At 51.6% G+C, this 57,671-nt stretch carries 37 protein-coding genes, 1 tRNA gene and 1 riboswitch (1 of these 39 running past the window's edge); of the genes, 26 read left to right on the top strand and 12 right to left on the bottom strand.

Going from position 1 to position 57,671, the window contains the following annotated elements; translation table 11 throughout:
• The 8 genes from EG028_RS26665 to EG028_RS26630 form a co-directional block, all read left to right on the top strand.
• Window positions 1–4,844, top strand: the 3' portion of a protein-coding gene (locus tag EG028_RS26665) for a PA14 domain-containing protein (RefSeq protein ID WP_120519331.1). 790 nt of this gene lie to the left of the window's left edge; only the last 4,844 of its 5,634 coding nucleotides appear in the window; the start codon falls outside the window, past its left edge; the stop codon is at window positions 4,842–4,844.
• 20 nt (window positions 4,845–4,864) lie between these two features.
• On the top strand, window positions 4,865–5,350 hold the full coding sequence (locus EG028_RS26660; protein ID WP_120519330.1) for a hypothetical protein: 486 nt from the start codon (window positions 4,865–4,867) through the stop codon (window positions 5,348–5,350).
• Between the two features lie 9 nt (window positions 5,351–5,359).
• Window positions 5,360–8,830: a hypothetical protein gene (locus EG028_RS26655; RefSeq protein WP_123864805.1), complete on the top strand. Its 3,471-nt coding sequence runs from the start codon at window positions 5,360–5,362 to the stop codon at window positions 8,828–8,830.
• Between the two features lie 33 nt (window positions 8,831–8,863).
• A complete protein-coding gene (locus tag EG028_RS26650) occupies window positions 8,864–9,571 on the top strand; it encodes a hypothetical protein (RefSeq protein WP_120519328.1) in 708 nt (235 codons plus the stop codon).
• A 12-nt stretch (window positions 9,572–9,583) separates the two neighbouring features.
• Entirely contained in the window at window positions 9,584–18,031 is an 8,448-nt protein-coding gene (locus tag EG028_RS26645; protein ID WP_120519327.1) for an RHS repeat domain-containing protein, read from the top strand.
• A gap of 578 nt (window positions 18,032–18,609) precedes the next feature.
• The gene (locus EG028_RS26640; RefSeq protein WP_120519325.1) at window positions 18,610–19,917 is read left to right on the top strand and encodes a hypothetical protein; all 1,308 of its coding nucleotides are present in this window, start codon (window positions 18,610–18,612) and stop codon (window positions 19,915–19,917) included.
• A gap of 44 nt (window positions 19,918–19,961) precedes the next feature.
• Window positions 19,962–24,107 (top strand): tail fiber domain-containing protein, encoded by a 4,146-nt coding sequence (locus EG028_RS26635; protein WP_120519324.1) that lies wholly within the window; start codon window positions 19,962–19,964, stop codon window positions 24,105–24,107.
• Between the two features lie 16 nt (window positions 24,108–24,123).
• Window positions 24,124–27,090, top strand: a complete 2,967-nt coding sequence (locus tag EG028_RS26630; protein ID WP_123864804.1) for a hypothetical protein — start codon at window positions 24,124–24,126, stop codon at window positions 27,088–27,090.
• Window positions 27,091–27,135: 45 nt separating this feature from the next.
• Window positions 27,136–27,232, bottom strand: a riboswitch (TPP riboswitch).
• A 14-nt stretch (window positions 27,233–27,246) separates the two neighbouring features.
• Here the strand turns inward: EG028_RS26630 and EG028_RS26625 are convergent.
• On the bottom strand, window positions 27,247–27,843 hold the full coding sequence (locus tag EG028_RS26625; RefSeq protein WP_162946645.1) for a DUF4142 domain-containing protein: 597 nt from the start codon (window positions 27,841–27,843) through the stop codon (window positions 27,247–27,249).
• A 273-nt stretch (window positions 27,844–28,116) separates the two neighbouring features.
• On the opposite strand from EG028_RS26625, the gene EG028_RS26620 reads away from it, so the two are divergent.
• Window positions 28,117–28,917 carry a hypothetical protein gene (locus tag EG028_RS26620; protein WP_120519321.1) on the top strand — a complete coding sequence of 267 codons (801 nt, stop codon included), beginning with the start codon at window positions 28,117–28,119 and terminating at the stop codon, window positions 28,915–28,917.
• 21 nt (window positions 28,918–28,938) lie between these two features.
• A complete protein-coding gene (locus EG028_RS26615) occupies window positions 28,939–29,712 on the top strand; it encodes a carboxylesterase family protein (RefSeq protein ID WP_120519320.1) in 774 nt (257 codons plus the stop codon).
• 149 nt (window positions 29,713–29,861) lie between these two features.
• Here the strand turns inward: EG028_RS26615 and hemL are convergent, their stop codons facing one another.
• The 7 genes from hemL to hemA all read right to left on the bottom strand — a co-directional run bounded on the left by hemL (window position 29,862) and on the right by hemA (window position 37,091).
• Entirely contained in the window at window positions 29,862–31,148 is a 1,287-nt protein-coding gene (hemL, locus tag EG028_RS26610) for a glutamate-1-semialdehyde 2,1-aminomutase (protein ID WP_120519319.1), read from the bottom strand.
• A gap of 14 nt (window positions 31,149–31,162) precedes the next feature.
• Window positions 31,163–32,134: a porphobilinogen synthase gene (gene hemB, locus EG028_RS26605; RefSeq protein ID WP_120519318.1), complete on the bottom strand. Its 972-nt coding sequence runs from the start codon at window positions 32,132–32,134 to the stop codon at window positions 31,163–31,165.
• Between the two features lie 22 nt (window positions 32,135–32,156).
• Window positions 32,157–33,074, bottom strand: a complete 918-nt coding sequence (gene hemF / locus EG028_RS26600) for an oxygen-dependent coproporphyrinogen oxidase (RefSeq protein WP_120519317.1) — start codon at window positions 33,072–33,074, stop codon at window positions 32,157–32,159.
• Window positions 33,075–33,155: 81 nt separating this feature from the next.
• Entirely contained in the window at window positions 33,156–34,184 is a 1,029-nt protein-coding gene (hemE, locus tag EG028_RS26595; protein WP_120519316.1) for a uroporphyrinogen decarboxylase, read from the bottom strand.
• On the bottom strand, window positions 34,181–34,918 hold the full coding sequence (locus EG028_RS26590; RefSeq protein ID WP_162946644.1) for a uroporphyrinogen-III synthase: 738 nt from the start codon (window positions 34,916–34,918) through the stop codon (window positions 34,181–34,183). Before EG028_RS26590 ends, hemE begins: the two co-directional genes overlap by 4 nt.
• On the bottom strand, window positions 34,905–35,828 hold the full coding sequence (gene hemC / locus EG028_RS26585) for a hydroxymethylbilane synthase (protein WP_120519314.1): 924 nt from the start codon (window positions 35,826–35,828) through the stop codon (window positions 34,905–34,907). Before hemC ends, EG028_RS26590 begins: the two co-directional genes overlap by 14 nt.
• Before the next feature lie 3 nt (window positions 35,829–35,831).
• The gene (gene hemA, locus EG028_RS26580) at window positions 35,832–37,091 is read right to left on the bottom strand and encodes a glutamyl-tRNA reductase (protein WP_120519313.1); all 1,260 of its coding nucleotides are present in this window, start codon (window positions 37,089–37,091) and stop codon (window positions 35,832–35,834) included.
• A gap of 318 nt (window positions 37,092–37,409) precedes the next feature.
• Here hemA and hemH point away from each other — a divergent pair, with 318 nt between their 5' ends.
• The 9 genes from hemH to EG028_RS26535 all read left to right on the top strand — a co-directional run bounded on the left by hemH (window position 37,410) and on the right by EG028_RS26535 (window position 47,723).
• Entirely contained in the window at window positions 37,410–38,453 is a 1,044-nt protein-coding gene (gene hemH / locus EG028_RS26575) for a ferrochelatase (RefSeq protein WP_120519312.1), read from the top strand.
• Between the two features lie 124 nt (window positions 38,454–38,577).
• Window positions 38,578–39,711 carry a Re/Si-specific NAD(P)(+) transhydrogenase subunit alpha gene (locus EG028_RS26570; RefSeq protein WP_120519311.1) on the top strand — a complete coding sequence of 378 codons (1,134 nt, stop codon included), beginning with the start codon at window positions 38,578–38,580 and terminating at the stop codon, window positions 39,709–39,711.
• 27 nt (window positions 39,712–39,738) lie between these two features.
• Window positions 39,739–40,047, top strand: coding sequence for an NAD(P) transhydrogenase subunit alpha (locus tag EG028_RS26565; RefSeq protein WP_120519310.1), 309 nt, complete (start codon window positions 39,739–39,741; stop codon window positions 40,045–40,047).
• A 4-nt stretch (window positions 40,048–40,051) separates the two neighbouring features.
• On the top strand, window positions 40,052–41,611 hold the full coding sequence (locus EG028_RS26560) for an NAD(P)(+) transhydrogenase (Re/Si-specific) subunit beta (protein WP_174235440.1): 1,560 nt from the start codon (window positions 40,052–40,054) through the stop codon (window positions 41,609–41,611).
• Window positions 41,612–41,750: 139 nt separating this feature from the next.
• Window positions 41,751–43,136 (top strand): methyltransferase RsmF C-terminal domain-like protein, encoded by a 1,386-nt coding sequence (locus EG028_RS26555; RefSeq protein WP_120519309.1) that lies wholly within the window; start codon window positions 41,751–41,753, stop codon window positions 43,134–43,136.
• Between the two features lie 124 nt (window positions 43,137–43,260).
• Window positions 43,261–44,337, top strand: a complete 1,077-nt coding sequence (locus EG028_RS26550) for a LysM peptidoglycan-binding domain-containing protein (RefSeq protein ID WP_120519308.1) — start codon at window positions 43,261–43,263, stop codon at window positions 44,335–44,337.
• A gap of 8 nt (window positions 44,338–44,345) precedes the next feature.
• Complete coding sequence (locus EG028_RS26545) at window positions 44,346–44,936, top strand: DUF6630 family protein (protein ID WP_120519307.1); 591 nt, start codon at window positions 44,346–44,348, stop codon at window positions 44,934–44,936.
• Between the two features lie 175 nt (window positions 44,937–45,111).
• A complete protein-coding gene (locus tag EG028_RS26540) occupies window positions 45,112–45,552 on the top strand; it encodes a (2Fe-2S)-binding protein (protein ID WP_120519306.1) in 441 nt (146 codons plus the stop codon).
• A gap of 17 nt (window positions 45,553–45,569) precedes the next feature.
• The gene (locus EG028_RS26535; RefSeq protein WP_206614524.1) at window positions 45,570–47,723 is read left to right on the top strand and encodes a xanthine dehydrogenase family protein molybdopterin-binding subunit; all 2,154 of its coding nucleotides are present in this window, start codon (window positions 45,570–45,572) and stop codon (window positions 47,721–47,723) included.
• 8 nt (window positions 47,724–47,731) lie between these two features.
• Here the strand turns inward: EG028_RS26535 and fmt are convergent, their stop codons facing one another.
• Window positions 47,732–48,646, bottom strand: coding sequence for a methionyl-tRNA formyltransferase (gene fmt / locus EG028_RS26530; RefSeq protein WP_120519305.1), 915 nt, complete (start codon window positions 48,644–48,646; stop codon window positions 47,732–47,734).
• 197 nt (window positions 48,647–48,843) lie between these two features.
• Window positions 48,844–50,013 (bottom strand): exo-beta-N-acetylmuramidase NamZ family protein, encoded by a 1,170-nt coding sequence (locus EG028_RS26525; RefSeq protein WP_120519304.1) that lies wholly within the window; start codon window positions 50,011–50,013, stop codon window positions 48,844–48,846.
• A 101-nt stretch (window positions 50,014–50,114) separates the two neighbouring features.
• On the opposite strand from EG028_RS26525, the gene EG028_RS26520 reads away from it, so the two are divergent.
• From EG028_RS26520 to EG028_RS26505, 4 genes are all read left to right on the top strand, one after another.
• Window positions 50,115–50,543 carry an FKBP-type peptidyl-prolyl cis-trans isomerase gene (locus EG028_RS26520; RefSeq protein ID WP_120519303.1) on the top strand — a complete coding sequence of 143 codons (429 nt, stop codon included), beginning with the start codon at window positions 50,115–50,117 and terminating at the stop codon, window positions 50,541–50,543.
• A gap of 73 nt (window positions 50,544–50,616) precedes the next feature.
• Window positions 50,617–51,864: a peptidase T gene (gene pepT, locus EG028_RS26515; protein WP_120519302.1), complete on the top strand. Its 1,248-nt coding sequence runs from the start codon at window positions 50,617–50,619 to the stop codon at window positions 51,862–51,864.
• A gap of 91 nt (window positions 51,865–51,955) precedes the next feature.
• On the top strand, window positions 51,956–52,672 hold the full coding sequence (locus EG028_RS26510; protein ID WP_120519301.1) for a MotA/TolQ/ExbB proton channel family protein: 717 nt from the start codon (window positions 51,956–51,958) through the stop codon (window positions 52,670–52,672).
• Between the two features lie 28 nt (window positions 52,673–52,700).
• Complete coding sequence (locus EG028_RS26505; RefSeq protein WP_120519300.1) at window positions 52,701–53,117, top strand: ExbD/TolR family protein; 417 nt, start codon at window positions 52,701–52,703, stop codon at window positions 53,115–53,117.
• Window positions 53,118–53,172: 55 nt separating this feature from the next.
• Here the strand turns inward: EG028_RS26505 and prmC are convergent, their stop codons facing one another.
• The gene (gene prmC, locus EG028_RS26500) at window positions 53,173–54,078 is read right to left on the bottom strand and encodes a peptide chain release factor N(5)-glutamine methyltransferase (protein WP_123864803.1); all 906 of its coding nucleotides are present in this window, start codon (window positions 54,076–54,078) and stop codon (window positions 53,173–53,175) included.
• Between the two features lie 24 nt (window positions 54,079–54,102).
• On the opposite strand from prmC, the gene ribD reads away from it, so the two are divergent.
• Both ribD and EG028_RS26490 read left to right on the top strand, forming a co-directional pair.
• Complete coding sequence (gene ribD / locus EG028_RS26495; RefSeq protein ID WP_120519340.1) at window positions 54,103–55,134, top strand: bifunctional diaminohydroxyphosphoribosylaminopyrimidine deaminase/5-amino-6-(5-phosphoribosylamino)uracil reductase RibD; 1,032 nt, start codon at window positions 54,103–54,105, stop codon at window positions 55,132–55,134.
• 74 nt (window positions 55,135–55,208) lie between these two features.
• Entirely contained in the window at window positions 55,209–55,805 is a 597-nt protein-coding gene (locus tag EG028_RS26490; protein WP_120519298.1) for an IMPACT family protein, read from the top strand.
• Here the strand turns inward: EG028_RS26490 and EG028_RS26485 are convergent, their stop codons facing one another.
• Window positions 55,806–57,041: a DUF6786 family protein gene (locus EG028_RS26485; protein WP_120519297.1), complete on the bottom strand. Its 1,236-nt coding sequence runs from the start codon at window positions 57,039–57,041 to the stop codon at window positions 55,806–55,808.
• Window positions 57,042–57,205: 164 nt separating this feature from the next.
• On the opposite strand from EG028_RS26485, the gene EG028_RS26480 reads away from it, so the two are divergent.
• Window positions 57,206–57,278: transfer RNA gene (locus tag EG028_RS26480), tRNA-Gly, on the top strand.
• Window positions 57,279–57,671 lie beyond the last annotated feature (393 nt).

Raw genomic sequence — 57,671 nt, 5'->3', positions numbered from 1 at the left:
CGGACGGATCCGGCGGTTTCGGCGGCAACGTTTCCATCGGTACTGCCTACAACTCGAGATCGGGAATGAAATCGTTTCAGTTTTCCGGTGGCGTACGCCAGTTCAAGGCTGCATCCAAGATAAAAGAGGAAGTAAAAAAGATCCAGGATAGCAAGGAAACCAGCCTGAGAATGCTGGACAACGGCTCCTCCGGGGTATTCAGCAGTGGCATGTCTTTCGCATTCCCCAGTTATACCCCCACCATTTCAATGCCTTTCACCAACAGCATGTATACTGCCATGGTAAAAGTGGGTATTGAATACAAATCGATAGATCCCAACTTTTATGTCGGCGGGTATATAACAAAACAGTTCATCGAGGATGCAGATACCACGCGGTACCTTCCCGCATACGGCTATCTTCATTACCAGGATGGGGCGAACAATCCCGCCGCGCTGCTGGATTACAACCGCGAGCGCGAGATAGCTTACCGTGACAAGCCTGAATTCCCGAACATCGCAGTGCCGGTGTATACGCACGATGTGTTCACGATGTCCGGCGAAGGAACGGGCGGTACTTTCAGGGCTTACAGGAGCGATGTGGGTTTTGTGTTTGATCATCAGATGCGCACTAAAGACAAGTCCCTCACCGGAAACGTCGATCTCGGGTTCGGCGATCTCGTGCATGTGGGCGTAGACGTCTCCGTTACAAAAGCATTTACCGAAACCTCCGCCTGGAGAAGCGCAAATCCATTGGCCTCCGCTATACCGTTCACCAGGTCTACCGGAAAATACCAGGCGGCTTACTTCCGCAACCCGGGAGAAAAAACGGTCAACACCACCGCTTTTTACGACAATATCGGCGGAGACGATGTGGTGTTTGCCAAACTGAACCAGCCTAACAGGGTGCTTCCTTCCATCACTACCACCAACAAGCTCGTGCGTTTCCGCGGCGGGAAAAAGATCGCTGAGGTGAACATCCTGCCCGGACAGGCCATCAAAAAAACAAGGGATAAAAGAACGCAGGTGATCTCGTACCTCACGGCAGAAGAAGCCAGCACTGCCGGTTTTCCCAAGTACATAGAAAATTACGGGCTGAATCAATTCGTGGCCGCTGGTTGTGATGAAGGTTTTCCGGCGGATACGGACGGTGAAGGCGTAGGTTGGTTCGGTGAATATTATAAAAAACAATTCGAGCAACTCATGTTCTCACGGGTGGATAAGACTGTAGATTTCGCGGACATCCAGGAATACTTCCGGCGGCAGGACAGGGATTATCAGTATATGGGCAATAATGAGTCTACCGTAAGATGGACGGGCCGCATTAAGGCCCCGGTGACCGGGACTTACAGGGTCTCCATGTGGGCGGACGACGGTGTGCAGCTGGCCGTGAACAACAAATGGGTGCTGGAAACCTTTCCAGGTGAGAACAACGGTGACTACGAACGGGTCTGCTTCCTCAACCTGGAAGCGGGAGAGGTATACGATATCCTGCTGGAATACGTGAACAGGAACACCAGGGGCGCTAATTTCAGGATGGTCTGGAAATGCGGAGAAACGCAGCTTTCGTGGAAAGACATGTACCTCATGCCCGTTACGGATACTTTCGAAGTGGTGAAGGACAAACTGTACAAAGAGAAACGCGTGAATGCGTTCCGGAAAAAAAATCATATCTCACAGATCGATGTGCTCAACAGCAATGGCAGGAGATATGTTTACGGCATCCCCGTCTATAACCTGAAACAAAAAGAAGTGACCTTCGCCGCAAGAAAAGAGAACGGCGACCCGCTGAACGATACGGTGAAATATGTTCATGGCGTGGATAACACAGCCATAGAGAACAGGAACGGAATAGATAATTATTTTTCCAGCGAAACGACGCCCGCCTACGCACACACATTCCTGCTTTCCGGCGTGCTTTCCCCCGATTATGTAGATGCTACGGGAGACGGAATATCCGACGACGATCCGGGGGATGCCGTCAAGTTCAACTACACCAAAGTGGCGGGTGTGAAAAATCCTTTCAAATGGAGAACGCCGAACGGCTACGCCGCTTCTTACCACCAGGGCCTGAAGTCCGATAGCCGCGACGAGAAAGGAAGTTATGTCTATGGTGAAAAAGAGCTGTGGTACCTCAATTCCATCGAATCCAAAACGATGATCGCCACCTTTAAACTGGAAGACCGCAACGATCTTTATTCAGTAAAGGAGAACGGTGAACCCGAGCTGAACCTCAGGGCAAAAAAGCTGACGGAGATCAACCTGTACTCTAAAGCCGAGTATCTCAAACGCGGCAAAAACGCACGTCCCATCAAAACCGTTCACTTCGAATATGAGGATGAGCTGTGTCCCGACAATACCTACTCCGGCATGCCGCGCGCCAAGCTGACGCTTAAAAGTGTTTACTTCAGCTACAACGGCAATAAAAAAGGAAGGAAAAATGCATACAGGTTCCATTACCATGCAAACAATCCTTCCTACAACGCAAAATCTTACGACAGATGGGGTAACTATAAGGACCCGATGAGCAATCCCGGCTCCGTTTCAGGTAAGGTGGTTACAAACGCGGATTATCCATATGCACTCCAGGACAGTGCTACGGCTGCTTACAACGCGGCCGCATGGGCGCTGGATTCCATCGTACTGCCCTCCGGCGGAAGAATGAAAATAAAATATGAAAGCGATGATTATGCTTTCGTTCAGAATAAAAGGGCGGCGCAGATGTTCAGGGTTGCGGGTTTCTCCGCCACGCAGCCGGCCAGCAAAGCGGGGCTCAGCAACAGGCTGTACAGCAACTCCGGGGATCATTTGTATGTCGCGATAGACGTGCCAAGCTCCGTGACCTCAAAAAATGAGGTATGGGAGAAATATCTTGAAGGGATAGTGGATATGAATTTCAGGCTGAGCGTGCTGATGCCTGGTGATAAATGGGGAAGCGGGCATGAATTCGTATCGGGTTACACGAAGCTGGAAGGAGATCAATACGGTTTCATCAACGGCGGCAACACGATATGGGTGAAAATGGCGACAGTTAGTAAAAACGGATTGGAAAACGGTCCTTACAGCCCGATGGCCAAAACCGCGGTGCAGTTCCTGCGGCTCAACCTTCCTTCTAAAGCCTTCCGCGGCTCCGATGTGGGTGACGACATCGATCTGAAAGACGGTGTGCAGATGATCGCGGGCATGGCAGACAATATCGTGAATGCTTTCCGTTCCTTCGACGAATCCGCCCGCAAGCAACACTGGGCACAGGAAGTAGACCTTACCCGCGCTTATGTGCGGCTTCATTCGCCGGATTATAAAAAGCTCGGCGGCGGTCATCGTGTGAAGCAGATATTGATATACGACAACTGGAAAGCAATGACGGGCCAGAAAGAATCCATTTATGGCACTGAATATACTTACACTACCACTCGCAACGTACACGGAAAGAATATCGTGATCAGCAGCGGTGTAGCGGCTTATGAGCCCATCATCGGGGGAGAGGAAAATCCGTGGAAAGAGCCGATACAATACCGCGAACAGATAGCTTCGCTGGCGCCTACTACAATGGGATATGTGGAAATGCCTTTGGGTGAGTCCTTCTTCCCTGCGCCTACGGTAGGTTACAGCAATGTAAAAGCCCGTTCGGTAAGAACCGCCAAAACACGTTCTGCTACCGGATACGTTGAAACCGGTTTTTATACGGCGTACGATTTCCCCGTGATCGTGGAACATTCACTGCTCGATCCTGGCACGAAGCTGAGTTATAATCCAAAACTTACCAACCTGCTCCAGGTGAACGTAATGCGTCACCTGGTCATCAGCCAGGGCTTCAAAGTAGAGCTGAACGACATGCATGGTCAGCTGAAATACCGGAAAACATATGGTGAAACGGACAGCCTGATCGCCAGCACGACCTATCATTACCGGCTGGACGAAGGGGCGGCTGAATTCAAACATTTGAGTAACACCGTGCCAGCCATGGGGGCGGACGGGCAGATAGATGCCCAGACCATGATCGGGAAAGACATGGAGCTGATGATGGACATGCGTCAGCAGCTGAGCGTCAGCCACGCCATCGACTTTAACGTGAACGGTGACATATTCACCTTCGGCATCCCGCCGATACTGGGTTACCCGTCCTTCTGGGCGTTCCCGCACCGCCAGGAAAACCTCTTCCGTTCGGTAGCCGCTACGAAAGTGATCTACCGGCACGGTATCATGGACAGCATTGTGGCGACGGACAAAGGCAGCAGGGTATCTACCCGTAACCTGCTGTTCGACGCGGAAACCGGAGACGCGATCCTTACAGCTACACAAAACGAACACGACGATCCGGTATATAATTTCAACTATCCCGCGGGCTGGATCTACGACGGTATGAGCGGCGCCTACAAAAACATCGGAACGATGCTGGAAAATGTGGAGTTCCGTGAAGGGCGGCTTATTACCAGTCTCGGAACGGATTCGGTATCCGGCTATTTCGCATCGGGCGATGAGATACTAATGTATTCTCAGAACAACATCAGCGCAAACGGCTGCGATCCTGTAGTAGCGACATTCAGAAGCGCCAGCGTCATCTGGGCCGTGGATGCCAACGCTCTGACGGGCGGGCCGGCCAATATCTTTTTCCTCGATAAAAATGGTAAGCCGTTCTCGGGCAGTGGCGCCAATCTGAAAGTGATACGCTCGGGCAGGAAGAATATTTCAGCCACGGCAGGAACGGTGACGATGCTGGAGAATCCGCTTAAGAAGAATGGATCCGGCCAATATTATCTCCAGATCGACGAGAACAGCAGAATCATCAACGCACAAATGACGGAATTCAAACAGAACTGGCAGGTGGAAGACAAGAAGAAAGAAAAGATCATCTGCCTGTTTTAAAATCATTAACTGAATCTGACATGAAAAAATATTTTTTACTGTTTTGGCTGCTGGTCGCCTTTGGAACGATCACTGGGAGCGCTCAGGCGACAGATACTGCCGTTGCGAAGATCGCCGGGGAATGGGAGATTGCGCAGGTGGTGGTAAGGGAAACGTCATATGACACGCATGTATTCCTGAAGGAATACATGCTGACCGATAAAAGCGAAATTAAGAAGCTGAAAGCCGGGCTTTTGACAGAGATAATATTCGGCATCTACCAGTACGAAGTGTCGAGGAAAGGAAGGCGGGAAACAGGGGAATTCCGATGGGCTGGCAGAAGCATGGTTCAGCTGTCGAGAACGCAACCCGAAGCGCAATGGAGCTTCGTGTATGAATGGGAAATGCCTTCGGTGGACAAACTCATTTTCAGAAATCCCTTTTCGGTGTACAGGGATACTGTTTCCGGCCAGCTGGTAAGAGCGGATTATATCAGTCATTACAGCAGAAAACCCAAAAATCAATAACCGATTGCAATGCGGACATTAACAGGAAAAATACTTCTCACGGTAATAATGGCGTTTGGCTGGATGGCTGTTGCGGAAACAGCTGAGGCCCAATGCAACTGGTCGGTGCAGGCGGTTGTTGATTCATCGCGTTGTGCGGCCAGCGGAAAGATAACGGCTTCGCTTACGGGGCCGGACAAAAACAATGTAACCAACCTGCTTTACAAGCTGAAATCAGCAGACGGGCTGGAATACCCGGAGGTAGGCAATCCCTCGTTCGAGAACCTTCCTGCGGGAACCTACGAACTGATGGCGAAAGGTGTTTGTAACAGCCAGCTGGACTCCAGCACCATAATAGTGACCGTTCCGGGAAACTATGTGGCCTTTTCAGCCAACGGCGTCGGGTTGAGGAATGCATTCAGAAATTGTAATACAGGCCAGGCGAAGATGAGCTTTTTCAACGGGAGGAAACGGTACCGGGTATCCATCACCGGGTGGCCGGCGGCATACCAGGGTGAAAAAATATTCTATACCCAGGCCAGCGAGTTGGTGGTGGACAGTCTTCCCACAGGTAACTATACTTTCATCCTGTCGGATTCCTGTGGCTCGTCCGCTTCGCCGCAATCCGTTACCATCGGGGAATTACCAACGCCCACGGTCAGCGAAATGGGCATTGGTTTTCTTGACCTCATACAGGCTGATTGTAACAAGCTGAGCATGGCGCCGCCATCCATCCATCCCACGTCACCGTTTTATCCTTATGTCAATGCAAATTCAGGGTTTAAGTTCGGTGTGGCATGGCCTGGCAATGAACCAGCCGAGTACGTGTCCGTAATGGGGACCAGGCCGTGGCTAAATTTGCCTGCTGGCCAGACCATGAAAGATATTTATGGCCAGACGATCAATTATTACATCAAATCGCCCTGCGGCGAAGTGACCATACTGCCTCATACAGTGTTCACGCCATCGGGTTCTGTGTTTATTGTGAAGAATTGTAGTGTAGACTTTGGGCTCGACGGCAGCTTTGGCAGCAGGTCAACCATTTGCCTGCCTATATCGGTAAAAGTGAAGAACCGGCAAACGGAGCAGCATTGGGATATTACCTTGTACGATGCCAACGACTGGACCCAGCATGGTTTCCCCTATGGAAGTTATGATATATCCATCTTGTCGGCGGACAGCGCGGTATTGTATTCCGCTACGAATTACATGATAGCGCCAGATACGGACAATGATAAATATACTGCAACGGTAAATCCCGGTCAGGGAATTTACGGACTGGACAGATCGGCCAATATCCGGATAACGATCAAACCTGGCCAGGTTTGGGCCGCTGGCAGCATTATCGAACTGGTATCGCCCGCCACTCACCGGTTAAAGGTGGTACTTCCGACAGACGGAGGGAGTGTTTATGAGTATGCTGTAACAGACAACCAGCAGTTCTTCAAGCCGGGTGTCTATACATGGAAGGTGACTGATAGATGCGGATCTCAATATATTACCACCGAAGTAAAAGAATCGGATGTATACAAGTACGATTGGAGCATTGCTGAGAAAGACAGCTGTAATGGAAAAATATTGAATATTACGAAAAATGTCACACTAAATGGTCAGCCAAAACCGACCTACTATGCAATAGTAAGAGACCCCTCCGGCGTAGTATGGAACCCGGTTTACGTTCAGCAGGGTCCCCTGTTGCTTCAGAGCCCCGGCGAATACCGTATCGGTATTTCGGCTTACCCGTATGTCCCGGATTATTACGAGGTGTTTGGACGTACTGAAAATATAAAATTCATCAATTATACACCAAAGCCTCTTGCCATCGATCCCAATCTCACAGCAGGGTATATCTGCCCGCAGGGGGCGCCCAACAGCGGCAGCATCGTGGTGCGCGCAATAAACGGCATCCTTCAGCCGGGAGCCAGCTATCAGTTTAAACTCGCAGCCGCGGGTAATGGTTTTACAGGTCCTTACCTCGATTCCAACTACGTCGGCAGATTTAATTCCGGATCATCGTACTCACTGATGGTGAACCAGAATTATGATGTGAAGATCATAGACGGATGCGGCGCATCCATCGTGCAGACCGTGCGGATACTGGATTATGCCACCGCGCAACTGGCCCTGCTGGATAAAGAGGCATATTGTGTGGGAGACATCGCGAAACTGAACGTACTGCAACTGCCTTCCACCGCCATCAAATACAGATGGACTTTCCCGGATGGTTCCACCGATACTTTAAAAGCCCCGATCATCCGCAATCTTGGGCCGCAGGACCGTGGGGTCTATCACGTGGCTATCAGCGCGGACATCTGCCAGGATACCATCAGGGGGCAGGTAACGCTGGACCTTGCGGATTTTGAAAGGATCTGCTACAGCGCCGTTACCGACACCAGCGTAAACCCCTACACCGCGGGTCTGCTGGGCAACTGGCGGGCATTCCGGGCGTACTCCTATTATGGCGCCCGCAAAGAATCCGATCCCAACCAGCAGACCAATACCAGGACGGACGGTACTTACGCAGACTTCATCACCTTCTGGCAAAAACAACAGCATGGCTGGAAAGCCAGCCAGGATACAACCCGCTGGGTATGGACGGCAGAATCCACGCTCTTTAATAAAAAAGGTTTTGAGCTGGAAAACAAGGATCCGCTCGGCAGGTACAATACGGCGATATACGGGTTTGAAGATGCGCTGGCGGTTGCAGCCGTGCAGAACAGCCGGTACCGCGAAGCTGCATTCGAAGGATTTGAGGATTATGATTTGTCGTCCAACATCTGCGAAACAGGCTGTTATACCGGCCGCCGTTTCGATTTCAGCAGTTTCCTTGGCATGATCGATTCCACGCAACGCCATACCGGCAGGTATTCCATCCGGATAGCCGCTGGCGATACGATGTTCACCAGCCACACCGTGACCGATGTGGCAGGTGAGGCTTCAAAACCTGTGTTCCAGACAGGCGCGGCTGTATGTACTTTGCCGGGCCTCGTATTAAAAGCCATCAAGGCCGATTCGACGGTTCTATTGCCGCCTTTCTCTCCACTGGCGGGCAAAAAGGTGCTCTTCAGTGCCTGGGTGAAAGAACAGGCGGATTGTAATTGTAACGGATATACGCAAAATGTGGTGAAGCTCGTCGTTAAAAAAGGAGAGGAAACCTTCATTCATACCATCCTCCCTTCCGGGAACATCATCGAAGGATGGCAACGTTACGAATACGCCGCCGATGTGCCCCAGGGCAGCACGCAGCTTTCAGTGCTGTTCATCGCCAATGGCACTTCCGATTTATACATCGACGATATCAGGCTGCATCCCTACAACGCTAACATGAAATCGTACGTTTACGATCCCATGACGCTGCGGATGATGGCAGAACTGGATGAGAACAATTACGCAACTTTCTTCGAATACGATGACGACGGCGTATTGATACGCGTAAAGAAAGAAACGGAAAGAGGTATTAAAACGATCAAAGAAACCAGGAGCGCACTCGTAAAAGAATAAATGATGTACAGGATAACGGCAATAACCATTTGGATGATCTTTTCCGCGCAGGGCCTCAGTGCCCAGGCGATAGATACCGTCAGGCTTTTCAACGAGATAAAACAGGTGCAGGCAATGTTCCGGGACAAGGAGCTGGCGGTGGACATGCGGTATACCTATGCGGACGAAAACCGGCCGCAGGCTGTTCTTGATTCCTTAAAAGGAAACATGGAAGTTACAAAAGCCGGCAGCCGCTACGAAATGGCCAATGTGCTTTGCGTCAGCAACAGCCGTTATGTGATCGTCATGTTCCGGGATGATAAACTGATGTATCTCTCCAAAGCGTTTCCCATGGCACCGGTAGATCCTTTCCAGCAGGTTCGGGCGATGATCAGCCAGGGGAGCGTGAAATCGTTCAGTACCGAAATATTGCCGGATGCCAAAAAACTGCTGATGAGCTTCGATGAGCAGGCGCCGTGCAAAAAGATCGAAATGGAAACAGACCTGGAGAAAGGATACGTAAAATCCATCAGGTATGTCATCAGGACGGAAATGATTAAAGGTGGGCTGGGAGAGCTTTCTTCCGAAGAGGGGTTTGGCGAATACGCCGTTGTGACCGTGTATTTTGAAAAATACAGGAAACCTGACGGAGATACCGTGAGGTTTGATGAACATAGTTTTTTTTACAGGGAAGGGGACGAAATAAAAACGACCCCGGCTTACAGCGATTATACAATTTTTAAAGCATCGACCAATTTATAGTCCCGATAACCTATGAAATTGTTCTTACATAAATACCCCGGTATCATTACCCTGTTGGTCTGTTTGTTACTGACCGCTTCTTCGGCTTCGGCCCAGAACCGGAAAAGTATTGTGCTGAAGAAAACGCTGGACGGCGCTTATAGCCAGCTGGCAAAGGATTCCGTCCTTGAAGTGTCCGACAGTGCGTTTTATAACCCTGCGCTGGCAGGAAAGCTGGATACGCCTTACAAGGTAAGGAACATCGTTACGTTCCGGATCAATGAATATTCGAACAAATATCTACCGGATAATTTCCAGGCCACCGCTTCCATAAGAGTGTATTATCACGGCCGCGGCAGTGTATACGATTCCGTTGACCAGTCGCTGGTGATCAACTACGATACCGCGCACCCGTATACGATGCGTAGCAGCTTCGTTTTCAACAGCGCTCAGAAGGTGAAAGTAAAGGTGCTGGACATTGCAGTGCCCGCCGGTATGCTGGAAGTATTGCAGCTCGACAATGAAATGGAGGTGCAGCCGGTGTACAAACTTTCCTGCACGGACGACGCGGTGCAGACCATCTCGTTCCAATCCCCGGCTGAACCGAAGCCGGATGAATTGCAGGTATACTGGCCGGTGGTGCAGGGCGCAGACGGCTACGACCTGGAATGGACCTATGTGGACTCCAGCACGCTTGCCTCCGGGCGTTTCGGTTTGCCGCTGAACGCAGCACTTGTTTTTGATAATAACACAACGAGGGTAAGTCTCGCCGAAAATACTTATGCCATTCCATTGATGTACGACGGGAAAGGAAAACTGTTCTTCAGGGTGAGGGCCGTGCAGGTACGCGAAAACGATCAGCGGGTTGAAACGGTGTGGAGTTCGCAGTTTGCGGGCGGTACCGGGGAATTCGAATTCGGTGGTCATGAAACAGGGCTGAACTGGCAATCGAACATCGTATTTGCGGAAGATGGCAAACGGAAGGTGGTCACTGAGTACTACGATGGCAGCCTCCGCGGCCGCCAGACCGTAACGAAAGACAATACTACCGGCACCACCGTTGTGGCGGAGAATTTTTATGACTACCAGGGCCGCTCAACCATCCAGGTGATGCCCGCGCCAACGCTGGACAGGATCATCAAATATACACCGCGCTTCAACAATGACATCAACGGTGCGGAATATGATAAAGACCATTACGATCTTATCAACGACGATGAAGAATATTTAACCGGCAGCGCTGCGCCAATGGGGAAAAGCTCCGGCGCCAATCAATATTATTCCGATAACAACCCGCTGAAATCCTCTGGTATCCATCAATTTATCCCCGATGGCGAGGGAAGAGCGTTTACGCAAACAGAATATACACAGGACAATACCGGCCGCATATCCCGCCAGAGCGGTGTAGGGCCGACTTTCAAACTGGGAAGCAACCACGAAACAAAATATTACTACAATTCCGCCACGCAGGAAGATCTCGACGCCATCTTTGGTACTGAAGCGGGACTTGCGTATCATTATTTCAAGAACACGGTGGTGGATGCGAACGGCCAGATGTCCGTAAGTTATCTCGATATGCAGGGCCGTACTGTGGCTACTGCGCTGGTGAGCTCACCGGAAAGCGCGGAACTGGACGATCTGCCTGGCAAAGAAGAGATTGTTGTCACAGATTCATTGTCCGGCTCGAAAAAGAATATCGTGCAGGAAACCGTTATCCAAAGCCACCATTCGCAGACAGTAGGCAAAGCGGGCACTTACCAGTTTAAATACCAGCTGGTTCCACCTGTATTTACCAAAAAGGACTGTAACAACAATACGATCTGTTACAGCGGCATCTACGACCTTCACATCAGGATCACAGATAATGTAAAGAACCTGCATCTCGGCGGAAGACCGTATGATACCATCATCCGCAATTTCCACCCGGACAGCCTGGTAACGGATTGTTCTGCCCCGCGGCCGATCAACGTGGAGTTTTCTCTTTACCTCGAAAGAGGCAGCTACGAGATCACCAAAACCCTTACGGTTAACCAGGAAGCGCTTGCCTATTACCGCGACAGCGTCTTTATGGCCTCCAACGTATGCACTACGCTTGAGGAAATGGTAGAGCAGGAAAAAGTGGAGCAACGTACCGCCGCGTGCGTTCCCGATTGCCAGACCTGCCTCGACGGCATCGGTGACTGGAACACTTACCGTGCGCGGTATATGAGTGAATCCGGAATTCCCGTGGCCGACACCGCAGCTTACAGGTCTGAAGCACAGGCCGCTTATAACAGCGCCATCGCCGCCTGCGACGATCTTTGCGATAAGACCAATATCATCGACAAGTTGCGGCAGCTCATGCTGCTGGATATGACCCCGCCTTCCGGGCAGTATGCCAGGCTTGAGGACCGGGCAAAAAAGTATTCCATTTTTTATTCGGAAGGAGCGGGTGTTACTCCGGTCTTCCAGCAGCCAGGCATCCTGTATACGGATGAGACTGGCAGGCGCGATACGGTGAACGATCCGCTGACCGGCGTGAGAAAGATCCCGCAGGAATTGACTGCTGAATCGTTTGTAAGCACTTTCAACCCATCATGGGCGGAAAACCTTCTCCGTTTTCATCCTGAGTACTGCAGGTTAGCAGAATATGAGAAATTCAGGCAGAGCGTGGACTGGGAAAAGAAATTTGAATCGACGGACACCTATTCCGAAGCGAAAGCGCTTGGTTTCCTGAATCCCACCAATCTTGATTCGGTGCCGTTCCCGCATGGAAATGACCCGTTGGCTGTAACCACCGCTTACCGCAATGCATTAAACGATTCGCTGAACAGGCCGTGGGCAAAGTTCTCCGCATGGAGTACAGCCGGTGCCCTGGTAAAATGCGATCTAAAGGATAATCAGTGTTTCTTCGACAACCGCAGGCCGCAATTCGCGATAGACAGCACAGCCATGTGCGCGGCGGACCGGGATATGGCCTGGAGGCATTTCAGGGGCATGTACCTGAACGCCAGGAAAAACATCATTGGCAAAGTGGTGAACGATGCGAGCTGCCCGGTTTCCACGAGGGATCTTGCGTTTAATTATGAGCCGCGTATTCAAAGCCCCGGCTACCTGATGTCGGAATCCGGCATAGGAAACATCACTGGCGGAAACATGTCTGAAGAAGCGTTGCGGCAAATGGCCAATGAGCGCGAGCAACAAATGTACAGTGATAACTGCGACGCATGGATCGCGGCATGGATACAGCAACTGGCGCCTTGCAACTATCCCGCGTCCGACATCAAAGATATTATCATCCCCCGTCTTAAAGAAGTGTGCCGCCAGGGTGCGGACCGTGATCATCCCCGCGGCGCGAGCACTGTGAAGCCTTCTTCAACCTACCGTTACAGGAGCTTCGAAGACGTTATCAATGAATATAATACACAGCACGGGATCACTAATTCCCTGCAGTGCAACCCGCAGCTGATCACTATGCCTCTTGCCTATGGCAAACAGCCTCCCGGCGGCGACAAGCTCAGCTACAACAAACCTGAGGACTGCGAATGCCGCACGCTGCAAGGCCTGAACCTGGAATACGGTAAATTGGCTACAGCAGCAGATACCACGCTGGCCGCCTACATCAACCGCACCAGAAAGGCCAACGTATCACAAACTAATCTGAATATCCTGCTGGATGCGTGTTCTCCCGGTGGCATGGCCGAGTGTCATTACCTGCCTTCACCAGTCGCGATCCCCGTGCTGATACAGTGCCGCACGGCGCCTCCCTGCGTGAGCTGCGAGGAAGTAAAACTTGTTTACGATCAGTACCTGGTAGAATATCCCGACATGACGCCGGATTATACCGTACTGGATTCTTTACAGCTGGCGAAAAATGATCTGTTCACCCGTTACATGAACAACCGTTTTGGTTATGGCAAACAAGGTTGGGAGTATATCGGCTTTATGGACAGCTGCGATGTACCGGGGCCGATTCATAACGAAATGGTATGCGTAGCGGGAGATTCTGCTTCGAGGAAACTGGTGAGCGCGTATACTAACGGCGGTAGCAATGTGATCAATGACATCCAGCGCACGGCGGATAATGGTTATATCCTTGCCGGTTCTACCACAGTGAGAGGCAGCGGTGGGAAAGACGGTTACATCATCAAAACCGACAGTCTCGGAAACTTCAGCTGGGCCAAAACTTTCGGGGCTGAAATGGATGATGAGTTTACAAGACTGAAAGTTACTCCCAATGGTAGTTTCATCATCACCGGCAGTACTTATTCCTATTGTTACGACAGGGGTGCGATAACAGTGCTTAAGCTGGATTCCTCCGGTAATATGGAATGGAACCGTGTGGTTGATTTTGGGGAAACACATGGCGGAAAAGGAACGGACGTCCTCCCGCTGAAGAACGGTCACTTCGCGTTCGCTGGTCTTCGTACGGCAACGGGCGTGAGCACGGATTGGGTGACCGGCGTGTTCAGTGCGGACGGTGAGCTGAAATGGATGAACCAGACCGGTTCTACTGCACCGAGACAATCGCTCAGTCTTCTGGAGAACGTGGATACGCTTTACGCGGCATCTTCGATTATGGACGGCGACAACTACGACGCGGTAGTGTTGAGGCTCGATAAAAATACAGGTGCGGCGCTGAGCTTCTGGCAATATGATCTGGAAGGCAGGGATAATATTTCGGGCAACCTGATCAAAACATCATCCGGTTATAAAGTAGCGATGGTGAACCTGACGGGAGCCGGTAGTACAAACGGCAACGGCGTGCTGATGGATGTTACGGGCGCAGGCGTGATCGCAAATATCACGAAACTGGAAAGCCCCGGCAGTCTTGATGCGCAGTCCTTCACGGTAACTCCTGCACTGGACGGCGGCTATTACGCCGCGCAGTCTTACCAGGACGTGTACTGGCACAAGCTGCGCGCGGACAATACCGTACAATGGACGAAGCAGTCCCGCAACGGCGGCACGGACCGCCTGCGCCGAATCTTACAGGACCCTGACGGTACGCTTGCAGGCGCGGGTGAATACAACGATCAGTCCGCCCTGCTGATGCTCGCCGGTGCGGACGGCCGCTCAGGCTGTAGCGATACGGCTTCCGCGCTGGGTTCTACAGATATCACTGTTTCCGGCATCCGCAAAACGATCGCTTTCCAGCAAACGTTGGCGCTTTCCAGCAGGCAGGTGAGCATGGTGAATATCATAGAAACAACGCTCACGCCGGACAGGCTGGTGATGAACTGCCCCGGTCTGGATACCTGTTATGCAGTGAACGACCGCATTATGCTCTGCGGCAATGCAGCGCCGGTATTCTTCCCCGTTGAACTGGAAAATATCACGAACTGCACAGACAGTACTTATTTCGCTGTAAGCGCCGGTTCTGTGAAGTATAACTATTATGTGGATTCGGTAACGAACGATTTTGTGTCCGGTTATGTACTTAAAGCGCTGGAGGCTGAGCGGCTGGAGAAGTTCTCCGTGACTTATACTTCCAGCGAATATCATTACACGCTATATTATTATGACCAGGCAGGGAATTTGGTGAAGACTGTACCGCCGGCGGGAGTGGTGAAGAGAAGGGAGCGTAGCTGGCTGGATAGTGTGGCGGTGGCGAGGAGAGCGGGTGAGCGGCTGGTGCCGCCGCATGGGATGGTGACGCAGTATAGGTATAATACGTTGAATAAGCTTGTGGCCCAGAAAACACCGGATGCAGGGATACATCATTTCTGGTATGACAGGTTGGGAAGGATTGCGGCGTCGCAGAATGCAGAGCAGGTGTTGACAAATAAGTATAGCTATACGTTATATGATGGGATCGGGCGTATTACAGAAGGGGGTGAGTTGACTAGTGGTAACCCTATGACTGAGGCCATATCCAGAAGTGTTGGTGAACTCGGTACATGGTTGACAGATGCAGGAAGTAGCAAGACTTATATCACCAGGACCGTTTATGATCTTCCGCATACACCGTTTGCAGGCCTTGCCTTGGATCAGGTAAATCTGAGGAACAGGGTTTCCTGGGCCGCTGTGTATGATAATGCATCGGAATTGGCGGCGGGAGACAGGGCTTCAGGATCGTTTTATAGCTATGATATTCTGGGGAATGTGAATACGTTGGTGCAGGATTATAATTCAAGGACTACTTCGGATGTATCTAACAGGTTTAAGAAAATAACTTATGAATACGACCTGGTAAGTGGAAAAGTTAACCAGGTAAATTATCAACCCGGGCAGGTAGATGCCTTCTATCACCGGTATAGCTACGATGCTGAAAATAGGCTTGTTAATACGGAAACAAGCCGGGATAGTGTTTATTGGGAGAATGAGGCATATTATCAGTATTTCAAACATGGCCATTTAGCGAGGACCGTAATGGGACAGCAACAGGTACAAGGTCTTGATTACACCTATTCTCTGCAAGGCTGGCTGAAAGGAGTGAATGCAACTGCACTTACACCGGATTTTGACATGGGCCAGGACGGTAAGGCCGGTGGGATCACTGCGAGAGATGCTGTGGGGTTTGCATTGAATTATTATGGAATTGGAGACTATCAGTCCGTAAATTCGCTGAAACAACCCTTTGCGCAGTTCAGTGGATTTAAACCGCTTTACAACGGGAATATCAGTGCCATGAGCGTGAATAATCCAAAGGCTGGCGAGGCACTGCTTTATGGATATAGCTATGATGTTCTGAACCGAATTACACGGCTTGATGCTGCCAAAGGGCTCACCCCGGTGACAAATACCTGGAATCCTATCGCAGTTTCTGACTTCGCTGAGCGAATAACATATGACCCAAATGGAAATATTTTGCGCTATATCCGGAACGGGAATCAGACATGGGCAAATATGCCGCTGGAGATGGACAAATTGCACTATCACTACCTTTCCGGCACCAACAGATTAGGTTATATAACAGATTCTGTGCCATCCAATGCTTATGATGAAGATATTGACGAACAATTGCCTTCCAACTACAGTTATGACCAGGTCGGTAACCTTACACAAGATCAGCATGAGGGAATTACGGTAGAATGGTTGCCTATGGGGAAGATCAAAAAGGTGCTCAAAGGAGATACGCTGAGTATCACATATAGATACGATGTGGCCGGCAACAGGATCAGTAAGCTGGTAAACGGGGTAGAAACCCGTTATATCCGGGATGCAAGTGGAAATGTTATGAGCATTTACGTTGAAGAGGATAATAATTATAATAATGGTAAACTGACGCAGCGGGAAGTACATCTTTATGGCAGCAACAGGATCGGCCTTTCGGAATATTCAACAAATGTAGAGGACGGAAGCATGGGCGGGACAATAGTTTTGCCTAATTTAGGGACCGGAATTAATAGTAATTTCAGAAGGAGAGAAAAGATATTTGAATTAAGTAATCATTTGGGTAACGTACTGGCCACTGTAAGAGACAGTAAAGCAGCTGTGGACAATGGCGCTGGTGTGATCGATTATTATGTGGCTGATGTTCTTTCTGCGCAGGATTATTATCCATTCGGTATGCAAATGGTCGGCCGGAGTTTTTCATCTGGTAAGTATCGTTATGGGTTTAATGGGAAGGAGAACGACAACGAAATCAAAGGTGAGGGGAACCAGCAGGATTATGGGATGAGGATTTATGATCCGAGGATCGGAAGATTCTTGAGTGTTGATCCGCTAACGAAGAGCTTTCCATTTTATTCACCGTACCAATTTGCAGGAAATAAACCAATTTGGGCCGTGGACTTAGACGGAGGTGAGGATAAATGGTACATGCGGGTATGGAATAGTGGGCCGAATCAATTGTATAGCTTGTCTTATGATATCGTAGAAGGTAATATTAGTAGTTTCGTTCTGTTCGGTAGCGGTGTCGTCATGCCAATCGTTAATCAGGCTCACGTAATCTGGAAAGAAGGGCCACATCCAGGAGGAGCATATGATCCAAATAATAATTTGAAATGGGCAGTACCTTACAAATTTAAGTTTAAGGGGGTGGGTATGGAACTTATTTCTCAAGAACATCTAATGTATGGAAAGATTACACTTGATGAAGGAAAGGAGGTGATCGGAGCATCGGTTGATGTATTCCTAACAGGATCGCCGAAGGTGTTGATGCCTTTCAGCATAAGCAATAAATTGCTCAGAAAAGTAGCTGATGAAAGTGCAGACGCTATGGTGAAAGAAATAATTATTCCTGATGCCATCAGTGGAGCTATAGAGACGATACAATTACCACCAATCACACCCGTTGGAGGTGAAGGGGGCACCGTACCAAATCAAACAGAAGCCGCTCCAACTGTTCAACAGCCGGGAGTGTTGGTGAAGCCATTGTCAGGTCCTGCTCCAAATGAAGTTGTGCCCAAGCGGGATATAACCAGATTGGACTTGTTTCCATGGATGACAAACGACGAGGGCCAGAAGGGAAATCAATCGAACTCACAAACCGGAGTTCAAAACAGTCGTTCACCGCATGCAGCACATGCGCGACGACAACGAGAGAGGGGGAATTGATTAAAAGCTAATTCAATTATTTATGGATGTTATTTTGAGAGTATTAATAATGGTTGTGCTAAGCTATCCTGGCGCATTTATAGTCTGGTTGTTTAAAAGACGCAAGAAAAGCTTTAAAGAGATAAAGGAAGAAGGTAGTGCTTATACACATGCAATGATTACTTCATTGTTAATTGGGTTAATTGCGGTATTGATAGAGTGCTTACGAGCCATTTTCTAACATATGGCTCTATTGTTGGTTTTCAGACTAGTGCCGGCGAAAATTATATATGGAATGAAAGGCCAAATGGTATATTAACCCAGCTGGAGCAAAGTCTTGTGGGCGAGAGATGAGAGTAAGCTGACTTGTGCCGTCATCGGAAATAGGAGAAGTTTTAGAGATGATATAACGTACTAAAACGCAGCCCTTCCGGGTTGAGTTTTTTTATTTTGTGTTACCTTATCCTTGCTATGAAATTATCATAATAGGGCTAATATTACGGAGCAATGATCCAAATTTCAATTAACAAAAAAAACGATTTACTGAATTTAACCTGATCTGAACAATAGAAAACTAGTTAGGAAAAAGTAATTACAGAATGAAACGTATCCTATCCCTGATACTTTTGATATCCGGAGCATTCACCTCCGCCACCTATGCCCAGGACCATCTCGTCACCCATCGCTTCATACGCGACAAGGTAACAGAGGGGTATTTCCAGCAAAAAGCCGGAACCACCATCCCCTTGGATGACTATTGCATCAACGCCACCGAAGCCAAAACATGGCTTCATTTGGTGGAAAATATGCTGCCAGCGGAACCAACCCGCATGCCCTGGTGGAGCGAACTGGTTCCCGTACCGAAAGTAACGCCTTGTGGAGCATATTTCGACCCGGCTTGCCAGGCGGATTACGAATCTTATGGCGCCTGCGGTGCCTGGTTATATCAGCCCGGCTTCAATGTGAATTTTAGTTCCTTTAACAGGGCACGGATCGGAGGAACCACGAATCTTCTGTGGATCCCGTCCACGGCGCTGGCCGCCCAATATTGTTCCACACCGCCGGTTACACAGCAATCAGGGCTGATGATGCAGAGCATGGCTCAATTGCCGGCCGGCGACACAGTGTTGAAATCCCAGACCTTCGGCGCCACGTCCATCTGGGGAGGAGCATTGAACCGTTGCGGCGTGTGGGCCTGCGATAACACGGTGGGTACAGCAGTTTGGATGTCTGTGAGCGGAGTTTTTACAGCTCCATCGGCAAAAACATATTACATAGGAGTAGGCGCGGACAACCTGTTTGAATTGTATATCGACGGCATTTTGATTGCTGCCATGAATGATCCCGTAGTTGCTTCGGAGGAATCCTTTTTATTATGGCATATTCTTCCTGTTTCGCTCACTGCCGGTTCTCATACCATTGAGTTAAAAGCCCGGAATACACAGCCGGGCCCTGCCTCGTTGGGATGTGAGGTTTATAGTAATACACCCGTAGAAATTGGCAACGCTACAAGCGTGGATGACCTGAATATTCTGTTCACCAGCCAGGCTTACCGGGGACAGTCCATTTGCCGGAGCGGGCCTATAACACCTGTTATCCGTTCGGTAAAGGCGACAAACTTAATGCCTGCTTTTACCGCGACCTGTTTTACCAGCATTCCCAACTTTAATAATTTCAGCCTGGGTGGATTTCTTTGCCCGGGAGGAACGCAAACGGGGACCTATACCAACCCAGTTTCCTATACAACGATATCTATTTCCTGTGACTGGCCGGCATATTTGCATGTATTGGTCAACAACGAAATAGTAGAATCGATTATGGTAGATGATACGGGAGACTATTATGTGGATCTTTCCGCTTACCCGCAAAGCCACTACGAATTCAGGCTGGAGCCGAGACAATCATGAAACAGTAACAAAATATAAATTATTAATTCTTAGTTCTTATACCCATGATGAAAATTAATTGGCTGTTGGTTCTCCTTTTGCTGTGTGCAGGCCAGTCTTATTCCCAGCATGTATACCAGATACGTGCGGACAGCGTACGTATTTACAACGTTTGCGACACGGCGGAGCTGATCATAGAGAACCGCACCCGTGGGGTGGCCGGTTACCTTTACAATAAAGGCAACGGCCGCACGGAGTTCCGGCGCATCAGGCTCGAAACGGTGGGCAACAACCAGATCGCCATCACCGGGCAGGATACGCTTAACCTGTCCAGCCTTTCGGGCATCGGGGGAGTGGATACTATTTACCGCAGCGGGGATAATATCCTGTATGTGAAAAAAGGCGTGACCTATACGATCAATGCGCCCATCGTGCAGCCGGGCAGTTTCGTGCAGAACCAGTTTACTTCCGCACAGGCAGGGAACCTGTGGCTGACGGGGATAGTAAGGGGCAACAACAGGCTGGATGTTCCAAAGGACGGTTCAAACGCTTTTGCAGTTGCTACAACTCCGCATCTGCTGTTGCAAAATGCAGCAGGTTCGAGAGGAGCAGGTTTACAGTTAAACGGAGATGCAAATCCAGGCCTTGCCACCTGGCTCCACAACGGCACCACATGGATGAAACGACTGGAATTATTGTCAAACGGGGATATCATCAACATAGGCAGTGCCGCCAATCTTTCTTTTAAATCCGGCACCACGATAGATTTCAGCAGGAACGGGGCGAATTATATCGCAGCATCCGATGTAGCGGGTTACCTGAATTTTATTACGGGAGGTGCTGCCACGGAAGAGCTGAATGCTGCGCTGACGCTGGGTGCGAACAAAGATGCAACTTTCCGCGGACAGGTCAGCCTTACGAACATCCCGGCACAAAGCACTACTGCTTCTAATTACCTGACTTCCAATGGTGGAGTGGTGAGCAGCCGTACACCGGCGCAACTGCTGGCTGATATCGCCGCAGCGTCTTCTGCGAGGAGCATCATCGCCGGAACAGGGTTGACCGGCGGCGGCAACCTCACGGCGGACAGGACTATCTCGGCCAACTTCGGCACGGCCGCAGGCACTATTGCACAGGGCAATGACAGCAGGATACTGAATGGGCAGACTGCATTCGGATGGGGCAATCATGCTTCGGCCGGATATCTGACCACAGCCACAGGTGACGCGCGTTACCCCTTACTTACCGGCAGTTATGCAAATCCGTCGTGGTTAACTTCGCTTGCATGGGGCAAGATCACCGGTGCGCCGGCTTCATTTCCGACCAGCAGCAATCTTTCTACTGTTCTCACCAACGGGAACACGGCTGTCAATAATATCACACTGGGCGCGGCCGGAAACACCAATGCATATACGTATAGGGTACTCCGAAATATAGGCTCAGCCGAAAGGGACGGTTTTTTATCCGTTTCCGGGAATTCAGCGGTAGGTTATGGTGTGATGATAGCCAACAACACCGGCGCAACATCCCGCGCACTTTATGTGCCGGACGCCGGGAATTCTGCTTATTTCTCGCCCAACGGTTCAATTAACATGTATGAAATGTGGCACTCCAGCAATCACCCGGCGGGAATTGCGAATAATTCAGCTTTGACGGGCGCTTCAGTATATTCCAATATCGTTACGAACAGCGCGGGACATTTATCGGCTTTAACGACAAGAACGCTCGCGCCTTCCGATATCGGAGCTGTCAGAAGCACTGCCCCCGCCAATACAACCTGGAACGCCTTCAACGGTACCACCACGGCGGCATTCAACGAATCCAACACCAATGCGCCTACAGGCGTGGCATACTTTGGATTGAACATCCCTTCATTAGACGCGACGTTCGGAGCACAGCTGGCTTTCAGATCCGGTACCGGTTACTTCAGGACCCTGGAAGCGGGAGCATACGGCTCCTGGATGCAATTGGCCGACCGCGCGTGGGTTTCCGGGAACTTTGTACCCACAAGCGGTTCAGGTAATTATATACAAAATCAAAATGTTTCTGCTCAAGCCGCCACCTTCAGATTAAACGGTGCTGCTGTGATGCAAAAAGATGGTTTAGCCACCCTTTTGCCAAGTTTTTTATTATATAACGCAGCAGGTACAAGAGGAGCTAATTTTCAGCTTAATGGTGAAGCAACGCCGGGATTTGATACATGGCTACATAATGGCACTTCATGGATTAAAAGAGGTAGTTGGAATGCTACGGGTGGGCATTTGACCATTTATGGCGATGCCGGGGAGGCCCTGAATCTAACGAGGTTGGTTAATTCGGTTTCTGGTGCAACAGGCGGTCTTAGATTCAACGCTTTAAATAGCTCTTCCGCTGAAGTTTCATATGCCCAGATCTGGGGTATTATTGCAGGAAATACTGCGGGAAGCGAAACGGGTCATTTAGGTTTTAATACACGAAATGCCGGAGTGGTAGGTGAAAAAATGCGTTTAACGAATACAGGTAATTTACTGATAGGAACCGCAACAGATGACGGGAGTAATAAATTACAGGTACAGGGCGGGATCAAAGCTTTAAATGGCAACATTATAAGCACAAACGGGACAGTAAATGGCACATTAACCCATTCGGCAACTGAAGTAATTTTGGGCGCTGTTTCTAATCATGATGTAGTTGTCAGAACTAATAATATCAACAGGGTTAGGATCAATACGGCAGGCACCTTCGAAATTGCCAATATTCCCGCGCAGGCTACCGCAGGTACCTTATTCCTGACTTCCAATGCCGGAGTGGTGAATAGCCGCACGGCCGCACAGGTATTGACAGACCTTGGGGCCGCTCCTTTAACCGGCTCTGGTAACTACCTGCGCAATCAGTTTAGCGCTGTGCAAACGGCGGATGCCTGGATCACCGGATCTCTCCGGGCGGACACCAGGTTGTTAAGCCCCGAATTACTAGGCGTAGGAGCAGGTGGAGCAAGCGTGATCGGCAACAGTACTACTGGCGCTTTACAGCTGATCGGTGGCGCAACCGGTGCCACGTCAGGCAGGGGGGCGCAGATCAACTTATACGCAGGCGGTCATACCACTGGTCTTGGCGCCATGACCTTTTTTACAGGCTCAGGCTCTGGCGGAACCATACAGCCAGAAAGAATGCGCATAACCCCGTCAGGCGCAGTGGGCATAGGTACGGCCAATCCTTTATTCGATCTGCATGTACAAAGCGCCACCGCCAACGGCATCGCTATTCAGAATACCATAGCAATGGCCACCACATCAGGAGCTTTTATGAGAATGTATAATTCAGGTGTACCCTCAGCGGTGGACCACCGCCTGGGAGGTTTGCTCTGGGGCGCAAACACGACGGGCAGCACCTACGCTGTAGGCGCACAGGTACAGGCAGCCGCTGAAGGCGCATGGACAAGCGGTACTTCTCACCCCACCTATATCAGTTTCCAAACAGTATCCACCGGCATCGCCCTGTCAGAAAAGCTCCGGCTGAATTCTACCGGCATGATAGTGACCGGCAGTGCCAGGATCAACAACGGCGGTATAAACGTGCCCACCGGCGGCCTGACTTTGGGCTCCACGGCAAACACCACCGCCTATAACCTGGATATCATCCGCAACATATCCTCCGTGAACTATACTGCCCGCCTGAACATAGGCGCAGCCGGACAGGCCGTACTGACAGCTTCAAACGGCACGGCAGCTTCGGATAAAAGCATCTATCTCAATTTCAGCGGGGATCCCGCATATTCTCCCAATGGCGGAACTACTCAACATACGCTCTGGCACGCAGGCAACCAGCCCGTAGCTACTACGGGCACAGCCAATACGCTCGCAAAACGGGATGCAAGCGGCGCTGTATATGCCACCGGGTTTTATCAATCGTCAATGGCAGCGCTGAAAGACAATATCGAAGATTTTACAGCGCCTGCATTGCCGCTTATCAACGGTCTTGCCATCAAACAATTTACCTACAAAGCAGACAGAGGCAACAACATTCACTTCGGCATCATCGCGGATAATTCCGACTGGCATTTTTCCACGAAAGACCACGACAGGTTTGATACAAACAGTTCACTTGCCATTACCATAAAAGCCATGCAGGAGCTGAGCCAGGAAAACGAGCGGTTGAAAGAGCAGGCGAAATCGATGGAAGAAAGGCTCTCTAAACTGGAGAAGTTAGTAGAACAACTATCGGACAAATAATAAATTCAAAGACCCTATGAAAAAGATCCATTGGCTGTTGAGCTTGTTACTATTCCCTATGACAGGAGCATTTGCCCAGCACGTTTACCAGATCCGCGCAGACAGCGTGCGCATTTACAACGTATGCGACACGGCGGAGCTGATCATCGAGAACCGTACGCGGGGCGTTGCCGGTTTTCTTTACAACAAAGGGAACGGCCGCACGGAATTCCGCCGTTTGCAGTTGGAGACCATCGGCAACAGCCGCCTGGCGATCACCGGGCAGGATACTATCGATATCAGTACGATGGCCGGGGGGATTGATACCGTTTTCCGCTCGGGAGATAGCATCCGTTACCGGAAGCTGGGAACGGAATATGCTATCAATGCGCCGCTGCCGGTGTATTTTAGCATCCCTTCGGAAGGAGAATATGGCTACTATCAGTTCCCTGTGAGACATATAACAGGCTTCGATGCGTATAATTCGCCGGACATGCCATTGGTATCCGATCAGGCGCTGACGAATCCTGGTTCTGAATCTTCTTATTACACAGGTCACGTGGTAAGCAACGGATCTGTCGGTTACCAGATGGCGGTAAATTGGGACGGTGAATTGACCGGCCCGAAAGGCGTGTTCGTAAGAACGAAGGACGATACCAAAACCACGTGGAGCGTTTGGCGGGAACTGCTTTTCAAGGATTATGCGGATAATAAATACCAGCTTTCGGGATCTGGTGGAGGAGGGCAGGATACGGTGCTGGGCAACAGTGAACTTAAATTCATGGTCACGCCTTCAAAAAAATCATTCATTACAGGGCCGTATGACAGCGTTGCAGGGACAGGTAACGTGGGTATCGGGTATAACGCCAGAACACCGGGCTTCAATTCCGTTGCGATTGGTAATGGTGCTTCAACGAATGTGGACGATGGCCTGCAACAGGGATCAATTGCAATTGGCACCAATGCCAGAACACCGATGGCGTCATCTATAGCGATTGGGCTTAACACTTCAACTACCGGTCGGGCTTCTATTGCAATAGGACAAGGAACAAGGACTGTCATGGGCGTTGCCATTGGACGTGGTGTCAGGGATGATGCCGAAGAAGGTGTTGCAATCGGGCATAGCATTTCTACAATCGGAAGCAAGAATATTCTGATTGGTCAGGATTACAGGCTGGAAGGCCAGTATAGTATGCTACTGGGATCAAATTTGGGAATTAATCCTGATACGATCAGGGGAACAGCAAAGTTTTTTGCCTTTTTCCAAAATGGATTCGATTTCCAGTCAGATTCATCCTTTTCTGTGAGCAAAATGATTTATAAAAACCGTCCGGAAAGAACTACTTATTTCAAAGCAGCCCCGACAGCTACTTCGATCGGAGCATCCAATATCGCGCAAACCAGCCGTCTGAACGTAAACGGCAGCATGGCGCTTCCCATTAAAAAGGTCGCAACACCGTACACGCTCACCGCGGATGATTACAATGTGGTTTCCACTGCCGCAGGTATACTTACATTACCCAGTGCGGTAACGGCCATTCAAAGGGTGTATGTTTTGAAAAATGCTTCCCCGGGCATAGTTACGCTGAATACAACTGCCTCTCAAAAAATCAAGAACCTGGATGCGGATATTGCTGTCAGCATATCCATTCCAACTGGTGAAAGCCGCACGCTGCAGTCCGACGGCACAGATTGGGTTGTGAAAGATGTGCCGGCGCCACCAGTAGTTACTCCGCCAGCAGGATCAACCGGATTGCTGCAATTTAACAACGGCGGAACTTTTGGCGCATCTCCCAGCCTCAAATGGGAAGAAGGTACCAAAACTTTAAACCTGGGCACCAGTTCAATATTTGATAGTTGTAAGATCAACATAGGCGGCAGTCATCCTTCAGTGATTGCGGCATTGAATTCTGCAAGCGGTAATTTTAACATTACAGGCAGCAAAAATGTTACTGCTACTGCTGGTCAGAATATGACGATGAATGGCAACCATCTGCTCACGCTGAATACAACCAACTCCAATGGTACAATCAGGCTGAATCAGAATGGAGTTGAAAGGTTAAGTGTGTCGAGTTTGATATTGATGAAGGGTGTTCAGATATTAGGGACCGCCGATAACAGGATTACGTTAAGCAGCCGCGGGGCTTCTCTGAGTATTGATTCTACATTTTCATTGTATGATGCGGCGAATAATGGGTTATACCTTTCTTTAGATCAAGGAGTTAATTTGAACAGCAATTCTTCGATGTACATCGCCGGATACACAGATGTTACTTTGGAGGGATATGAAAAAACTAATATCAGTGGAAAGAAGATCAGCATAAATTCGGGAGATTATTTTGAGGAGCGAATCTCGATAAACGAAACAGGCGAAGTCGGCATCGGCACCGGCACTCCGGCTTACAAGTTGGACGTTGCCGGTAAAGTGGCTTCAAACAACTCTTTCTTGTTAAATAATGTTTCTCCTCTCTTTAATAGTTATACCCCCGCGTTTGAAGCAAATTTTAAGAATACAGGTGGGAGCCCCTGGAAAATTAATCTTCAGCCTTCGAATTTTGGCGGCACTCCGGGTGCAGCTATCTATATACAGGAAGTTGGTGGAGGTGGAAACGAAGTGAAGTTCCAGTTTGCCGGTAACGGAGAACTGGTGGTTCCGGGCAATGTTGCTGCTGCTGGCGGTGTATTTAACGGGAATATCGTTGCAAAATCAGTCAAGATCGATGCAAGGGTTATATCGGCCTCTACTTCCCTTGATCTGAATTATAGTCTTATTGAAGCAGACAACAGCGCCGCAATAACGGTCAATCTGCCATCGGCAGGTAACAGCAAAGGTGTGGAATATACCATCATCAAATCTTCCAACAATGCTCATGCCGTTACAATTCAGGCGGCCGGCTCGGATTCGATAAACGGCAGTGCTGCATTCACCCTCGCTGCGCAATGGAAAACGGTGACCCTTTGGTCTTCCGGTGGCTCGCGGTGGCTGGTCAAGTATTCAAACTAAAAGATATAAAAAACAAACTCCGGTCCCAAAGGACCGGAGCTTCTATACTCCCACATTCTCTTTTCCCTTCGCCGGCATTACCCGGATCAGGTTCTAAAGGTTTCAATCTCAGGCTTTGAAGTTGCCACCCTTATGAGAAAAAAGCGGGGTAATCTCTTATTTTAATTTGGCCTGTTCTGCCTTGATCATATCCAGGTGCTTGCGCAGTTCGGGCAAGGTTTTACCAAACCATTCCTTTACTTCAGGATCATTGGCATCAGCGGCTGTTTTGTCAAACAGTTTGATGGCGCTTTCATGCGCATCCGCCAATTCTTCTAAGAAAGCTTTATCGAAATCTGTGCCGCTCTTTTCGAACAACTGTGATACGTCTTTTGCTTTTGAATCAGGCAAGGCGTTCGGCAGGATCACGTTTTTCTTGGTGGCCAGTGCCAGCAATTCTTTGTTTGCTTTTTCATGAGCATCCTGCATGTGTTTCGCCAGTTTTTTAACACCGGCGTTCGTGGTTTTGGTCTGTGCCTGGGTAGCTACCAGCACTTCCCATACTCCCGCCTCCGCTGCTTCGGTCAATGCTTTGGAATCGCCACGAAGGCTGTCCCCTTCAAGCATATCCTTATTTACGTCATGCGCAAGGTCCTGCGTAATACCGGTGTCCGCGGCGGTCGTGGTGTCGCCCTGGTTCCTGTTGGCGCCACTGTTGCAGGCAAAAAGTCCGGCAACGGCCAACGGTAATAATAATGTGGTTAGGTTTTTCATTTGCTGATTTTTTTTCTTTTGCCAAATGGGACCTCGCAAGCTTGGCCTCATCTGTTTGATTTCAGGAATAGTAATGAAAAGATTATGCCATGAGCTTATACGCTGTTTTACAGGCACTTATCTGTGGAAAGTGTGGAATTACATGCATGGCTGTTTTCCCGGAACAGGTAATTTAATGCTGATTTTCCTCCACGCCGGAGTAAAAAGTATGATCTCCTTACTATATGTATTGTAAATATTTATTATATTTACAGGGAAATACATCCTTTACCTATGATTTCCTGGAACTTCCTTGCCTTTTTCCTGGTGCAGATGAGTTTCTCCCAACCGGACACCAGGGCATTCCCTATCGCGGATTTCAACGACAAACTGAAAACCGCCGAATGGATGATCTCTTATGATAGCGCTGCCTGGCGTATGTCCGAGCTGGTTTCCCATGTGGACAATGACCTGCTGGCCCGTATGGGCCGCGAATGGTTTTGTTTCCGCGGGCCGGACAGCCTGTGGAACGGGGTGTACGGGAAATATAAAGACGGGAAATACGACCTCGTGGTTCAGTATCATATAGACGAATCGGATTCCATTTCGGAGGTGAAGGAAAAGCTGGACAGCAACATGCTGGTGGCCGTATCCCAGGCGATCAATACCGCCTACACGGAAGCGGGGCTGAGACTGGGGAAATCCTACGTGCGGTTTAATAAGTTTGTAAGATATCATAACGATCAGACCATTACCATCTGGCTGCTGCCCGCTTTGCAGCCCAATGAAATAGCCCTTTACGGCGGAGAGTTTTATTACCGTTTTGATAAGACCGGCGCAAAGGTCCTCGACCGCTGGGAGTATTTCCAGGGATTTAAAGGATTCCGTTTTGGAAAGGCAAGGGAAGTGAAACTGGAATATGAAGCGGTTACAGCGCCTCCGCAGGGCGCGGTGTATTTTGCGCTGCAATACAGGGAGCAGTTTAAAGGCGTGCATATAGAGACGAAGGAAAATAGCAGCAGGTTAAATTTTAACCAGGTAAAGGGATATTACTGGGAACATAAAGAAAAAGACCTGCGGAAAATTGTAAATTAATGGGTTTAAACCCTTAGCACCATGAGACACATTTTTTTATTCCTGCTCCTGTGCTGCCCGTTCTTTGCAGGGGCGCAGGATTTTGAGGCGAAATGGTTCCTCCGCGGCGCCGATACCCTGCCATACCGCATCCTGCTGCCTGAAAATTACAGTACTGTCAGAAAATATCCGTTGATCGTGTTTATGCACGGCGCTGGTGAAAGAGGGAACGATAACCAGGCGCAGCTTACCCATGGCAGCGCATTGTTCCTGAAAGACAGCATACGTAAGGCATTCCCCGCGATCGTTATTTTCCCGCAATGCGCGAAAAACACATCCTGGGCCACCCTGCGCCCCGAGCTGGACAGCGCGGGCAACCGCATCGGGTTTAGTTTCCCTGCGGAAGCGGCGCCAACCGTGCCTTCCGCACTGCTATACCAATTGATAGACAGCCTGCTGGCCTCTAAAAGCGTGGATACAAAACGGGTGTACGTAGGTGGTCTTTCCATGGGCGGTATGGGCACGTTTGATATGCTATCCCGCTTCCCGAGCCGCTTTGCGGCCGCTTTCCCGATCTGCGGCGCGGGCAATGAAACGCTGAGCAGTCGTTATGCAAAAAATACCGCGCTCTGGATCTTCCACGGCGGAGATGATAAAGTAGTGCCTCCGGGCTCTTCCCGCAAGTTTTATGCGCTGCTCAAAGCAGCGGGCGCGGACGTAAAATATACAGAATACCCCGGCGTGGGGCACAACAGCTGGGACAACGCATTTGTGGAACCCGAGCTGCTGCCCTGGCTGTTCTCACATCATAAGTAATGTAATATTGGACATTCACAGGTGTAATCATTGAAGGCGCGGGCGTTCCGCGCCTTCTGCATTTCTGTCAATCAAATCCCCGGATAAAAAAAGTCCCGGCGTATCGCCGGGACTCACTCTCACATTACCTGGATTGATTGTTAACTTCTTTATTTGATCGCCTGCATGGATGCTTTGGCGGCTTCAATAGTGAATTCGATGTCTTCCTGACCGAGCGCATGGCTGATAAACCAGCTTTCAAACGCACTGGGCGGCAGGTATACGCCTCTTTCCAGCATGGCGTGGAAGAAACGCCTGAACAGCTCGTTGTTCGCTCCGGATGCGGCGGAGAAGTCCACGATGGGATATTCCGCAAAGTGCACGCTCATCATGGAACCGATGTGATTGATCTGGTATACCACGCCAGCGGCGCCGAAAGTTTCGCGGAGGCCCGCCACCAGCTGGCTGGTCTTTTCTTCCAGCTGTGTGTAGATAGCAGGGCGTTCCTGGAGGGTCTTCAGCAGGGTATAACCGGCTATCATCGCAATAGGGTTGCCACTGAGCGTGCCGGCCTGGTATATTTTACCCGCGGGGGCAATGTGCTCCATGATCTCGCGCCTGCCTGCGAACGCGCCTACGGGCATACCGCCGCCGATGATCTTGCCAAAGGTTACGATATCCGCGCGAACGCCCAGCAGCTCCTGTGCGCCTCCTTTCGCCAGCCTGAAACCGGTCATTACTTCATCCATGATAAACACGATGCCGTGTGTATCGCAAAGGGCGCGCAACCCTTCCAGGAAGCCCGGCTGCGGCAGGATGCAGCCCATGTTGCCTGCAACGGGCTCCACGATGATGGCCGCTATTTGTTCCGGGTATTCAGCGATCAACTGCTCTACCGCGGGAAGGTTATTGTAAGGTACGCTCAGCGTGTCTTCCGCTACGGTGGCCGTTACGCCGGGTACGGACTGGATGCCCAGGGTGGCCACGCCGCTGCCCGCGCTCACGAGGAAAGAATCCGCGTGGCCGTGGTAGTTGCCTTCAAACTTGATCACCTTGTTGCGCCCGGTATAGCCGCGTGCAAGGCGCAGGGCGGACATACAGGCTTCCGTGCCGGAGTTCACCATCCTCACCATGTCTATGTTCGGCACCATGCTCACGATCAGCTCCGCCATGGAGATCTCCAGCTCTGTAGGCGCGCCGAATGAAGTGGAGTAGGTAGCGTATTCCTGGATGGCTTTCACCACCGGCTCGTACGCATGGCCCATGATCATAGGCCCCCAGGAGTTGATGTAATCGATGTAGCGGTTGCCGTCCACATCGTACATATAAGCTCCTTTGGCGTGCTGCATGAACACGGGCGTGCCGCCCACGCTTTTGAAGGCGCGCACGGGCGAGTTCACACCGCCTGGAATCACCTGCTGCGCTTTTTCGAATAATGTTTTGCTCTTGGTATACATGCGGAATAAGGTTTTTATTGGTTTAACAGGCGCACCGCGTCTTTTGCGAAGTAGGTGGCGATCAGGTCCGCACCGGCTCTTTTGATGCTGGTGAGGCTTTCGATGATGGCTTTTTCTTCGTTGATCCAGCCCATTTTTGCCGCCGCTTTGATCATGGCGTATTCGCCGCTGACGTGGTACGCGCTCACGGGGAGGGTTACACTGTCTTTGATGAGACGGATAATGTCCAGGTAGGCCATGGCGGGTTTTACCATCACAATGTCCGCGCCTTCGTCCACATCCATCAGCGTTTCACGCAGCGCCTCACGCGCGTTCGCGAAATCCATCTGGTAAGTCTTTTTATCACCGAAGCCGGGAGCGGAATCCAGCGCGTCGCGGAAGGGGCCGTAGAAACAGCTGGCGTATTTGGCGCTGTAGGCCATGATGCCGGTCTTCGTAAAGTTATTTTCTTCCAGTGCCTCGCGGATAGCCAGGATGCGGCCGTCCATCATATCACTGGGGGCTATAATGTCCGCGCCTGCCTGTGCATGGCTTACGCTCATCTGTGCAAGCACTTCCACGGTAGCGTCGTTCACGATCTCTTCACCTTCCACGATACCGTCGTGGCCGTAGGAGGAAAAGGGATCCAGCGCTACGTCCGTCATCACGACCATACCGGGCACCGCGTCTTTCACGGCTTTGATGGCCCTTTGCATGAGGCCGTCCGGGTTGAGGGCTTCGGTGCCTTTGTTGTCTTTCAGTTCATCCGCACATTTTATGAACAGCAGTACGCTTTTGATGCCCATGGCCCAGAGTTCCTTTACTTCCTGCACGGTGCCGTCCAGCGAGTGGCGGAAATACCCGGGCATGGAGGATATCTCTTCTTTAACGCCTTTGCCTTCCGTGATAAACAGCGGGGCGATAAAATCGTTCGGCGTTAAAATGGTCTCCGCCACCATAGCTCTGATGGCGGGGGTGTTGCGTAAAATTCTGTTTCTTCTGATCATCACATTTTATTTAAAGATCCGTCTAATCCTTCACCCATTCACGCGGCTTCAGGTATTCCAGCAGCTTTGCTTCTTCACTGCCGGGTGCGGCCTGGAAGTCATATTCCCAGCGGGCTCTCGGCGGCAGGCTCATCAATATGGATTCGATGCGCCCATTGGTTTTGAGGCCGAAAAGGGTGCCGCGGTCATGTATCAGGTTAAACTCCACATAACGGCCTCGCCTGTATTCCTGCCAGTCCGTATGCGCTTCGGTATACGGCATATCTTTTCTTTTTGCCACGATAGGCAGGTAAGAATTGATGAACGCGCTGCCGTTCGCCACCTGGAATTGCAGGAGTGCTTCGGCGGTACGTTCAGGCTGCGGGCGGAGGTAATCGTAAAAGATGCCCCCGATGCCGCGGGCTTCGTTGTTGCGGTGTTTATTGATAAAATATTCGTCGCAGTGTTTTTTGTACTGGGGGTACAGTTCTTTGCCAAACGGGTCGCAGGCTTCTTTGAAAGTACGGTGAAAATGTGCGCCGTCCTCCTCGAAGATGTAGTAGGGGGTGAGGTCCGAGCCGCCGCCAAACCAGCTGTCCGCCACCTGGCCATCCGCACTGTACAGTTCAAAATACCGCCAGTTTGCGTGTACGGTGGGCACAAACGGGTTCTGCGGATGTATCACGAGTGAAATTCCCGCGGCAAGGAAACTGCTGTTGTCCGGTACGTTGAACTGCTGCGCCATCACGGCTGGCAGCTGCCCGTGCACCACGGAGGTATTGACGCCGCCTTTCTGGAATACGTTGCCGTCTGCTATCACGCGGGTGATGCCGCCTCCGCCGCCTGCGCGGTCCCAGCGGTCTTCGCGGAACTTCGCCCCGCCGTCCATGGTTTCCAGGGACTGGCAGATGTCGTTCTGCAACTGGTGTATGAATGATATAAACTGGTCTTTGATACTCATGCGCACGGTTAATTTAAGAAATCTCTGTTACACGGTATGTTTCTGCATGATCATAATATCGTCAGCGGGGGCATTGGCATTTTACGCGTAGCTTTTTACCGCCTCTATGAAAGCCTTTGCATGATCCACCGGTATATTCGGCAGGATGCCATGGCCCAGGTTTGCAATGTAACGCTGCGGGCCGAAGGCGTCGATCATTTTTTTCACGGCTTTCTGAATTTCCGGGATCGGCTTCATCAGCTGGGCGGGATCGAAGTTGCCCTGCAAAGTTACGGCCGGGCCTGCAAACTGGCGCGCCAGCTGCGGTTTGATGCCCCAGTCAAGGCCAAGGCCCTGTGCGCCGGTAGCGGCCATTTCTTCCAGTGCGAACCATGCGCCTTTTGCGAACACGATCACAGGAGCTACGCCCTGCAAAGCGGCCACGATGCGGCGGATATACTGAAGGGAAAATTCTTCAAAGTCTTCAGGGCTCAGCAGGCCGCCCCATGAATCGAATATCTGCACTACGTCCGCGCCCGCCAGCACCTGGGCTTTCAGGTAAGCGATGGTGGTTTCGGTCACGCGGTTCAGCAGCTCATGCGCCACTTCCGGCTGGGTATAACAGAATGCTTTTGCTTCGTCGAAGGTTTTGGAGCCTTTGCCCTGTACCATGTAGCAGAGCAGCGTCCAGGGGGCGCCGGCGAATCCGATGAGGGGCACGCGGCCGGCAAGGGTCTGTTTGGTGAGCGTAAGGGCTTCCATTACATAGGACAGGCGGTCGTTCACATCGGGTATCACGATGCGGTCCAGGTCCGCGGCGGACTTGATGGGCTGTGGCAGCAGCGGGCCGAGTTTTTCCACCAGTTGCACTTCCATGCCCATTGCCTGGGGCACCACGAGGATGTCCGAGAATATAATCGCAGCGTCCACACCTACCTGGTCCACCGGCATCACGGTGATCTCAGTGGCCAGTTCAGGGGTCTGGCAGCGTTCAAAGAAAGAATATTTATCGCGCAGCTTGATGTAATCAGGCAGGAAGCGGCCGGCCTGGCGCATCATCCATACAGGCGGGCGGGGAACCGGGGTTCCTGCCAGCGCCTTCAGCAGTAAGTCATTCTGTAATCCGCTCATTCGTAGCAATTGATATTGTCAAAGTAAAAAATAGCTGTCTCCACCAGCTTCGCCACTGAAGGCCCGGGGCTGGTAATCACCCGGTTGTTGGTAAACATCCCGATGGCCGCGGCGGTAGTGCCGCCGATGGCAAAACATACAGTACCGGCAGGGAGCGAGTTGGACGTAAAGAAACTGCGCACGCTGCTGGGGCTGAAAAACAAGATGCCGTCGTAATCTTCGTTCAGCGCGGCGGGTGTTTCAACGGTGTGATACACCACCATTTCTTCCAGCCCGATGCCGTTTTCCTGTAAATGATCGGGCAGGTCCGGCCGGCGGATGTTGCCGCTGAAAAATATCACCTTATCCGCGATCCCGTCTTTTACGATCCGTTTGGCCAGCTCCAGCGAATTGGCGCCGGTGCCTTCTATCACCACGTTCCGCATTCTTTCTTCCACGGCCTGGCGGGTAGCGCCTTCCAGGCAATATACCCGGTGCCTGGCGGCGAGGTTGTTGGCGTTTTCGCTGTGCATCCACACGCTGGTAACGAATTTCACGGCATTGGGGCTGGTGAATACCAGTACGCCGCCCGCCGAAGAAAGTTCCAGGATACGTTTGCGCATATCGCCGGTGATCACGGGCTGTACGTCAATAAAAGCCTGCGCCACTATGGCGATGCCATGCTGCGCGGCCGTGTGCACCAGGTCCTGGGGCAGCGGCTTTGTGCTTAATATGCGGTAATTAGCCCTGGGCATTCCTGATCTCTTCAATGATAACATCCCCGCCTTTGTCCAGTACTTCCTGCGCGGCGTCCTTCCCGATACCTTCAGCTTCCGCTGCCGGCACCTGCCGGGTAACGGTAATGCTGCGGTCCCCGTTCAGGCTGCAGAGGTTCCCTTCAAAAAAGAGCTGGTTCCCGTCTATGTACGCATATGCGCTGATGGGCGTGGTACAGCCCCCGAGAAGGGTGCGGAGGAATGCTCTTTCTATGCCGGTGCAAAGTGCGGTTTCATCATGATTGAGGGGGAGGAGGGCTTCGCGGCAGTGGTCATCGTTTTCACGGCAGGCCACCACGATGGCGCCTTGTGCCGGTGCGGGCAGCATCCAGTCCAGTATCACTGAATTGGCGGGCCGCACGTTGATCCTTTCCAGCCCGGCGGCGGCGAAGATGGCCGCATCCCAGTTTTCCGCGGCCAGCTTTTGCAGGCGCGTGTTCACATTGCCGCGGAGGTTGTGCAGCTGGTGCTGCGGGAAACGCCTGAGCCATTGCGCTTTGCGGCGGATGCTGCTGGTGGCAATGTTCGCAGCGTAAGTAGTATCGCTGAGGAAGTCTGTATCTTTTTTGTAGACCAGCAGGTCTTTTACGTTGCCCCGTTCTATCACGGCGGCGTTCATCAGGCCTTTGGGCAGCTGGGTAGGCACGTCTTTGTAGGAATGCACGGCAATGTCTATCCGGTCCGCCAGCATGGCTGCGTCGAGGCTTTTGGTGAAAATGCCCTGCACGCCTATTTCGTACAGCGGGGTGACGAGGTCTATGTCTCCATCGCTTTTGATGGGGACGAGCGTGGCGGAATGACCGTTGGCGGTCAATAAATCTTTTACCAGGTTAGCCTGCCACAGTGCGAGCTGGCTTTCCCGTGTACCTATCCTGATAACTTTGTCCATTGCTTATTCCTGGTTAAAACCGGTCTCGAATATTTCGCTGATCATGGCGATGTATTGGTCGCCTTTGTCAGATTCAGCTTCACGGCGCACTTTACCGGCCATGAGATTAATCATTTTCTGGATGATACGTGAAGATACCTGTTCCATGTCTTCCAGTTTATAGTGCGCGCCGTTTTTCTGTTCTTTGATCTCGCGGGCGTGGATCTCGGTGAGCTTTTCCTTCACGGCTTTGAGCACTACGGCATGTTTGCGCATCTTGAACCAGTAGAGGAATTCCTCCATGTGCTCTTCGATGATGGACATGGCTTTGGGCACTTCGTTCAGGCGTTTCTGCAGGGTTTCGTCCTGCACTTTGCTCAGATCGTCCACGTTCACCACTTCCACATGCGCCAGCTCCCTCACTTCGGGGGCTACGTTGAAGGGAATGGAGAGGTCCACGATCAGCTTGGAGGCGGTGCCTTCCATGTGAGCCTTGAGAATGGTGGGGTGGGGGGCATTGGTGGCTACGAGGATAACGTCCGCGCTTTTCAGCACGCCGTCCATCTCTTCGTAGGGGGCGTATTGCAGGCCATGCTGGCCGGCAAAGTCTTCCGCTACCGCGGTGGTGCGGTTGATGAGCGTGATATTGCGCACGTTCAGGTATTCCATCATGTTCTTGCAGGTGTTGCGGCCTATTTTGCCCACACCCAGCAGCACGATCTTTTTCTGTTGTATATCAGTCACTTTGGCTTCCAGCAGCCTTACCGCGGCAAATGCCACGGACACGGTGCCTGAGCTGAGGCCTGTTTCGTTTTTGATGAGTTTGGAAACCTGCAGCACGCTGTTCACCAGCCTTTCCAGGAAAGTACCGATGCAGCCCTGCGCTTTGGCGAACTTCGCCGCGCCTTTGATCTGCCCGATGATCTCATAATCCCCGAGTATCTGGGAATCAAGCCCCGTACCTACATGATAGAGGTGGCGGATGGCCTGCTCGCCAGACTTGTGATAAGCCAGTTCTGCGAATACCTGCGGATTGCCGTTGGCGGATGTGCACAATAGGTCCATCAGGTCCCCGGGTTCGCCGGCAAAACCATAAATTTCTGTACGATTGCAGGTGGAAAGCACGAACAGATCGTCCATGCCTGCTGCCTTGGCGGCGAGTAAGAGTTGCTGGTATTGGTCCTGATTAATCGCAAATAATCCACGGATCGCAGCGTCAGTTTTCTTATAGTTGATTCCAACAATATGAAAATTCGATATGTCTTTGGGCTGATTGACCTGCATGTTTTTCTAAAAAAGCTTCCGGTTGCAAAAATACAGGCCAGCGCTACAAAACAACGTATAGGGCTGTCACTCCTCTGTCATTTCTACCCCTGGTGATCCGCGCTCTGAAAAAATGATTTTAATCAGGTACGATCATATGCAGCACAGCATTGCGTTAAAACAAAATGATGACACAGTTTAACGGCATGTACGTGATGCAGATCATCTCAAACCAGCCTGTGTAAAGGGCTTTCAAAGTGTTGAATCTAACAATTTAATGACAGAAGAAGGAGGAGAAAGCATGAAAAGCCCTTACTTTTGCATCAATTTTTTAGGTCTATGGTCGCGAAGTCTGATACAGCAATTATACTGATGAACCTTGGTTCGCCGGATTCAACCGCCGTTCCGGATGTGAAGAAATATCTCCTGGAATTCCTGATGGACAAACGGGTGATCGATTACCCCTGGCTGATGCGCAAGCTCCTGGTAGGCGGCGTGATCGTTCCGAAGCGCGCGGAAAGAAGCGCGGAAGCATATAAAAGCATCTGGTGGGAAGAGGGCTCCCCGCTCATCGTGCTCACCAAACAATTACAAAAGGCGCTGCAGCACGACCTGGAGATCCCGGTAGAGATCACCATGCGTTATGGTACGCCTTCGCCCGCGGAAACGTTCGACAAACTCATGAAAGAACATCCGGGACTGAAAGATGTAATACTCGTGCCGCTTTACCCGCATTACGCGATGAGCAGCTACGAAACCGCGGCGGAATATGCCAAAGAGATCCACCGCAAAAAACGTTATCCCTTCGAACTCAGGATAGTGGACCCGTTCTACAAACACCCGGATTACATTCATGCCATGGCCGAAAGCATGCGGCCTTACCTGGAGAAAGAATATGATCATTTATTGTTCAGCTACCATGGTATACCGGCAAGGCACCTACGAAAAGGTGACGTTACCGGCGGCCATTGCCTGAAAGTGAACGATTGCTGCCATGTGGACAGCAAGGCGCACAGCCAGTGTTACCGCCACCAGGTGACCGTTACTACAGAGCTGGTAGCCAGGGAGCTGGGCATCCCCCGGGAAAAATGGAGCATCAGCTTCCAGAGCAGGCTGGGCCGCGAGGAATGGATACGTCCTTATACGGACCATTTGTTCCAGGAATTGCCCGCACAGGGAAAGAAAAAACTCCTGGTAGTATGCCCCGCTTTTGTGAGCGACTGCCTCGAAACGCTGGAGGAAATTGCGGTGGAAGGGAAACATTCCTTCATCAGCAGCGGGGGAGACAGCTTTGTGATGATCCCTTGTATGAACACACATCCCGTGTGGGTAAAGGCCCTGGGCAACCTGTGCCGCGAAAAGATGGAAGCAGTAACGGTCTGAGGCCGTTTTGAAAATAATACCGAAGCCTGCGCTGTGAATGCACGATCAGCGCAGGCTTTTTTTATGTACGGCGGGGTGATTCTCCGCTTTTTTCTTTAAATTCCATCAGCAAAAATCAACACTGATGATCCTGGCCGTACTTAAAGAAAAATCAGGAGAGAACAGGGTGTCGCTCGTTCCGGAAGTAGTGAAACAGCTTGTGCAGCAGCACGTGGAAGTATGGGTGGAAGAAGGGGCGGGCCAAGGTGCTTTTTATCCGGATACCATGTTTACGGAAGCAGGGGCGGTGATCAAACCGCGCAGCGAACTGCTTCAGAAGGCAGACCTGCTGCTTTCGCTCCGCCAGCCCTCACCCCAGGACTGGGAGCAGGTGCCGCCCGGGAAGATATGGATGGGCCTTTACCAACCCCTGTACAACGTTCCTCTCATGCAACAATGGGCGGACAAAAAGTTCACCGTCTTCAGCCTGGATACCATTCCCCGCACCACCCGCGCCCAAAGCATGGATGTGCTCAGCTCACAGGCCAACATTGCCGGATATAAAGCCGTATTGCTTGCAGCGTATACCTATAGCCGTTATTTCCCGATGCTGATGACCGCCGCCGGCAGTATCCCGCCCGCCAAAGTGCTGATACTCGGCGCGGGCGTGGCTGGTTTGCAGGCTATCGCCACTGCCCGCAGGCTGGGGGCCGTGGTAGAGGTGTTCGACACGCGGCCCGCCGTAAAGGAAGAAGTAATGAGCCTCGGCGCGAAGTTCGTGGAAGTGGAAGGCGCCGCGGATGCTTCCAAAGCAGGGGGATACGCGGTGGAGCAATCCGCTGATTACCAGGCCAAACAGACCGCCAGGATCGCCGAAAGCGCCGCGAAGGCGGACATTATCATCACCACCGCGCAGATCCCCGGCAAACCAGCCCCTGTACTGATCAGCAAAGCCATGCTGGAATCCATGAGGGCCGGTTCCGTGGTCATAGACCTGGCCGCCGCCACCGGGGGCAACACAGCGCTTACAAAAGACGCATCTACCATAGTGCACAACGGTGTGACCATCATCGGTAATTCGGACCTGGCAGGCGCCGCCCCCGCGGACGCCAGCAAACTCTACGCCCGAAACGTGCTGAATTTCCTGAAGCTGATGCTGACCAAAGAAGGCGCCATCAACCTGAATTTCGAAGATGACCTGGTAAAGGGCACCTGCATCGTGCATAACGGGGAGATCGTGAATGACCGCGTGAAACAGCTGCAACCCGCCGCCGTATAGATTTTCAAACTTTTTAACTGGCAGAACATGACCGCAGTACTGGACTTTTTACAACTGCATATTGAGATGGTGTATATCGTCATACTCTCCATTTTTCTCGGGATAGAGGTGATCGGCCGTGTGCCCTCCGTGCTGCATACCCCGCTCATGAGCGGCGCAAATGCGATCCACGGCGTGGTGATCATCGGCGCTATTATCGTGATGGGAAAAGCGGAATCAGACAATTACCTTGCGCTGATCCTCGGCTTCCTGGCCGTGATACTGGGAACGCTGAACGTGGTGGGTGGTTTTGTGGTGACGGACCGTATGCTGGAAATGTTTAAAAAGAAGAAATAATCATATGCCTGGAATTCTCCTGAACATCGCGCCCGGAATATTATCCGTTGCCTACCTGATCGGTTCCGTTACATTCATCATGGGGCTGAAAATGCTCAGCAACCCCGCATCCGCCAGGAAAGGCAACCTGATAGCGGCCGCGGGCATGTTCATTGCCATTGCGGGCACCATATTCCTCTACGAGGAAAACGGGGAGAAGCTGGGAAATTACGGCTGGATATTCGCCGGCCTCGTCATTGGTTCCGTGATAGGAGTGCTGGCGGCCAAAAAGGTGAAGATGACGGCCATGCCGGAAATGGTGAGTATGTTCAACGGGATGGGCGGCGCCTGCGCCATGCTCATCTCCATCGTGGAGTTTAATCACCTGGTCCACGGCGGCGCGGAAATAAACATCGCTGCGGGTTTTAAAGCAATAATAGCAGGCGCGGAATTTAATGCGTTTACGAATATTACCGGCAAATTGCTGGTGATATTGCTAGGGCTCATCATTGGCAGCGTATCCTTTGCGGGCAGCGTGGTAGCATGGGGCAAGCTGAACGGCAAGATTAAAGACTATGCTTTCAAAGGCCAGCATATTGTGAACCTGGCCATCCTTGGCGTGATCGTGATCCTGATGGTGTGGCTGCTGGTATCCGCGCACCATAGCGGGTCGGATTTTAATTATTCGCTGGAGATATCGGATGCATCCCTCAAGCTCTCCGGAGATGGTGGTTTGAGCGGGTTAAGCGCCGGTTTTTATATCATTCTCGCACTGTCCATCGCCTACGGCATTTTGTTCGTAATGCCGATCGGCGGCGCGGATATGCCCGTGGTGATCTCTTTGCTCAACTCTTTCACCGGTGTGGCAGCTGCCTGCGGCGGGTTCCTCTACAATAACCCCGTGATGCTCACCGGCGGTATCCTCGTAGGTTCCGCGGGAACGATCCTTACCATCCTGATGTGTAAAGCAATGAACCGTTCCCTGAAGAACGTGCTGATCGGCTCATTCGGGGCCTCCGCCACGGGTGGTGGCGGCGCTGCGAAGGAATTCGGGAATTACAAGGAGATAAGCCTTTCGGATGCGGCCGTTGTGCTGCGGTATGCCAGCAAAGTAATGATCGTGCCCGGTTACGGGCTGGCCGTGGCACAGGCGCAGCACGTTTGCCACGAGCTGGAAAAACTCCTCGAAGAACACGGCGTGGAAGTGAATTATGCGATCCACCCCGTTGCCGGCCGGATGCCCGGCCATATGAATGTATTGCTGGCCGAAGCCGATGTGCCATATGAAAAACTGGAAGAGATGGAACAGGCGAACGCCGCCATGTCCACCACAGATGCCGTGCTGGTGCTGGGTGCCAATGACGTGGTGAACCCCGCCGCCAAAAACGATCCGTCCAGCCCCATCTACGGGATGCCCATCCTGGAGGTGGAACTGGCCAAAATGGTGATCGTGAATAAACGCAGTATGAAACCAGGATACGCGGGCATAGAAAACGAGCTGTTTTTCCAACCTAAAACCTCTATGCTTTTCGGCGATGCCAAAACTGTGCTGCAGCAGCTGGTCGCGGAAGTAAAAGCGCTATAGGGGAGGATATCCGGTCCTCTGCGATAAAACTTTCCCTGTCATCGCGGGCTGCATTTTCCGCATAATTATCTTCAGGTTTATTGCCTCTCCGGCTATAGTGAAAATCCTATAAATCTGTAACTTTGCGGAAAAACTGAAATTGCCAGCATTACCCACGGCTTTTACGGACTCATTACAGGGCCTTCCCGGCTTCCGGGAAGAGACGTTTTTACAGGTGCATCAGTCGCCCGAACGAGTTACTTCCATCAGGCTGCAGCAGCAGAAAATAAGCGGCATCAGCGCGGTATTTCCGCAACTGGATACTACGCCCGTCCCCTGGACTTCAGGCGGTTATTATCTTTCCAGCCGCCCCTCATTCACCTTCGACCCGCTTTTCCATGCCGGCACCTATTACGTGCAGGAAGCCTCTTCCATGTTCCTGGAAGAAGCCATCCGCCAGACCACGGATACCGGCGCCCCGATCAGGGCGCTCGACCTCTGCGCGGCTCCGGGTGGTAAAAGCACGCTCATACAAGGGGCGATTCACCCGGACAGTGTGCTGGTCGCGAACGAAGTGATCAAGACCCGCGCGGCCCTGCTGGCGGACAATATCACCAAATGGGGCGCTGCGAACGTGGTGGTGACCAACAATGATCCCCGCGACTTTACACGCCTCCCCGCATATTTTGATCTCATGATAGTGGATGCGCCCTGCTCCGGATCGGGCCTTTTCCGCCGCGATCCCGAAGCAGTGGAGGAATGGAGCCAGGACAATGTGATCCTCTGCAGCCAGCGCCAGCAAAGGATACTGGCCGATGCCCTGCCCGCGCTGAAGCCCGGCGGCGTGCTGATCTACTCCACCTGCTCTTACGCGGTTGAAGAAGATGAGGAGATCATGGACTGGCTGATGGAACATTTTGAAATGGAAAACATCCCGCTGCAACTCAGGCCGGAATGGCATATCGTGGAAACTGCTTCCGTGGGGCACAAAGCCATGGGATACCGGTTTTACCCGGACCAGGTGCGGGGCGAAGGTTTTTTTATCGCCTGCTTCCGCAAGCTGGGCGGCCCCGCCCAGCCGCCTAAGATCAAAGCCGGTTTCAGCAGCCTGCCCCGGAAAGAAGCAGAACTGGTGCGGCCCTGGTTGCAAAATGCGGAGGAAATGGCACTGATGGCGCATAAGGGCGAAGCCATGGCGCTGTCCATACCGCTGGCAAAAGAAATTGCGCTGATACAGAAACAATTATACATCCGGAAAGCGGGCGTAAAAGCCGGGCAGCTGACGCCCCGGGAGCTGGTGCCTGACCATCAGCTGGCCGTGAGCACCTGCATCGCGGATAATTTACCCGCTGCGGAACTGTCGCTGGAACAGGCTTTACGTTATCTTCGCAAGGAAGAGTTTACGCCGGAAGGCGCCGCAAAAGGCTGGAACCTGATGCGTTTTAATGGTAAAAACCTGGGCTGGGCCAAAGTTCTGCCGAACCGTATCAATAATTATTACCCGAAGGAATTGCGTATCCTCAAAGCAGGGATGCCTGATTTATAAACATGTGAAGAAATAGTACCGGTATGGTTTGGGCGGCTGCAACAAATTCAGTTTTTTGCCGTTCCATAATAAATGAAATTTCGTATTAAACACATATATTCGTTCCCTTAAAGTATTAGAAATTATGTTAAAGTCAGTTTTGATAGGTGTTTTGATGACCGGTGCAATAAGGGTAGCCGCGCAGGATACGCTGATTGTACAGGGCAGTTCACCCGATCTGTATTTGACGCACTCTGTAAAAAAAGGGGAAACCTGGTACAGCCTGGGCCGCGCGTACGGCCTCAGCCCCAAGGATATTGCAGCAAAGAACAAGATGCAGATGGACCAGGGCCTGAGCCTCGGTAAACAGATTACAATACCGCTGAATAAAAATAATTTTGTGCAGGCGAAAAGCGCCGGTTCCGGCACACGGCCGGTGTATCACCGCGTGCTTGAAAAAGAAACCCTGTACAGGATCCACGTGAAATACGACAAAGTGCCGCTGGACAATGTGCGCGAATGGAATCGTTTCAGCGGAGACGGTGTGCAGAAAGACGCTTACCTGATCGTAGGCTACGTGAAAGGCAACGGCCAGTCCGTAATACTGCCCACATCCACGCCTTCCGCACCTTCGGCACCTGAAGTAGCGGTGAACACACCGAAACCACAGCCCGCCGCACCGGAAACCAAACCTATTCCCAAACCCCAGCCCGCGGCGCCCGAAACCAAACCAACTCAGCCCGCGGAGCCGGAAGCGAAACCCATAACAAGATCGCAGCCCGCCGCACCGGAAACCAAACCAGTTCCAAAATCACAGCCCGCTGAACCGGAAACAGCACCCGCCGAAAAAGAACCGACAGTAACGACCAGCATTGGCAGAACGCCCTCGATCCCCGAAGGCGGATTTGAGCAGCAATACCAGCAGCAGACGAACAACGGCCGCGACGTGACAGGAGAAAAAGGCCCGGGCAGCTGGTTCAAAAGCAACGCGGTAGTAGGTTCCGGCAAATATTACGCACTGCACAACACGGCCCCGCGCGGCACTATCGTAAAAGTGACCAACCCGCTCACCGGCCGCTCCATCTACGCCAAAGTGCTGGACGCCATCCCGCAGCTCAAAGCCAATGCAAACCTGATCATCAAACTCAGCGACGCCGCACAGGATGCGCTGGGCATCAACGAATCCAGGTTTTACTGCGAGCTGAGTTACGATGAAAAATAATAGCCGTCATGAAATGCGCACAACTGCTGAACCCCGATGAACTATCCGCACTCGCAAAAGCCGAGAGCGACCATGAGTTGCTTGACTGCCTGATCAGGGAAAAATACCTGCTGGTAGTGGATTGGAAAGGAGAGGAAGAGGCATCCCAGATAGGGAAATTCCTGCAAAGCAGAGCCACGGCGCTGATTCCCGGCACATTGATCAATATCGGTGACGCTTATGCTGCCATGGAAAAAGAAGAACTTTCCGTGGGCGATGCAGTGCCGTTTCTTTTGAAACATTTTCAGCAAATACTCAAAAAACTCAAACTTACCATCATCCTGCTGGATCAGCAGAACGACAGCTATTACATCGGGCTGGTGAAAGACGATGGGCTGAAAGACCTGAAAAAACAGAATGACGAATTCTGGAAATTCTCAGCATTTGGCAGCAGCACGGGAGAAGTGCTGTATACGGTGAACTGCGACTGCGGCAGTATGAACGTGTGGCAGCTGAAACGCGGGGAGCCGCTTACAGACGATGTTTGCCAGGATTGTGGCAAGGAGTTGTTTGATAAGGAAGGGAATGCTTCGCTGCCTGTTATCAGAGAATATATCTAAAACGGGAGACTTCCCTGCGGAATCACGAAGGTGCTGTAATTGCACCTTTTTTTATTTAATGCTGTTGAGTATCTAAAGCCCGCTACCGCCTGCGTAATTAGATTGCATAAGTATCTCATTATTGTTATATTTGGTTACCTGTCATTCTGATTTCTCATAATACCCACTACTCACTATGAAAATCAATGTAAACTCCACCGACTATAACCTGGACGTGCCGGATAATACCAGTCTTCTTGATGCACTGAGAGTTCATTTGAACCTGACAGGCAGCAAATATGGTTGCGGGGAAGGGGCATGCGGCGCCTGCAAGGTGCTGATAGATGGCCGTGCGGTAGCATCCTGCATTACGCCTGTAGCCAGCGTACAGAACAAATCCATTATTACCATAGAGGGGCTGGAAAAGGACGGGAAACTGCATCCTGTGCAACAGGCGTTCCTGGATGAAGATGCGTTTCAATGTGCCTATTGCTCGTCAGGGATGATCATTTCGGCGGTAGGGCTAAAGACGAAAAATCCGAAACCCAGCCGCCAGCAGGTGATAGAAGCCATGCAGGGCAATATCTGCAGGTGTTGCGTTTATCCGCGTATTATCAATGCTATCATTAAAGCTTAACCTTCAAAACAGGAAGCATGAAGGAACCTAAGACAGCCGGCGAAATAACCCAGGGGGAACAATCCGGCGCAGGGGAGCGTACGATCCACAGACGGAATTTCTTTAAACTGTTGGGCGGCGGCATTGCCGTTGTGCTTTCTTATTCTGACTTGTTTGCCCTGCCAGGGCTGCTAAGATCGGAAGGAGAGCCTTCACTGGCAGACGCGGCCCGCGTAGACGATAATTCCATCGCTGCATGGATCCACATCAGGGAAAATGGAACGGTGGCGGTGTATACAGGAAAAGTGGAGGTGGGGCAAAACATCCGGACGTCGCTGGCACAAGTAGTGGCGGAGGAGTTAGCTGTGTCGGTAGGCAGCATAGAAATGGTGATGGGTGATACGTTGTTAACACCTTATGACCGGGGCACCTTTGGCAGCCGCACCACACCTACTATGGGACCGCAGTTGCGGAAAGCGGCCGCGTCTTTGAAAGAAGTGCTGGCGGACATGGCCGCCGCCCACTGGAAAACCGCTAAGGGATCAGTGCAATGCAAAGATGGCCGGGTGGTTCATACCGAATCGGGCAAAACGTTGGGTTACGGAGAAATCACCAAAGGCAAAAAGATCGTAATTCCCCTGAATGATAAAGTGGCGCTAACCCCGGCTGACCAATGGACAGTGGCCGGTACGCCGGTGCCTAAAGTAAATGGAAGAAGTTTTGTTTCCGGGAAACATAAATACGTGTCGGATATGGTGTTGCCGGGTATGGTATACGGGAAAATACTGCGGGCGCCATCCTATGGGGCATCATTGGTGTCCGCGGATTTGGAAAAGGCCCGCCTGTCTGCCGCGGTAACCGTTGTAAAAGAGAATGATTTTATCGGTGTGACGGCGCCTGATCCCCAGACAGCCGCCAGTGCGCTGGCCAGGATCGACGCCCGCTGGAACAGCACTCCTCAACCTTCCCGGGCAGACATTTTCAAATACCTGAAAGACAATGCCCGGCAAACAGACGCCGGCAATAACACAAAAGAAGCGGCTGAAAAAGCATTTGCCGCAGCAACCGTTCAGCTCAGGCAACACTTCGAAGTGCAGTACATCGCACATGTTCCTCTGGAGCCCCGCGCTGCGCTGGCAATATGGGAAAACGGGCGGTTGACCGTGTGGACAGGTACCCAGCGCCCCTTTGGCGTGCAGGAAGAACTGGCGGAAGCTTTTTCCCTTTCTAAGGAAAAGATCAGGGTCATGATGCCGGATACAGGATCTGCCTACGGAGGAAAACACAGCGGGGAAGCGGCGCTGGAAGCAGCCAGGCTGGCCAGGGCAGTAGGTAAACCGGTAAAAGTAGTATGGACCCGCGAAGAAGAATTTAAATGGGCCTATCTGAGGCCCGGGGGCCTGATTGAAGTGGCGGCCAGTGTGAGCACCGACGGAACGGTCACTTCATGGGAATTCCATAATTACAACTCCGGCAATGCCGGCATCGAAACACCCTATGAAGCCGGCGCCACCCATATCCGGTTTCATCCCTCTGATACTCCGTTAAAACAAGGGTCGTACCGCGGCCTCGCCGCCACGGCTAATATATTTGCCATGGAAAGTGTAATGGATGACCTCGCCAGGATGGTAAAAAAGGACCCGCTGGAATTCCGGCTCCATAACTTAAAAGATGAAAGACTGAGGAACGTGCTGCATGCAGCGGCGGAAAAGTTCGGCTGGCAGAAAGAAAAGAAAGCGGGTCACGGCCACGGCATCGCCTGCGGTTTTGTGAAAAATTCCTACATCGCTACTTGTGTTGAAGTGGCATATGACAAGTCCGCTGAACAATTGAAGATACTTCGTGTGGTGGCTGCATACGACTGCGGGACGGTGATCAATCCCGTGCATCTGGAAAACCAGGTTATGGGCTGCATCCTGCAGGGCCTTGGCGGCGCCTTGTTCGAAGAAATCGACTTCATGGACGGCCGCATTCTGAACCCTTCCCTCTCCAGCTACCGGGTACCCAGGTTTGATGACATACCTCTGCTGGACATTGTAGTGCTCAACCGCAAAGATATTCCGTCGGCCGGCGCCGGAGAAACACCCATCGTTGCTATTGCCCCGGCTATACGCAACGCCATAGCCGATGCTACTGGTATTAAGCTCAACGCTTTACCGCTGATCCCTCAGGGGCTGAAAACAAATTCATAAAATATATTCTAAAACCTGAACCCCCTCAGAAACTCTACCACCCCCATTCTTTTTTTCCCTTCCAGCTGGATATCCACCAGGTGGATATATCCGCCGGGCGCTGCAAACTTCAGGAAAGTCTTCTGATCGGTGTGCACGGAACCGGGCGCATGCGTATGCTGTGTGGTCTCTTTTTCCGCTTTGAATATCTTCAGCGTTTTGTCCTGCAACGTAGTGAAAGCGGTAGGATAAGGGCTGAGGCCACGGATGAGGTTGTAGATATTTTCCACCGGGTTTTCCCAATTGATCCGGCAGTCCTCCTTGAATATTTTGGGTGCGTGTTTTAATTCTTCCGGCGGGATATTGTTCTGCACGGTGCCGCTGATGTCTCCTTTTTCGAGGGAAGTCACGGTCCGGATCAACACTTTCGCGCCTTCTTTCATCAGCGTATCGTACAGTTCGCCCGCGGTTTCGTCTTCACGGATAGGTACTTTGGATGCATAAAGGATATTGCCGGTGTCGATCTCGTGTTGCAGTCTGAAGGTCGTAACACCGGATTCTTTTTCACCGTTGATCACGGCCCAGTTGATAGGCGCGGCGCCACGGTATTGCGGCAGGAGGGAAGCATGTACATTCACCGTGCCCAGGCGCGGCATGTTCCACACCACTTCCGGCAGCATACGGAAAGCCACTACCACCTGGAGGTCTGCGTTGTAAGACTTCAGTTCTTCCAGGAAAGCGGGGTTCTTTAGTTTCTCCGGTTGTAATACGGGGATGTTTTTTTCCACGGCATATTGTTTCACCGCGCTTTGCTGAAGTTGTAAACCTCTGCCGGCGGGTTTGTCCGGGGCCGTGATCACCGCTACTACCTCGTATCCATGCTGTACCAGCGCATCCAGTGAAGCCACCGCAAACTCCGGTGTGCCCATAAAAATGATCCTCATGGGTGCAAAGGTATTTTATAATTTGCTGAATGTGCTTTGTGCCGGTGGTTTATAATTCCCCAACCTTGTAATAACGGCCACCTTCTTTCAGCGGAACCTGGTATTTTTTTGCCATTTTTTATCCTATAGCGATCCTATAGCGATCTTATACCGATCCTATAGCGATCGTATAGGCAGGGTTTTGAGAGATCATACAATCACTTTCCCGGGTAAAGCAGGTATTTACTGCGTATTTTCTTAAACTTTTTCAGTCCCGGCTCCCAGCTTTTGTAGATGGCCTGTGCGGACTTTCCGGCTTTGATCTGGGCTTGCAGTTCTGCATTCCCGGCCAGTTTGTTAAAAAACGCATTGAAGAATTTATCCTTGTCGGGGAACAGTTTGTAGGCGTTAATGAGGTATTGCAGGTTCACGCCGCCTTCCAGTGCTTTCCGCGGGATCGACAGGTCGTAGCCATAACAGATGGAATCCATCAGCACCGGCGATTTGGCGCCCGGTACGCTGCGGGGTGTGAAAGAATAGAGATTTTTCGGGAAAGAGGGATGCCCGTATACCTCAAAAGGTTTGTCCGTACCGCGCCCCAGGCTCACGGCAGTGCCTTCGAACAGGCAAACGGCGGGGTAGTGGTGGATGGCGTTCATCGTGCGGAGATTGGGCGAAGGCGGTATGGTGATGACATAACCATAAGGCAGCCTGCGGTCGTAATTTTCGCAGGTAATCACCGTGAGGTCGCATCGGATGCCGTTATCCAGCCAGCCTTCGCCATTCAGCATTTTAGCATATTCCCCCACCGTCATACCGTGAGCAATGGGGATGGGCTGCATACCCACAAAGGAACGGAAAGCCGTGTCCAGTATAGGTCCGTCGATGGTAAAACCATTGGGGTTGGGCCTGTCCAGCACGACCAGCGGTTTGCTGTTTTCGGCGGCTGATTCCATCAGTTCTTCCAGCGTGGAGATGTAAGTATAAAACCGTACGCCCACGTCCTGTACATCAAATACAAGGATGTCCACATCCGCGAGGTCTGAGGAATCTGCCTTACGGTGTTTGCCATACAGGGAAATGATGGGCAGCCCGGTTTTTTCATCTTTGCTGTTCGCCACTTTTTCCCCTGCGTCCGCATTGCCGCGAAAACCGTGTTCAGGACTGAATATTTTCACGATCTTCACCCCTCTTTTCAGCAGGGAATCTACGAGGTGTGTGTGATCGTTGATCACGGAAGTCTGGTTTACCAGCATGCCCACACGTTTTCCCGCTAGCAGCGGGAGGTAGGCTTCCGTGCGCTGTGCGGCGGTGACTACAGGCGGTGTCTTTTGCGAAAAGGCGGTTAAGCAGCTGGTTAGCAGCAATATGCAGGCGAAGAATTTCATAGCGTTATGGTGTTGGCAGCAACAAAATAACGCGGCTGTTCCAGAAATCAAAAACAAAATCAGTACCTTCACTTACTATTATCTTATTTTAAATATTTTATATGCAACAAGTTAAGTCCGGTGATACTGTTAGGGTTCACTATCACGGCCGGTTACAGAATGGTAACACATTTGATTCTTCAGAAGGAAGAGATCCGCTGGAGTTCAAGGTTGGTGCCGGAATGGTGATCAAAGGGTTCGATAACGGCGTGCTGGATATGAAACCCGGGGATAAGAAGACGCTGAACATTCCCGTGGAAGAAGCATACGGCCCCAAAAGCGAAGAGCTGATCATGGAATTCCCCAAAGAGAACATCCCGGCAGACCTGAACCCTACCGTGGGTATGGAACTGCAGATGAGCAATCCCCAGGGCCAGGTGTTCCCCGTAAAGGTGGCCGCTATCGGCACTGAGTTCATCACCCTGGATGCCAACCATCCCCTGGCCGGCGAAGCCCTGATCTTCGACATTGAGCTGGTGGAAATAGTGTAGCACATTCACATCATTTCAAATACTAAAGTAAAAAGCGGGCCCTGTCCTGCTTTTTGCTTTTTACATCACACCCATGGTTAAAGATTACGTTTACTCAGTAACAGAGCGCTTCCTGCGTTATGCGCAGATCGATACGCAGGCGGATCCTTTGAGCAAAACTTTCCCCTCCAGCGCCAAACAAAAGGACCTGTCCCGCTTATTGGTACAGGAATTGCAGCAGATCGGCCTTTCCGATGCAGTCACCGATCAATATGGTTATGTATACGCCACTATTCCGGCTACAACGGACAAAGAAGTGCCTGTGATCTGCCTCTGCGCGCATATGGACACCGCGCCGGACTGCAGTGGGGCAAACGTCAGGCCGATCGTTCATAAAGCATACGATGGCAAGGATATCATTCTGCCGGACGACACCACGCAGGTGATCACCGTCAAAGAACATCCTTACCTCGCTGAAAAGATCGGCGACGACATTATCACCGCCAGCGGCAATACCTTGCTGGGCGCGGATAACAAAGCCGGGGTGGCAGAGATCATGGATGCGGCGCAGTATCTCGTGCAGCACCCGGAGATCAGACATGGAAAGATCAGGATACTGTTTACGCCGGACGAAGAAGTGGGCCGCGGCGTGGAACATGTGAACATGGAGCAGCTGGGAGCACAGTTCGGCTACACGATGGACGGCGGCGAGCTGGGCTCACTGGAAGACGAAACGTTCTCCGCAGATGGTGTGAAGATCACCATTCATGGCATCAGCGTGCATCCCGGTGCGGCAAAAGGCAAACTGGTGAGCGCGGTGAAGATCGCGGCGGACATCCTGCACGCCCTGCCCAAAGACATCCTTTCCCCCGAAACCACCGAAGACCGCCAGGGTTTTATACACCCGGTGCGTATAGAAGGCATCACGGAAAAGGCGGAGATCGATTTTATCATCCGCGACTTTACCACGGAGGAATTGCAGGGGCATGAGTTTTTCCTGCGCAAGATCATGGAAACGGAAGTGGCGAAGCACCCCGGCGCAAAAGGCGAGTTTAAGGTGACGGCGCAATACCGCAACATGAAAGAAGTGCTGGACAAACACCCGGAGGTAACAGCCAATGCGGAAGAAGCCATCCGGCGCGCGGGCATTAAACCTTTGAAAATGAGTATCAGGGGAGGAACGGACGGCAGCAGGCTGTCATTTATGGGCCTGCCCTGCCCGAACATTTTCACCGGCGAAATGGCGCTGCACAGCAAACATGAATACGTAAGCATCCAGGATATGCAGAAGGCGGTGGATACAATTATCCATCTCGTGCAGGTTTGGGAAGAGCGCAGCTGATAATATTTTCAGGGCAAATCCGTTTTTATTATTACTTTAAACCCTTGTTTATACTTCAGGTATATACATTTGCAAGGCTAAAATTCAATACATGTTGCTAGGACTCGTTACAGTTATGCAGGACACGCTTTTGCAGGCAAAGGCGGACACAGTGGCCGCGGGCGTAAGCGCGGCTGCCGCAGTGCCCCAGGAGATCAAACTCTGGGATATGATCGTCAAGGGCGGTCCCCTGATGATACCGCTGGGCATACTTTCCGTGATAGCCGTATACGTGTTCGTGGAAAGGTATCTCACCATTTCCCGGGCAGGTAAGCTGGAAAACAATTTCATGCCGATGGTGCGCGATCACATCACCACAGGCAATATCAGCGCGGCACGCTCATTATCCAAAAACACCGCAGGGCCTATCGCCCGTATGATCGACAAAGGCATCCAGCGCATCGGCAAACCCACGGACGCCATTGAGAAATCCATGGAGAACGTAGGTAAGCTGGAGATCTATAAAATGGAGAAAAATCTCGTTATACTCGCCATCGTCGCGGGCATAGCGCCTATGTTCGGCTTCCTTGGCACCATCGCCGGGATGATCCAGACCTTCTTCAACATCTCCCAGACTTCAGACATTACCCTCAGCACGATCGCGGGCGGTATCTATGTAAAGATGGTGACTTCCGCGGCGGGCCTTATCATCGGCCTCGTGGCATACATCGGTTACAGCTACCTGCAGGCGCAGATAGACAAGGTGATCAATAAAATGGAAGGCGCCTCTTCGGAGTTCATAGACGTACTGCTGGAGCCTTCTAAATAATCATTGATAATTCGAAATCGATTCAAATATGAATTTGCGGAGGAGTAAAAAAGGACATGCGGAATTACACAGCGGCGCGTTGAACGATATCCTGTTCATCCTGCTCCTGTTTTTCCTGATCGTGTCTTCACTGGCCAATCCCAACGTTATCAAGCTGATGTTGCCCAAGGCCAAAAGCAATACCAAAGCAAAACAGACCGTAGTGGTAAGCATCGATGCGGGGCAGCAGTATTACGTGGGAACAAATAAAGTGGACTTTGCAAGCCTGCGCCAGGTGCTGATTACCAAGATCCCGCAGGGCGAAGTGGACCCCACGATCGTGATCAACGCGGAAGAGACCGTGCCCATCGGCATGGTGGTAGGGGTGATGCAGATCGCGAGGGAACTGGGGGCCAAAACCGTGCTGGGCACTGCCAATCCGCAGAATGCACCACCGGCGAAATAACAAGACCCATCTTACAGGACAAATAAGTGAGTAGTCCCGGCATTAACGGCCGGGATTATTTTTTTACAGCCCGCACCATCCTGTCTTTGCCAAACATATCCTGCCTGAGCTGCACCTCCGCATACCCCTCTTTTTCCAGCAGGCTCATTACTTCTTGTCCGAACGATTCATGTATCTCGAAATACAGTTTGCCACCGGTTTCGAGTTTTTCCAGCGCCAGCAGGGCAATGCGGCGGTAAAACAGCAAAGGGTCGCTGTCCGGCACAAACAGTGCCACGGAAGGCTCAAAGGCGGTTACCAGTGCCTGCATGTCGGCGCGTTCTGTTTCAGGGATGTATGGCGGATTGCTGATGATAATATTGAGGGAGGGAAGGACTTTCGAAGCATCAGGGCTGAGCACGTCCTGCTGTACAAAACGGATGGGCGTGTGTTGCAGGCTGGCGTTTCGGGTAGCCAGGGAGATGGCCCCGGGGCTCACGTCCATGGCCCAGATATCGGCCGCCGGCCAGTGTTTTTTCAGGGCGATGGGGATGCAGCCGCTGCCGGTGCCAATGTCCAGCAGGCGCCAGGCGGGCTGGGAAGGATGGTCTTTGAGGATCCATTCCACCAGTTCTTCCGTTTCCGGGCGCGGGATCAGCACCTGGTCGCTCACAAGCAGCTCCAGGCCGTAGAACCAGCTTTTGCCGGTAATATGCTGGATAGGTTTTTGCGCCAGCAAGGCGGCAAGCGACTGCTGGTACAGGTCTTCCTGGGCTGGTGTGAGGTCGCCGTCTTTATGCACAATGCGGTCCAGCTTGCCGAGGCCGGTGATATGTTCCATCAGCAGGTGCCCGATGTTGGCGGCTTCGCGGGCGTCGTACAGGTGGCCGATGGCAGCCGTGAGGCCGGCGAATGCGGATTGAATGGTCATGTTATTCAGATGATCAACGGGAAAATCGCCGTTGAAACGATATTTTTGCACAAACTTATTATTTCAACCGCAATCATGCACAGCAATTCTCACGAAATTTTTATGCAGCGCTGTATCAGCCTGGCCCTCAACGGGGAAGGCATGGTGGCGCCCAATCCGATGGTGGGAGCGGTGCTGGTGCATGAAGGCAGGATCATCGGCGAAGGTTTCCACCGCCTCTATGGCGAGGCGCATGCAGAGGTGAATTGTGTGAACAGCGTGGAGCCGGAGCTGCAGGAGCTCATTCCCCGCTCCATCATGTATGTGAGCCTGGAGCCCTGCGCGCATCATGGCAAAACGCCGCCCTGCGCGGACCTTATCATCGCCAAAAACATCCCTGAAGTGGTGATCGGCTGTGTGGACAGTTTTTCCAGAGTAGCCGGGAAAGGCATTGAGAAGCTGCGGGAAGCAGGGGTAAAAGTGACTACAGGCGTACTGGAAGCGGAATGCAGGTACCTGAACCGTCGTTTTTTTACCTTCCACGAACAGCAGCGGCCTTACGTGATCCTGAAATGGGCGCAAAGCCCCGATGGGTTCATGGCGCCGCCGGACGGGAAGCCGGTGCGTATTTCCGGCCCTTATGCGGACAGGTTGGTGCACCAGTGGCGCAGCCGGGAGGCAGGCATCATGGTGGGCACACAAACCGCGTTAAAGGACAATCCCAGGCTTAATACGCGCCTCTGGCCCGGTAAAAGCCCCGTCCGCATCGTGCTGGACCTGGATGAAAAAATACCGCGCCATTTCCATCTTCACGACGGATCGGTGCGTACCATTTTTATCACCGGGAAGGAAATAGACCGTTCGGAGGAGCTGCTGCCGCAAGTGATGGCCATTTTGCATAAAGAATCCGTGCAAAGCATCATCGTGGAAGGAGGCGCCAATCTTTTACAGCAGTTCATCAACAGCGGCACCTGGGACGAATTACGGGTGATCACAGGGCAGGAGCCCCTGGGCAATGGCCTCCGGGCACCGTATATGGGAAGAACGGTAGTACAGGAGAAACTGGATGCCGGGGGGGACCAGGTTGCAGTATATGGACGGCCAACAGCGCGAAAACTGCATGAGTAATGCCGGAAGGCATGGGTTTCAGCCAGGCGGGGATAACAGGGTTGCATCATTGGCAACCGGTATAAAACAAGAAAATGGAAGTTTATTATACGATTGAAAAGAAGGCAGTAGCGGAATTTAAAGACAGGGGAAGCAAGTTCCTCGCGTTTGCATACCCCGTAAAATCTACCGACCAGGTGAAAGAATGCCTGCAGGAGGTAAAAAAAGAACATCCCAAAGCCACGCATCACTGTTATGCTTACCGTCTTGGCACGGACGGGCTGCAATACCGCGCGGTGGACGATGGAGAGCCATCCGGTTCCGCCGGCAAGCCGATCCTGGGGCAGATAGACAGCAAACAACTGACAGATGTGCTGGTAGTGGTGGTCCGTTATTTCGGCGGCACGCTGCTGGGCGTGCCCGGTCTGATCAACGCGTATAAAATGTCCTGCGCGCTGGTGCTGCAACTGATACCCGCCGTACAAAAGAACGTGGAAGCACGTTACCAGCTGGTATTTGACTATACCATCCTCAACGATGTAATGATGGTGGTGAAACAAAATAACTGCACCGTGCTGAACCAGGACATCCAGCTGTTCTGCAATATGGAAATAGGCATCCCCAAAGCCAGCCTGGACCTTTGCCTGCTGCGGCTGAAAGATATTTACAACCTGGAAGTGAAAGCGATGTAATTACTGAAATGCTTTTTCCACATCTTTAAGGCTGACCCCGAATAATTTTTTCACGATGGGATCGAGATGTTTTTCGCTGCCCTGCAAATGGATGGTGCGGTGATAATGTTCCATTTTATAGCCGGGCTTCAGGCCGGCGGCAGGTGAGGAGCTTTCCAGTTCATAGAAGCGGCCCAGCTGCGGTTTTCCTTCCCCGGGAGGGCCGTCGTTGTAGGCATTCACCATATCGCCCGAAAAGGGTTTCGGCTGTATACCCCAGGAAGAGTTCACGTATTTCTGCGGGTTGGTGGGCATGGTGAATTGTACGATTGTTAAAACTTTATTGGCCGCATCGTAGCTTCCGAGCACGTTGTAACAGGCTTCCTGGCGCAGGCCTATCTTGCTGCGGAAATTGGCGTCCGCCCGGAAATACGCTATGTTTTTGCCGGTTTTTAGTCTTTCCGCGGGCACTTTCCCGAAGTAATCATCATTCACGGTGCCGCCTGCACGAAGCGGTATCATCACCGTATTTTTTTCCGCCGCGGGAAACATGCCGAGTATCCAGATGGAGGGCATGCCATAGGCGGTATCCCATTTTTCCTTACCGGCGTTGCTGATGGTGTTCGCCGAATGGAAGCCCACTGCGTGAACGCTGCGGTGGAGGTCTGCGCCGAGGTAATTACGCAGGTCGCGGCGCGCGATCAGTGTAATGGTGCGTGTCACTTTGATGTCGAACATATGGCCTTTGTAATTCGGCAATTGTATGTTCCTTTCGAAAGTAACGGCGGATCTGGAGCGGGCAATTACCTGGAAAGGCTCCGTGTCCAGCGCGGCGGGCACCTGCCAGTGTGCAAGGTCGAAAGTATCGCCGGGCGCAAAATAAAAGCTGTTCTGGCTGCCTTCAGGCCCCAGCCAGAAGCGGTCTTCCCCGCCAAAGGCGTTGATATGCGGTTGTAGTTTTTTTTCCGCGATGAGAGAATGATTGAGCCATCCGAGGCTGCGGCCTTTATCGCCATCCACCGTACTGGTCATTACGCGGCCTTGCCAGGCGGGCACTACAGCGATGGCCGATTTGCTGGTGCTATCGGACAATACGATGGTTTCCGTATATTCTTTCAGGAATGCAACATCCGCTCCGAAGTTTTCCGGCCTGGATATGGTTTGTTGCTTTTGTGTTGCGGGCTGCTGCTGGGCCGGCTGTTTGCGTGGGCCGCATGCGGCGAGGCACAGTGTGCCGTAGAGCACATATTTTTTCATGAGATAGTAGTGGAATAATTCATTAATGCACTGCAATGATAAAGTTTAATTTTAACAACATTAACCGCATCAGTATTGTGTGAAAGAAATTTTTTAAAGGAATTGGAAATATTATTTGCTGATTTCAAACAGTTTCCTATTTTTGCAATCCCAAAACGGGAAGCGCGGAAGTAGCTCATTTGGTAGAGCACGACCTTGCCAAGGTCGGGGTGGCCGGTTCGAGCCCGGTCTTCCGCTCAAAAACACAAAAGCCTGGTTGTTTCAACCGGGCTTTTTTTATGCCCTTTTCAGAGGGTTTCCATTCTCCCGATGTGTGCCTTTAGATCCCGGAAAATGTCCTTTCCTGATAATCCCGATAGACGCCTGGCCGGTCCTGAACTTACGTCCTGCAGCTTAATAGTAGCCAGATAGTACTGAAACAGTAGTATAACAGTAGTGTAACAGCAGTGATACAGTACTGTAACAGTAGTGATATAGTAGGGTAAAAGCGTTCACAAAGCATAGTGTCTTGTCCTGAAAAAACTTTACAGTGGGGTATTTTGTCCTGGCAGGACTTTACAGTCGATTATTTTATCCTGCTGGAGGTTTACAGGGGTTGTCAATAATACGGATTTGGATTGACATAAAAGC

This window comes from Chitinophaga barathri (genome assembly GCF_003807585.1).
In the GTDB taxonomy this organism is placed as follows: Bacteria; Bacteroidota; Bacteroidia; order Chitinophagales; family Chitinophagaceae; genus Chitinophaga; species Chitinophaga barathri.
The sequence above is the reverse complement of the archived record's forward strand: the minus strand, read 5'-3'. Positions and strand labels throughout refer to the sequence as shown.

Bases quoted from the DNA above. Each gene is read 5' to 3' on its own strand.
- ribD (WP_120519340.1), top strand. From the start codon at position 54,103: ATGCACAGCAATTCTCACGAAATTTTTATGCAGCGCTGTATCAGCCTG.
- EG028_RS26505 (WP_120519300.1), top strand. From the start codon at position 52,701: ATGAATTTGCGGAGGAGTAAAAAAGGACATGCGGAATTACACAGCGGC.
- EG028_RS26615 (WP_120519320.1), top strand. From the start codon at position 28,939: ATGAGACACATTTTTTTATTCCTGCTCCTGTGCTGCCCGTTCTTTGCA.
- EG028_RS26590 (WP_162946644.1), bottom strand. From the start codon at position 34,918: ATGCCCAGGGCTAATTACCGCATATTAAGCACAAAGCCGCTGCCCCAG.
- EG028_RS26650 (WP_120519328.1), top strand. From the start codon at position 8,864: ATGATCTTTTCCGCGCAGGGCCTCAGTGCCCAGGCGATAGATACCGTC.
- hemE (WP_120519316.1), bottom strand. From the start codon at position 34,184: ATGAGCGGATTACAGAATGACTTACTGCTGAAGGCGCTGGCAGGAACC.
- hemL (WP_120519319.1), bottom strand. From the start codon at position 31,148: ATGTATACCAAGAGCAAAACATTATTCGAAAAAGCGCAGCAGGTGATT.
- hemH (WP_120519312.1), top strand. From the start codon at position 37,410: ATGGTCGCGAAGTCTGATACAGCAATTATACTGATGAACCTTGGTTCG.
- EG028_RS26620 (WP_120519321.1), top strand. From the start codon at position 28,117: ATGATTTCCTGGAACTTCCTTGCCTTTTTCCTGGTGCAGATGAGTTTC.
- EG028_RS26660 (WP_120519330.1), top strand. From the start codon at position 4,865: ATGAAAAAATATTTTTTACTGTTTTGGCTGCTGGTCGCCTTTGGAACG.
- hemF (WP_120519317.1), bottom strand. From the start codon at position 33,074: ATGAGTATCAAAGACCAGTTTATATCATTCATACACCAGTTGCAGAAC.
- fmt (WP_120519305.1), bottom strand. From the start codon at position 48,646: ATGAGGATCATTTTTATGGGCACACCGGAGTTTGCGGTGGCTTCACTG.
- EG028_RS26645 (WP_120519327.1), top strand. From the start codon at position 9,584: ATGAAATTGTTCTTACATAAATACCCCGGTATCATTACCCTGTTGGTC.
- hemC (WP_120519314.1), bottom strand. From the start codon at position 35,828: ATGGACAAAGTTATCAGGATAGGTACACGGGAAAGCCAGCTCGCACTG.
- EG028_RS26625 (WP_162946645.1), bottom strand. From the start codon at position 27,843: ATGAAAAACCTAACCACATTATTATTACCGTTGGCCGTTGCCGGACTT.
- EG028_RS26540 (WP_120519306.1), top strand. From the start codon at position 45,112: ATGAAAATCAATGTAAACTCCACCGACTATAACCTGGACGTGCCGGAT.
- EG028_RS26485 (WP_120519297.1), bottom strand. From the start codon at position 57,041: ATGAAAAAATATGTGCTCTACGGCACACTGTGCCTCGCCGCATGCGGC.
- EG028_RS26630 (WP_123864804.1), top strand. From the start codon at position 24,124: ATGAAAAAGATCCATTGGCTGTTGAGCTTGTTACTATTCCCTATGACA.
- pepT (WP_120519302.1), top strand. From the start codon at position 50,617: ATGGTTAAAGATTACGTTTACTCAGTAACAGAGCGCTTCCTGCGTTAT.
- EG028_RS26635 (WP_120519324.1), top strand. From the start codon at position 19,962: ATGATGAAAATTAATTGGCTGTTGGTTCTCCTTTTGCTGTGTGCAGGC.
- EG028_RS26525 (WP_120519304.1), bottom strand. From the start codon at position 50,013: ATGAAATTCTTCGCCTGCATATTGCTGCTAACCAGCTGCTTAACCGCC.
- hemB (WP_120519318.1), bottom strand. From the start codon at position 32,134: ATGATCAGAAGAAACAGAATTTTACGCAACACCCCCGCCATCAGAGCT.
- EG028_RS26565 (WP_120519310.1), top strand. From the start codon at position 39,739: ATGACCGCAGTACTGGACTTTTTACAACTGCATATTGAGATGGTGTAT.
- EG028_RS26550 (WP_120519308.1), top strand. From the start codon at position 43,261: ATGTTAAAGTCAGTTTTGATAGGTGTTTTGATGACCGGTGCAATAAGG.
- EG028_RS26520 (WP_120519303.1), top strand. From the start codon at position 50,115: ATGCAACAAGTTAAGTCCGGTGATACTGTTAGGGTTCACTATCACGGC.
- EG028_RS26490 (WP_120519298.1), top strand. From the start codon at position 55,209: ATGGAAGTTTATTATACGATTGAAAAGAAGGCAGTAGCGGAATTTAAA.
- EG028_RS26510 (WP_120519301.1), top strand. From the start codon at position 51,956: ATGTTGCTAGGACTCGTTACAGTTATGCAGGACACGCTTTTGCAGGCA.
- EG028_RS26545 (WP_120519307.1), top strand. From the start codon at position 44,346: ATGAAATGCGCACAACTGCTGAACCCCGATGAACTATCCGCACTCGCA.
- EG028_RS26535 (WP_206614524.1), top strand. From the start codon at position 45,570: ATGAAGGAACCTAAGACAGCCGGCGAAATAACCCAGGGGGAACAATCC.
- EG028_RS26640 (WP_120519325.1), top strand. From the start codon at position 18,610: ATGAAACGTATCCTATCCCTGATACTTTTGATATCCGGAGCATTCACC.
- EG028_RS26655 (WP_123864805.1), top strand. From the start codon at position 5,360: ATGCGGACATTAACAGGAAAAATACTTCTCACGGTAATAATGGCGTTT.
- EG028_RS26560 (WP_174235440.1), top strand. From the start codon at position 40,052: ATGCCTGGAATTCTCCTGAACATCGCGCCCGGAATATTATCCGTTGCC.
- hemA (WP_120519313.1), bottom strand. From the start codon at position 37,091: ATGCAGGTCAATCAGCCCAAAGACATATCGAATTTTCATATTGTTGGA.
- EG028_RS26570 (WP_120519311.1), top strand. From the start codon at position 38,578: ATGATCCTGGCCGTACTTAAAGAAAAATCAGGAGAGAACAGGGTGTCG.